Source organism: Pseudomonas sp. UBA5568 (genome assembly GCF_002425525.1).
Taxonomy (GTDB): domain Bacteria; phylum Pseudomonadota; class Gammaproteobacteria; order Pseudomonadales; family Pseudomonadaceae; genus Aquipseudomonas; species Aquipseudomonas fulva.
The window spans coordinates 1-57,671 of record NZ_DIMK01000026.1; the positions used below are offsets into that span (position 1 = coordinate 1).

At 64.2% G+C, this 57,671-nt stretch carries 34 protein-coding genes (1 of these 34 running past the window's edge); 11 read left to right on the forward strand and 23 right to left on the reverse strand.

Annotated features, from left to right (window positions below):
- Both B2S33_RS08355 and B2S33_RS08360 read right to left on the reverse strand, forming a co-directional pair.
- Window positions 1-11,715, reverse strand: an 11,715-nt coding sequence (locus B2S33_RS08355) for a non-ribosomal peptide synthetase (RefSeq protein WP_288650146.1), incomplete at its 3' end; no start/stop codon positions are given.
- Between the two features lie 132 nt (window positions 11,716-11,847).
- Complete coding sequence (locus B2S33_RS08360) at window positions 11,848-18,189, reverse strand: non-ribosomal peptide synthetase (protein WP_288650147.1); 6,342 nt, start codon at window positions 18,187-18,189, stop codon at window positions 11,848-11,850.
- Between the two features lie 412 nt (window positions 18,190-18,601).
- Here B2S33_RS08360 and B2S33_RS08365 point away from each other — a divergent pair, with 412 nt between their 5' ends.
- Together B2S33_RS08365 and B2S33_RS08370 are read left to right on the forward strand one after the other, a co-directional pair.
- Window positions 18,602-19,384 (forward strand): helix-turn-helix transcriptional regulator, encoded by a 783-nt coding sequence (locus tag B2S33_RS08365; protein ID WP_288650148.1) that lies wholly within the window; start codon window positions 18,602-18,604, stop codon window positions 19,382-19,384.
- 135 nt (window positions 19,385-19,519) lie between these two features.
- Window positions 19,520-21,655, forward strand: a complete 2,136-nt coding sequence (locus B2S33_RS08370) for a TonB-dependent siderophore receptor (RefSeq protein ID WP_288650149.1) — start codon at window positions 19,520-19,522, stop codon at window positions 21,653-21,655.
- A gap of 51 nt (window positions 21,656-21,706) precedes the next feature.
- Here the strand turns inward: B2S33_RS08370 and B2S33_RS08375 are convergent, their stop codons facing one another.
- Window positions 21,707-22,228: an acyloxyacyl hydrolase gene (locus B2S33_RS08375; RefSeq protein ID WP_027916324.1), complete on the reverse strand. Its 522-nt coding sequence runs from the start codon at window positions 22,226-22,228 to the stop codon at window positions 21,707-21,709.
- A 366-nt stretch (window positions 22,229-22,594) separates the two neighbouring features.
- Window positions 22,595-23,464, reverse strand: a complete 870-nt coding sequence (gene ptrR, locus B2S33_RS08380; protein WP_023535440.1) for a putrescine utilization regulator PtrR — start codon at window positions 23,462-23,464, stop codon at window positions 22,595-22,597.
- 106 nt (window positions 23,465-23,570) lie between these two features.
- Here ptrR and B2S33_RS08385 point away from each other — a divergent pair, with 106 nt between their 5' ends.
- Entirely contained in the window at window positions 23,571-24,956 is a 1,386-nt protein-coding gene (locus tag B2S33_RS08385; protein ID WP_110606534.1) for an aldehyde dehydrogenase family protein, read from the forward strand.
- A gap of 219 nt (window positions 24,957-25,175) precedes the next feature.
- Here the strand turns inward: B2S33_RS08385 and B2S33_RS08390 are convergent, their stop codons facing one another.
- On the reverse strand, window positions 25,176-27,086 hold the full coding sequence (locus B2S33_RS08390) for an AAA family ATPase (RefSeq protein WP_288650150.1): 1,911 nt from the start codon (window positions 27,084-27,086) through the stop codon (window positions 25,176-25,178).
- Window positions 27,087-27,187: 101 nt separating this feature from the next.
- A complete protein-coding gene (locus B2S33_RS08395) occupies window positions 27,188-28,087 on the reverse strand; it encodes a helix-turn-helix domain-containing protein (RefSeq protein WP_059184030.1) in 900 nt (299 codons plus the stop codon).
- 161 nt (window positions 28,088-28,248) lie between these two features.
- Here B2S33_RS08395 and B2S33_RS08400 point away from each other — a divergent pair, with 161 nt between their 5' ends.
- The 4 genes from B2S33_RS08400 to B2S33_RS08415 all read left to right on the forward strand — a co-directional run bounded on the left by B2S33_RS08400 (window position 28,249) and on the right by B2S33_RS08415 (window position 34,112).
- Entirely contained in the window at window positions 28,249-29,607 is a 1,359-nt protein-coding gene (locus B2S33_RS08400) for a glutamine synthetase family protein (RefSeq protein ID WP_288650151.1), read from the forward strand.
- Window positions 29,608-29,674: 67 nt separating this feature from the next.
- A complete protein-coding gene (locus tag B2S33_RS08405) occupies window positions 29,675-30,763 on the forward strand; it encodes a polyamine ABC transporter substrate-binding protein (RefSeq protein ID WP_027916329.1) in 1,089 nt (362 codons plus the stop codon).
- Between the two features lie 13 nt (window positions 30,764-30,776).
- On the forward strand, window positions 30,777-32,072 hold the full coding sequence (locus tag B2S33_RS08410) for an NAD(P)/FAD-dependent oxidoreductase (protein WP_028687794.1): 1,296 nt from the start codon (window positions 30,777-30,779) through the stop codon (window positions 32,070-32,072).
- 120 nt (window positions 32,073-32,192) lie between these two features.
- Window positions 32,193-34,112: an acyltransferase family protein gene (locus B2S33_RS08415; RefSeq protein ID WP_288650152.1), complete on the forward strand. Its 1,920-nt coding sequence runs from the start codon at window positions 32,193-32,195 to the stop codon at window positions 34,110-34,112.
- A gap of 12 nt (window positions 34,113-34,124) precedes the next feature.
- On the opposite strand, the gene B2S33_RS08420 is transcribed toward B2S33_RS08415, so the two are convergent.
- Window positions 34,125-35,501, reverse strand: a complete 1,377-nt coding sequence (locus B2S33_RS08420) for an L-serine ammonia-lyase (RefSeq protein WP_128610505.1) — start codon at window positions 35,499-35,501, stop codon at window positions 34,125-34,127.
- A 146-nt stretch (window positions 35,502-35,647) separates the two neighbouring features.
- Here B2S33_RS08420 and B2S33_RS08425 point away from each other — a divergent pair, with 146 nt between their 5' ends.
- On the forward strand, window positions 35,648-36,601 hold the full coding sequence (locus B2S33_RS08425) for a LysR substrate-binding domain-containing protein (protein WP_027916333.1): 954 nt from the start codon (window positions 35,648-35,650) through the stop codon (window positions 36,599-36,601).
- Between the two features lie 38 nt (window positions 36,602-36,639).
- On the opposite strand, the gene B2S33_RS08430 is transcribed toward B2S33_RS08425, so the two are convergent.
- From B2S33_RS08430 to B2S33_RS08485, 12 genes are all read right to left on the reverse strand, one after another.
- Entirely contained in the window at window positions 36,640-38,061 is a 1,422-nt protein-coding gene (locus B2S33_RS08430) for an undecaprenyl-phosphate glucose phosphotransferase (RefSeq protein WP_027916334.1), read from the reverse strand.
- Window positions 38,062-38,235: 174 nt separating this feature from the next.
- The gene (locus B2S33_RS08435; protein WP_236165817.1) at window positions 38,236-38,994 is read right to left on the reverse strand and encodes a WecB/TagA/CpsF family glycosyltransferase; all 759 of its coding nucleotides are present in this window, start codon (window positions 38,992-38,994) and stop codon (window positions 38,236-38,238) included.
- Window positions 38,994-40,154, reverse strand: coding sequence for a glycosyltransferase family 2 protein (locus B2S33_RS08440; RefSeq protein ID WP_288650153.1), 1,161 nt, complete (start codon window positions 40,152-40,154; stop codon window positions 38,994-38,996). The genes B2S33_RS08435 and B2S33_RS08440 overlap by 1 nt, the downstream gene beginning before the upstream one ends.
- On the reverse strand, window positions 40,151-41,353 hold the full coding sequence (locus B2S33_RS08445; RefSeq protein ID WP_288650154.1) for a glycosyltransferase: 1,203 nt from the start codon (window positions 41,351-41,353) through the stop codon (window positions 40,151-40,153). The genes B2S33_RS08440 and B2S33_RS08445 overlap by 4 nt, the downstream gene beginning before the upstream one ends.
- Before the next feature lie 49 nt (window positions 41,354-41,402).
- Window positions 41,403-42,407: a DUF535 family protein gene (locus B2S33_RS08450; protein ID WP_027916338.1), complete on the reverse strand. Its 1,005-nt coding sequence runs from the start codon at window positions 42,405-42,407 to the stop codon at window positions 41,403-41,405.
- A gap of 9 nt (window positions 42,408-42,416) precedes the next feature.
- A complete protein-coding gene (locus B2S33_RS08455; RefSeq protein WP_288650155.1) occupies window positions 42,417-43,403 on the reverse strand; it encodes a glycosyltransferase family 2 protein in 987 nt (328 codons plus the stop codon).
- Window positions 43,400-43,924: a serine O-acetyltransferase gene (locus tag B2S33_RS08460; protein WP_027916340.1), complete on the reverse strand. Its 525-nt coding sequence runs from the start codon at window positions 43,922-43,924 to the stop codon at window positions 43,400-43,402. The genes B2S33_RS08455 and B2S33_RS08460 overlap by 4 nt, the downstream gene beginning before the upstream one ends.
- Before the next feature lie 8 nt (window positions 43,925-43,932).
- The gene (locus tag B2S33_RS08465) at window positions 43,933-44,886 is read right to left on the reverse strand and encodes a glycosyltransferase family 2 protein (RefSeq protein WP_033695182.1); all 954 of its coding nucleotides are present in this window, start codon (window positions 44,884-44,886) and stop codon (window positions 43,933-43,935) included.
- Window positions 44,879-45,496: an acyltransferase gene (locus tag B2S33_RS08470; RefSeq protein ID WP_027916342.1), complete on the reverse strand. Its 618-nt coding sequence runs from the start codon at window positions 45,494-45,496 to the stop codon at window positions 44,879-44,881. Before B2S33_RS08470 ends, B2S33_RS08465 begins: the two co-directional genes overlap by 8 nt.
- Window positions 45,497-45,600: 104 nt before the next feature.
- Complete coding sequence (locus B2S33_RS08475) at window positions 45,601-47,067, reverse strand: FAD-dependent oxidoreductase (protein WP_110606541.1); 1,467 nt, start codon at window positions 47,065-47,067, stop codon at window positions 45,601-45,603.
- The gene (locus B2S33_RS08480; RefSeq protein ID WP_128610508.1) at window positions 47,064-47,276 is read right to left on the reverse strand and encodes a twin-arginine translocation signal domain-containing protein; all 213 of its coding nucleotides are present in this window, start codon (window positions 47,274-47,276) and stop codon (window positions 47,064-47,066) included. The genes B2S33_RS08475 and B2S33_RS08480 overlap by 4 nt, the downstream gene beginning before the upstream one ends.
- Window positions 47,277-47,316: 40 nt before the next feature.
- Window positions 47,317-48,693 (reverse strand): oligosaccharide flippase family protein, encoded by a 1,377-nt coding sequence (locus B2S33_RS08485; RefSeq protein ID WP_145279003.1) that lies wholly within the window; start codon window positions 48,691-48,693, stop codon window positions 47,317-47,319.
- Between the two features lie 95 nt (window positions 48,694-48,788).
- Here B2S33_RS08485 and B2S33_RS08490 point away from each other — a divergent pair, with 95 nt between their 5' ends.
- The 3 genes from B2S33_RS08490 (at window position 48,789) to galE (ending at window position 54,002) form a co-directional block, all read left to right on the forward strand.
- The gene (locus B2S33_RS08490; protein ID WP_145279004.1) at window positions 48,789-50,324 is read left to right on the forward strand and encodes an O-antigen ligase family protein; all 1,536 of its coding nucleotides are present in this window, start codon (window positions 48,789-48,791) and stop codon (window positions 50,322-50,324) included.
- The gene (locus B2S33_RS08495) at window positions 50,321-52,918 is read left to right on the forward strand and encodes a cellulase family glycosylhydrolase (protein ID WP_288650156.1); all 2,598 of its coding nucleotides are present in this window, start codon (window positions 50,321-50,323) and stop codon (window positions 52,916-52,918) included. Before B2S33_RS08490 ends, B2S33_RS08495 begins: the two co-directional genes overlap by 4 nt.
- A gap of 106 nt (window positions 52,919-53,024) precedes the next feature.
- Complete coding sequence (gene galE / locus B2S33_RS08500; protein WP_288650165.1) at window positions 53,025-54,002, forward strand: UDP-glucose 4-epimerase GalE; 978 nt, start codon at window positions 53,025-53,027, stop codon at window positions 54,000-54,002.
- A 40-nt stretch (window positions 54,003-54,042) separates the two neighbouring features.
- On the opposite strand, the gene B2S33_RS08505 is transcribed toward galE, so the two are convergent.
- The 4 genes in view from B2S33_RS08505 to B2S33_RS08520 are tightly spaced (at most 25 nt apart) and all read right to left on the reverse strand, a layout consistent with a single transcriptional unit that may run on beyond the window.
- Window positions 54,043-54,849 (reverse strand): CpsD/CapB family tyrosine-protein kinase, encoded by an 807-nt coding sequence (locus B2S33_RS08505; protein ID WP_288650157.1) that lies wholly within the window; start codon window positions 54,847-54,849, stop codon window positions 54,043-54,045.
- Between the two features lie 10 nt (window positions 54,850-54,859).
- The gene (locus B2S33_RS08510) at window positions 54,860-56,422 is read right to left on the reverse strand and encodes a GumC family protein (RefSeq protein WP_028687782.1); all 1,563 of its coding nucleotides are present in this window, start codon (window positions 56,420-56,422) and stop codon (window positions 54,860-54,862) included.
- A 19-nt stretch (window positions 56,423-56,441) separates the two neighbouring features.
- Window positions 56,442-57,557 (reverse strand): hypothetical protein, encoded by a 1,116-nt coding sequence (locus B2S33_RS08515; RefSeq protein ID WP_280078284.1) that lies wholly within the window; start codon window positions 57,555-57,557, stop codon window positions 56,442-56,444.
- A gap of 25 nt (window positions 57,558-57,582) precedes the next feature.
- Window positions 57,583-57,671, reverse strand: partial view of a polysaccharide biosynthesis/export family protein gene (locus B2S33_RS08520; protein WP_027916351.1) — the final stretch only. 469 nt of this gene lie beyond the right edge of the window; 89 of the gene's 558 nt are visible here — the last part of the coding sequence; its start codon lies off the right edge, out of view; the stop codon is at window positions 57,583-57,585.

Sequence of the window (57,671 nt, forward strand, 5' to 3'; positions counted from 1 at the left end):
CCACAGCAGCTCCCAGACCGAGACGTCGAAGCTGAACGGGGTCTTCTGCAGCACAACGTCGTCGGCACCGAGCGCGTAGGCGTCCTGCATCCACAGCAGGCGGTTGATCACCCCAGCGTGCTCGTTCATCACGCCCTTGGGCAAGCCGGTCGAGCCTGAGGTATAGATGACGTACGCCAGGTGCTGCGGGGTGAGCCCCGGCACCTCCGGGTTGGTGGCAGGCAGTTCCAGGCTCAACGGCGCGTCCAGATCGATCACGACGCCATGCTCGGGCACATGCCGGGTCGCCGCGTGCACCAGCACCGCCACCGGGTCGCTGTCGGTGAGCATGTGGCGAATACGCTCTGCCGGGTAATCCGGATCGACCGGCACATACGCGCCGCCCGCCTTCAGAATTCCGAGCAGCCCCACCATCATCGACAAACTGCGTTCAACGCAGATCGCCACGCGATCATCGGGCGTCACGCCCAGCGCGATGAGGTGATGAGCCAGGCGGTTGGCCTGGGCGTTGAGCTGCTCGAAGGTCAGTTCGCCCTCCTCGTCGCTGACGGCGACGGCCTGCGGGGTGCGCTGCACCTGATCTTCGATCAGTCGATGCAGCGTGTGATCGAGCCCGTACGCCTTTTCGGTAGCGTTGAAACCTGCCACCACGCGTTCACGCTCATGGCTTTCGAGCACGGGCAATTGCTGCACGGGCAACGTGGGGGTGCGTTCAAGCCCGCTCAGCAGCGCTTGCAGCACCTGTTGCACCTGCCCGCAGATGCGCTGCGCGCCGATCTGCGCAGGTACGGTGGCCACCAGTCGGAAAGCCTCGCCCAGATCATCCACGTTCAGGCTCAGCGGGTAGTTGGTGCGCTCCTGCCCGTCCACCACCTCGATACCCGCCCAGCCTTCGCCGCGATCGGCACCCGGCTGGGTGCCATGGCGATAGTTGAGCATTGCGCTGAAGAGCGGCTGCGGCGCCGCGACGCCACTGCAACGCTGTGCCAGCGCCAGCGAGGCATGCTCATGGGCCAGCAGGTCGCTGAGCCCCTGATGCACGGCCCTGGCCGCATCGACCATGCCGATGGCCTCCAGGTCCACACGCAGTGGCAAGGTGTTGATGAACATCCCCAGTGCCCGCTCGGACCCTTCTCCGCCCTGCAGGCGCCCCAGCAGCACGGTGCCGAACACCACGCGCGTTCTGCCACTGGCAGCCCCGAGCAGGCGGGCCCAGGCCAGGTGGAACAACGAAGCAACACTGATGCCCAGGCGCCGAGCTTGTTGGCGCAAGCCGGTGGACAGCGCCTCGGGCAAGACCTGCCTGGCCTCGTCCAGGTCGCGGCCGTCGCCTTGTACGTCATCCAGGCCATAAGGCAAGGTCGGCTCGTCGATGTCACCCAGTTGCGCGGTGAAGAACGCTTCATGGGCGCGCTGATCGACCCCCAGCCTGGCCTGGGCGACGTAATTGCGGTAAGGCACCGCAGCATGAGCCGGTGCGGGGGCACCACTGAGCAAGGCTGTCAGTTCTTCGCCCACCACCTCCAGCGCCGTGTGGTCCAACACGATGTGGTGGAACTGCAAGCTGGCGTCGATGCCGTTCTGTCCCTGGCTGTACACCAGTCGCAGCAGCGGTGCCCGCGCCAGGTCGAGGGTGGCAGTGGCCGACATGTCAGCCACGGCGTCCACGCTCAGGCGCGCCTGGCGCACCACCACCTGCACCGCTTGCGGCAGCCCTTCCCAGAAGATCGCCGTGCGCAATACATCGTGGCGGGCGATGACCTGGTCCAGTGCAGCGGCAAAGGCCTGCAGCCGTTGCTTGTCGCTAAAACGCAGGCGCGTGTGCAGCACGTAGGGATCATGCTCGGCCGACAGGTGATGGTAGAGGATGCCCTCCTGCAACGGCGCCAGGGGGTAGATGTCCTGCACGTTGGCTGCACCGCCCGGGACCTGCAAGACGATCCGCGCAATGCAAGCCTGATCCAGCTCGATCAGGCTGAGCATGTCGGGGGTGATGTGCGAGCAGCCGGCCGGGATGCGGTTCTCGGGCACCTGGACCTGACGGCTGGCAGTGAGCGTGGCAGCCAGGGCAGCCACGGTGGGCTGGCCGAACAAGGTGCGCACATCGACCTGCAAGCCTTCAAGGCGCAGCCGAGCAGTCAGGGTGACGGCCAGCAGCGAGTGGCCACCCAATTCGAAGAAATTATCGTGTCGGCCTACCTGCGCCACCGTCAGCAATTCGCCCCACAGGCGGGCCAGCAGCACTTCGGTATCACCCACCGGCGCCTCGAAGGCCCGTCCCTGCACCACGCTGTCCGGGGTGGGCAGGGCCTTGCGGTCGAGCTTGCCGTTCGGCGTCAGCGGCCAGCGATCCACGTGAATGAACACCGCAGGCACCATGTGCTCGGGCAAGTGCTCGAGCACGCCCTGGCGCAGTGCCTCTGGTGCCTGCGGGTCACCGGTGTACCAGGCAGCCAGGCGCGTACCGTCCACCGCCAGCACTACGGCGGCGTGCACGCCAGGCAGGCGCTGCAGGCAGGTTTCGATTTCGCCTGGTTCGATTCGCAGGCCACGCAGCTTGATCTGCTGGTCGAGTCGACCAAGGAAGACCAGCTCGCCCTGAGCATTCAGGCGCACCAGGTCGCCACTGCGGTAAAGCCGCTCGCCCTCGACGAAGGGATTGTCGAGGAAACGCTCCGCCTGCTGCTCGGGCAAGCCCAGGTACCCGCGCGCCACGCCAGCACCGCCTATGTGCAGGTGCCCGGCAACGCCTGGCGGCACCGGTTGGTCGTGTGCATCGAGTACATACAGGCGGGTATTGTCCACCGGGCTTCCGATCGGCAGGCCAGCGACGGGGATGGCGGCAGTGGGCTGCAGCGTCCAGGCGCTGCAATCGACCGTGGTCTCGGTGGGGCCGTAGACGTTGTGCAGACGCACCTGGGGCAACTGCTCGCGCACTTGCGTGGCCAGCGCATGGGTCAGCTCACCGCCGCCGCACACGATGTCTGTCAAGCCTGAACACAGGCGGCTGCCTGGGTGATCGAGGAACTGTTGCAGCAGCGCAGGCACGAACTGCACCACGGCCACGCTCTGCGCCTGGATCAGCCGAGCCAGGTAGTCCGGGTCGCGCTCGCCCAACGGGCGGGCCAGCACCAGGCGCAAGCCGCTGCACAGTGGCCAGAACAGCTCCCACACCGAGGCGTCGAAGCTGATCGGCGTCTTGTGCAGTACAGCCTGGATCCCCGCGAGCGGCCACTGCCCTTGGCTCCAGTGCACCAAGTTCACCACGTTGCGGTGCTCGACCATGACGCCCTTGGGCAGCCCGGTAGAGCCGGAGGTGTAGATCACGTAGGCCAGGTTGCGTGCTGTGAGCCCAGGCACCTGGGGAGCCAAATGCGCTTGCTGCGCCCACCGGGCGGTGTCCATGTCCACCTTGGGCGCCTGGGTAGGCAGCGCCAGGTCGCCAGTGGCGCGATGCACCAGCACCGCGCGTGGGTCGCTGTCGCGCAGCATGTGGCCAATCCGCTCGGCGGGGTAGCCAGGGTCGATCGGCACATAGGCCGCGCCGGCCTTGAGGATGCCCAGCAGGCCAACCACCAGCGCGACACCGCGCTCAAGGCAGAGCGCAACGCGGTCGTCGGGCTGTACGCCCAGCGACAGCAAATGGTGAGCCAGACCATTGGCCTGTTGATCGAGCTCGGCGTAGCTCAGCTCGCCGTCCTCAGCGACCAGCGCGATGGCCTGCGGGCTGCGCAGGGCCTGCGCTTCGAAAAGACCGTGCAGGGTCTGGGTCAGGTCATGTGGACAGGCGCGATGGTTACCCAGTACCGCTGCGCGCGCCGCAGGGTCAAGCAGTGACAGGCTGTGCACCGGTAGCGCCGGGCGCCGTTCAAGCGCATCCAGCAGCTCGACCAGTACATGCGCCAATTGCTCGCACAGTGGGCGGGCGCCGATGGGCCTGCACACCTGGGCGGTGATGCGCAGCCCTGTGCCCAGGTCATCGACGTTGACGCTGATCGGGTAATTGCCATGCCCGCCCGCCGGCAGCACCTCGATACCCTCAAGGGCCTGGTCGCGCGCCTGCTGCTCTTGCTCGGTCGCGCCGTGGCGGTAGTTGAGCATCGCGCTGAACAGCGGCGTGGGTGCGGCCACGCCGCTGCAGCGCTGGGCCAGCGCCAGCGAGGCGTGCTCGTGGACCAGCAGCGCAGCCAAGCGCTGGTGGGTCAGCTGCACCGCTGCCCGTACGTCGAGCCCTGCCAGGTTCAGGCGCAGCGGCAGGGTGTTGATGAACATACCCAAGGCCCTGTCGGCGCCCTCGCCGCCTTGCAGGCGCCCGAGCAGCACGGTGCCGAAGACCACGTCGTCCTTGCCACTGGTGGCCGCGACCAAACGCGCCCAGGCCAGGTGCACCAGGCTTGCGGCGCTCACCCCGCACTGGCGGGCCAGCGCCCGCAGCCGTTGATACTGCTCAGTGGCCAAATCGGTACTGGCCAGCTCGAAATCACCGCCTTCATGCTGCAGATCGGCAAGCCCATAGGGCAGCGTCGGCTCTTCGACATCGCCCAGTTCGGTCCTGAAGAACGCTTCGTGCTCGGCCTCGCTGATACCCAGCCGGGCCCGGGCCACGTAGTTGCGGTAAGGCACCGGCGCCCCTGCCGGCGTCTGGCCGTGCAAGTGATCGCGAATCTCTGCCAACACCACCTTCAGGGCGGTGTGGTCGAGCACGATGTGGTGGAACTGCAGCACGGCCTGCACGCCTGCCGCGTCATGGATATGCAACAGCCGAATCAGCGGCGCCGAGGCAAGCTCGATACGTTGACCGGCAAGCATCGCGTCGTTCGAGGTCACCTCGATCAACGCCAGGCTCGCCGAACGCTGCACCACCTGCACCGGCTGGGGCAGGCCATCCCAGAGCACCGCCGTGCGCAGCACGTCGTGGCGAGCCACCACCTGGTCGAGGGCCTGGGCAAAGGCATGCAGCCTTTGCCGCGAATCGAAGGCGACCCGCCATTGCAGCAGGTACGGGTCGGCATCGTCTGCACTGAGGTGGTGATAGAGAATGCCCTCCTGCAGCGGCGCCAGTGGGTAGATGTCCTGGACGTTGGCCGCACCGCCGGGGATCGCAGCAACGATGCGGTCCAGCGCAGTCTGCTCCAGCATCAGCAAGGGCAGCATGGTCGGGATGATGCGGGTGCAGTGGGCCGGGATGCCGTTGGCAGGGATTTGGACCTCGCGGGCTGAGCCCAGCGCCCCGGCCAATGCCGCCACCGTCGGTTGCCCGAACAACACGCGCACATCCAGGGCCAAGCCTTGTTCGCGCAGCCGCTCGATCAGGCTCACGGCCAACAGCGAATGCCCGCCCAGTTCGAAGAAGTTGTCGTGCCGGCCGACCTGCTCCAGGCCCAGCACGTCGGCCCACACCTGAGCGATGATCGCCTCGGTTTCACCCAGCGGCGCCTCATACCCCTGCTGGACCAGGTCCTGGGGCTGTGGCTCGGGCAGCGCGCGACGGTCGAGCTTGCCATGGCTGGTCAGGGGCAGCGCCTGGATGCGGATGAAGGCCTGGGGCAACAGCTGACCAGGCAGGCTTGCCTGCAAGCCCTGGCGCACGTCACTCACCTCGACAGCAGAGGTCTCGGTGAACCAGGCCAGCAAGCGTTCGCCGCGCACCAGCACCACGGCATCGCCGACGCCGGGCTGCGCCCGGAGCGCGGCCTCGATTTCACCCAGCTCCACCCTGACGCCACGCACCTTGACCTGGTCGTCGTTGCGGCCCAGGTAATCAAGCGTGCCATCGCTGTTCCAGCGCACCAGGTCGCCGCTGCGGTACAGGCGGGCGTTGGGCAGGCGGCTGAACGGGTCACGCAGGAAGCGCTCTGCGGTCAGGTCCGGCCGGTTGAAATAGCCTCGCGCCACTTGCGCGCCACCAATGTAGAGCTCGCCGGTGACCCCGACCGGCACAGGCTGGCCCAGGTCATCGAGCACGTAGACACGGGTATTGGCGATGGGTGTGCCAATGTGCAGGGCTGCGCCGGGTGCCAACGCACCCGAGGTGGCAACCACGGTGCACTCGGTGGGGCCGTAGTTGTTGACCACGGTGAACCCTGGGTCCTGCTCGAACTGACGCAGGCGATCGCCGCCCACCAGCAGGGTGCGCAACGTGGCGTGCTGGTGTGGGCGGCGCAGCGCCTGTTCAGCCACAGGGGTCGGCAGGAAACTGACCGTCAGGGGTTGTTCGAGCCACCAGTCCAGCAACGCCTCGACCTGCTCGTTGCCCAGGTAGGCCGGCGGCAGGTGCAGCGTGGCCCCCGCGCACAGGGCGGGCCAGACTTCCCAAGCCATGGCGTCGAAACCGAAACCGGCAACGCTGGAGGTGCGTGTGCCCGCTTGCACGGCGAACGCCTGGCAGTGCCAGTGGACGAGGTTGGTCACGGTGTGGTGCTCGACCATGACGCCCTTGGGCTGGCCGGTGGACCCTGAGGTGTACACCAGGTACGCCAGGTCATTGGCAGTCAGCCCCTCCACGTGCGGGTTGTCGGTAAGGCTCAGGTAAGCATCCGGCTGGTCGAGGTCGATGCGGCGCACGTGCGGCGGCAGGCCGCCAATGTCGGCCTGGGCCAGCAACAGGGCCGGCGCGCTGTCTTCGAGCAGGTAGGCGATACGGCTGGCCGGATAGGCCGGGTCCACGGGCACGTAGGAGGCCCCGGCCTTGAGCACGGCCAGCAAGGCGACGATACGGTCCAGTGTGCGATCAAGGCACAAGGCAACGCGGTCAGCCCTGCCTACACCCTCTGCGATCAGCCGATGGGCCAACTGATTGGCGCGTCGGTTGAGCTGTGCGTAGGTCAGGGTCAGGGAGCCCTGGCACACCGCTGTGGCATCGGGCACCGCGGCAGCCTGGGCCTCGATCAGCCCATGTACGGTCTGGCCCTGTGGGTACGCTTGCGCGGTCAAGTTGAAGCCGCCCAGCACCTGCTCGCGCGCCGCATCGTCCAGTATGGACAGGCGCTGAACGCTGGTTTGCGGGTTGTGCTCCAACGCCCGAACCATCTGCGCCACGGCCATTGCCATCCACTCGGCGACCCGCGCCGCGCCGATGTCGATCAACGCCAGCACGTTGAAGGTAAAACCATCACCCAGGTCGTTGACGCTGAGGGTGAGCGGGTAGTTGCTGCGCTCCTCTGCGCCCAGCAGCTGTACGCCCTCCCAGAGGCCGTCACCTGCCTGGGCGGCCGGGTCGGCGCTGTGGCGGTAGTTGAGCAGCGCGCTGAACAACGGCGTCCCGGCGGCCACGCCGCTGCAACGCTGGGCCAGTGCCAACGACGCATGCTCGTGGGCCAGCAGGGCCGACAAGTGGCGGTGCGTGGCCAACACGCCTTGTTCTACCCCGGCGGCGGTATCGACACGCAGAGGCAGGGTGTTGATGAACATGCCCAGTGCGCGGTCAGCGCCCTCGCCGGCTTGCGAGCGCCCCATCAGCACTGTGCCGAACACCACATCGCTGCGGTTGGCCAACACCCCAAGTACACGGGCCCAGGCCACGTGCATCAGGCTCGCAGCGCTGACACCTAGGCGCCTGGCCTGGGCACGTAGGCCCTGGGCCAGGCCGTGGTCGAGCGCCAGCAAAGCGTGCTCGATGCCAGCACCGTCGCCTTGCACGTCGGCATGACCGAGCGGCAGGGTGGGCTCATCGACATCGGCCAGCAGGGTCTTGAAGAAGGCCTCGTGGGCGGCTTCGTTGCCCAGGCAAGCCTGGGCAACGTAATTACGGTATGGCACGGCCGGCGGCAGGGTATGCCCTTGCCCGAACAGCAAGGCGCGCATCTCGTACAGCACTACGTCCAGGGCCGTGTGGTCCAGTGCCAGGTGATGGAACAGCAACACGGCCACCACCCGGTGATTGTCAGGGTCCAGGCTATAGTGCAACTGCGCCAGGGGTGCCTGGCTCAGGTCCATGCGGTGATGGCGGGCATCGAAGCGCGCCTGCAACTGGTCGATGCGCGAGGTGCCCGAATCCTCGTGCAGGTCGGTCACCTCGAAGACGCCCAGCTCGGCCTTGCGCCACACCACCTGCAGCGGCTGCGCCAAGCCGTGACTCAGGACAGCGGTGCGCAGAATGTCATGTCGGTCGATGACCTGTTGCAGGGCGCCGGCCCAGGCCAACAGACGCTCGATGCTGTCGAATGCCAGGCGTGTCTGCAAGAGGTAGGGGTCGCCCTGCTCTGCGCTCAGGTGATGGTAGAGCACGCCCTGCTGCAGGGGTGCCAGCGGATAGATTTCCTGCACGTTGGCAGCGCCGCCTGGTACCTGAGCAGTGATGCGGTCGATCAGGTGCTGCTCCAGCGTGATCAGGCTGAGCATGTCGGGCGTAATGCGCTGCGCGCCCGTCGGCACGCCATTGGCCGGCACCTGCAAGGCCGGGCTATCGCCAACCACAGCGGCCAGGGCGGCGACGGTGGGCTGGGCGAACAGCATGCGCACGTCCACCACCAGCGACGCCCGGCGCAGACGCTCGACCAGCGTGACCGCCAACAACGAGTGCCCACCCAGCTCGAAGAAGTTGTCGTGGCGCCCTACCCGGTCGACCTGCAGCACGTCGGCCCAGATCGCGGCCATGGCTGTTTCAGTCGGGGTGTGTGGGGCTTCGAAGGCGCTGGCAGCAAGGCTTGAGGTGTCCGGGGTTGGCAACGCCCGGCGGTCAAGCTTGCCATGGCGGGTCAGCGGCAATGCATCGAGGCAGGTCAGTGCCGCGGGCACCAGTTGCGCAGGCAGACAGGCCTGCAACGCCTCGCGCAGCGCCAGCGCTTCAAGAGGCCGAGTTTGGGTATACCAGCCCAGCAGTCGGCCGTCGCGCACCAGCACCACGGCGTCTTCGACACCAGGCTGGCACTTGAGCGCCGCCTCGATTTCACCCAGCTCAACGCGCACGCCGCGAATCTTCACCTGGTCGTCGTTGCGCCCGAGGTAATCCAGCGTGCCGTCGGTGTTCCAGCGTACGAGGTCACCGCTGCGGTACAGGCGTGCCCGAGGGTCATCGCTGAACGGATCATTGATGAAATGCGAGTGCGTCAGTTCGGGGCGGTTGAAGTAGCCCCGCGCCACCTGAGCGCCCCCGATGTACAGCTCGCCTACGACGCCCACGGGCACCGGTTGCAGGCCTGCGTCCAGCACGTAGACCTGGGTATTGGCGATCGGCGTACCGATATGGAGGGCACCGCCTGGGCGCAGTTGTCCAGAAGTGGCGACCACGGTGGTTTCGGTCGGGCCGTAGTTGTTGACCAACGCAAAGCCTGGGTCGCGCTCGAAGTGGCGCAGGCGATCGCCGCCTACCAGCAGGGTGCGCAAGGTCGGGTGCTGGCGCTCGCGGCGCAGCGCGTGCTCGGCCACGGGCGTTGGCAGGAAACTCACCGTCAGCGGCTGCTCCAGCCACCAGTCGAGCAGCGCCTCGACATGCTCATTGCCAACATCCGCCGGCGGCAGGTGCAGCGTAGCCCCGGCGCACAGGCAGGGCCATACCTCCCAGGCCAGGGCATCGAAACCGAACCCGGCCACGCTCGAGGCGTGGCCGTGCTCGTCCAGCTCGAAGGCCTGGCAGTGCCAGTCCACCAGGTTGACCAGGGCACGGTGTTCGACCATTACGCCCTTGGGCTGGCCGGTCGAGCCTGAGGTGTAGACGAGGTAGGCCAGTTGCCGATCATCCAGCCCCGTGACCACAGGGTCGTGTGTCGGGGCGTCGGCAGGGGGATGGTCCAGATCCAGACGCGGCACGCCAGTGGGCAGGCCTTCGATGCCGGACTCGGCCAGCACCCAGGCGGGTGCGCTGTCGGTCAGCAAGTAGGCGATGCGGTCTGCGGGGTAAGCGGGATCGACGGGCACGTAGGCCGCACCGGCCTTGAGCACCGCGAGCATGCCGACCAGCCTGTTGGCATTTCGCGGCAGGCACAGGGCGATGCGTTGGCCTGGCTTCACACCTTCTCCCAGCAGCCGGTGGGCCAGTTGATTGGCCTGCTGGTTGAGCGCCGCGTAGCTCAGCACCTGGCCGTCCTGACGCAGTGCGATGGCCTCTGGCGCCACGCGCGCACGGGCTTGGATCCGTGCGTGCACAGTGTCGCCCTGCCGATAGGTGCAGGCGGTGTCGTTGAAGCGACGCACCACCTGATCGAATTCCTGCGGCGGCAGTACGGCCACGTGCTGCAAAGGCGTGTCGGGCTCGTGTTCCAGGGCGTGCACGAGATTGGCGAGCACCTGCTCGAACTGCTGGCTCAGGCGTGCGGCATCCCATTCAGGCAGGCTTTGCACGGTCAGGCGCAGGTCGTCGCCCAAATCGTCCACGCTCACCGTCAATGGGTAATCGGTACGCTCCTCGGCGCCGACAATGTCGATACCCGGCGCGACAGGAATGATCTCGGCGGCGTCGCCGGCGTCGCTGTGACGGTAATTGAGCATGCTGTTGAACAAGGCCGTGGGCGCAGCCACCCCGCTGCAGCGCTGAGCCAGGGCCAGGGACGCTTGTTCGTGGGCCAGCAAGCCGGTCAGACGACGGTGGGTGTGCAACAGGCCGTCCTTGACTCCCACCTCTGTCACGTCGATACGCAGCGGCAGCGTGTTGATGAACATGCCCAATGCCTGCTCGCCACCCTCCCCGGCGGTCATGCGGCCCAGCAATACGCTGCCGAACACCACCGTCTGACGCCCGGCCAGCTGCCCTACCCACCGGGCGAAGCCCAGGTGCAGGATACTGGCTGGGCTGACCCCGAGCTGCCGGGCCTGTTGACGCAGGCGACGGGCCAGAGGGGTCGGCAAGGTCAGCCGGGCTTGCTGCAGAAGCTGCTCGGGCTTTGCCTGGGCACCGAAGGCCAGGGTCGGCTCGTCGATATCGGCCAGCATGTGCTCGAAGAACTGGGTGTGGGCTTGTTCGTCCAGGGCCTGGCGGGCCGCCGCCAGGAAGTTGCGAAACGGCGTCGGCGCGGGCAACTGCGCGGCCGTACCGGCCAAGTGCGCCTGGATTTCCCGGCGCACGATATCGAGCGCCGTGTGATCCATGATCATGTGATGGAAGGTCAGCACTGCCACCCACGCCTGCCCCTCACCCTGGGCTTGGGCCAGTTGCATCAGGGGTGCCTGGCGCAGGTCCAGTCGATAATGGCGTGGGGCCAGGTGGTCGCACAGCTCGGTCAGTGTACCGTGGCCTTTGAACGGCAACGCTTCACGCACCAGGGCCGCTTCGCGCCATACCACCTGCACGGGCTCGTCCAGGCATTCCCAATGTACGGCAGTGCGCAGGATGTCGTGGCGCTGTATGACCGCTTGCAGGGCGTCGGCGAAGGCATCGAGGTGCGCCTTGCTGGCGAAACGCAGTTGCACCTGCGACAGGTAGGGGTCGCCGTCCTGGGCCGACAGGTGGTGGTACAGCATGCCCCGCTGCAGGGGTGCCAGCGGGTAGATGTCCTGTACGTTGGCCGCCCCGCCCGGCACGCTGTCGACGATACGGTCAATGGCCGCCTGGTCGAGGCTGACCAACGGCAGCATGTCGGGGGTGACGCGAAATGCCGGGCTGAGCCAATCGTCATCCTGACTTGCAAGCATCTCCAGCAAGGCCGGCTTGTGCCGGGACAACGCCTCCCACAGGGGGTCGTCCAGCGTCTGGTCATCACCCAGGACGATCAGGTCCTGGTCTTCACGCTGCAGACGGATGGGACGGGTGGAAAGTGCGTTGATCAGTTCGCTGAAGTGCATCGGTAAGCATCCTGCTTTGCCTGGAAGGGTTGATGGCCGACACGCTAAAGCAACGCGACCGGCCGGTCTGACATGGGAAGTGGGGACAACCGCGCAAACGATTGCAGGGGCCGACGGGCCCCGGACCTGGCATCAAAGCCGCCTGCGTTTGCCCAGGCTTGGGATGGTGGTAGGCGGGATGACGGCCTGTTCAGGCTGGGCCTGGGTGCTGGCGGCAAGCCCCGAGAGGGTGGGCTGGGTGAACAGCGCCCTGGCGTCGACGTGCAGCCCGGCCTGGCGCAGGCGCGCCACCAGGCTCACGGCCAGCAATGAATGCCCGCCCAGCTCGAAGAAGTTGTCGTCACGGCCCACCTGCTCGATCTTGAGCAACTCGGCCCAGATGGCCGCCATGGCCGCTTCCAGCTCGCCTTCGGGTGCACGGTAGGCGCGGCTGATGACCGCATCGGCGCCGGGCGCGGGCAAGGCACGCCGATCCAGCTTGCCGTTGGCGCTCAAGGGCAACTGCGCCAGGCGCACGAAGGCCTGGGGCACCATGTACTCCGGCATGCAGGCCAGCAGGTGACCGCGCAGGGCTTCGAGGGCCGGCGCAGGCTGGCCGTCGCACAGGGTGAAGTAGGCCACAAGGCGCTCTTCGCGCATCAGCACCACCGCCTGCGCAACGGCCGGGTGGGCGGTGAGCGAGGCCTCGATCTCTCCAAGTTCCACGCGCAGGCCGCGCAGCTTGACCTGGAAGTCGTTGCGGCCCATGAATTCGAGGTTGCCGTCTTCTCGATAGCGCACCAGATCGCCTGTGCGGTAGAGCCGGTCGCCGTCGACGAAGGGGCTGGCGATGAAGCGTTCGGCCTGAAGCTCAGGCAAGCCCAGATAGCCGCGCGCCACGCCTACTCCACCGATGTGCAACTGGCCTACGCCGCCCAGCGGTACCGGGCGGTCGTGCTCATCGAGCACATACACGCGGGTGTTGGGGATCGGACGGCCGATCGGCGGTGTCTGCACCGGCAGTGGCGTATGGGCCGGCAACGACCAGGCGGTACTGTCGACAGTGGCCTCGGTGGGGCCATACACGTTATGCACGCACACCCAGGGCAAGCGCTCGCGAAGGCTTTGCAGCAACGCGGGGGTAAGATCGCCGCCTCCGCAGAAAATGTCGGTGAGGCGGGTGCACCCCTGCACCCCTGGCTGATCGAGGAACTGCTGCAACAGCGCCGGGACGAACTTGACGATGCTGACCTGCTGCGCCTTGATCAGCTCCACCAGGTAGCCAGGGTCGCGGTGCCCACCGGGGCGAGCCAGGACCAGGCGCACCCCCGCCGTCAACGGCCAGAACAACTCCCAGACCGAACCGTCGAAGGTGCACGGGGCGCGTTGCAGCAAGGCGTCACCGGCACGTGGTGCCCGGATCAGCGAGCCCCAGTGCATCAGGTTGCACAGGCCGCGATGCTCGATCATCACGCCCTTGGGCGTGCCGGTCGAACCTGAGGTGTACATCACGTAAGCCAAGTGCTGCGGGCCAAGGCCAGGCACCTGAGGGTCGGTGCAAGGACGCTCGGTCAGATCACAGCGGTCCAGGTTCAGGGTGGGCTGTTGCAACGGCGCGAAGAGCCCTGCCGTGGCCCCGTGCACCAGCACCGTGACCGGGTTGCAGTCCTGCAACATGAAGCGCAGCCGCTCTTGCGGGTATTCAGGGTCCAGCGGCACGTAGGCACCACCTGCCTTGAGCACCCCGAGCAAGGCGATCATCAGGCTGACACCTCGCTCGATGCACACCGCCACTCGGCTGTCAGGTGTCACGCCCAGGCCGATCAGGTAGTGCGCCAGGCGGTTGGCCTGTTCGTTGAGCGTCTGGTAGTCCAGGCTCTGGCCGTCGGCCTGCAGGGCGATGGCGCAGGGGGTACGTTGCACCTGGGCCTCGAACAGCGTCGGCAGTGTCTGGTGAACAGGGCTGGTGGGGTCTTCGGTGGCGTTGAAGCCTTCGAGCATCAACGCAAGCTCCCGTGCAGGCACCGGGCATAGCTGCTGGAGCATGCCGGATGTCGGGTCCGATAGTGCCTGGCCGATGTGTTCGAGCGCCGTGCCCAGGTAGTCCAGCATGCGCTGCGCCCCCAGCGCACGCGGGGCACGCACAGACAGTTGCAGGCGATCTCCCGGGTCATCCACCGTCAATACCAGGCCATGGCTCGTCACTTCACTGGCTTCGACCAGCGCGACACCCGGCATGACCTCGCCCAACGGCAGCGCACCCTGACGGTAGTTCACCAGGCTGTCGAACAGTGCGCTGCCGGCCGGCAGACCGCTGCATTGCTGGGCCAGGATCAGCGGCGCATCTTCATGGGCCAGTAGCGCCGCCAGGCGAGCATGGGTATCCACCAACGCCTGCGCTGGGGTGCAGTCATTGAGGTTGATGCGCAGCGGCAAGCTGTTGATGAACATCCCCAGCGCCCGGTCGGCGCCAGGGCCGGCCATGCTGCGCCCCAGCAATACCGTGCCCACCACGACTTGGTCGCGCCCACTCAGGCTAGCCAGTGCATGGGCCCATGCCAGGTGCAGCAGACTCGCAAGGCTGGCGCCATGCGCCCTTGCCAGGGCGCGCAGGCTGGCGACCGTGGCGGCGGGCAGGTCACGGCTGGCGTTCTCGAGGTCGGCCGGATCGAGCGCCACTGCGCCCCAGCCCGACAGCGGCTGCTGCGGCGCCAACCCCGCCAATTGCTCGGTGAAAAATGCCCGGTGGGCGGCCTGGCGCTCGGCGCGGTTAGTGAGCGCCACGTAATCCCGATACGGCACTGGCGCTGGCAATTGCGCGCCCCGCCCCGCCATACAGGCCTCCAGCTCGCCCAGTAGCACCTGCAAGGACACCGCGTCGTTGACCAGATGGTGAAAACGCAGCAAGGCCAGCCAACGGCCCTGTTCAGGTGCATCCATGCACACCAGTGCCAGCATCGGCGCCTTGTCCAGGCTGAGCGGGCGCCGGCCGGGATGGTAGTGGTCGCGCCATTGACCTTCAGGCCCCTGCCAGCGTTCGACTGGCAGGCGGGCATGGCGCCAGACCACCTGGTGCGGCGTCTCCAGCCCTTCCCAGGCCAGGCTGGTGCGCAGGATGTCGTGGCGCTGCATCACATGCTGCAACGCTACGGCGAAGTCGCGCACCTGTTGCTCGGTGGCGAACGAGAACAAGGCCTGTTGCTGGTACGGGTCGACCGTGTCCGTCAGGTGGTGGTACAGCAGCCCCTGCTGCAAGGGCGCCAAGGGGTAGATTTCCTGCACGTTGGCCGCGCCACCCGGCACCCTCGCTACGATGCGGTCGAGCGCTGCCTGACTGAGCGTGGCCAGGGGCAGCATGCCCGGCTCGATGCGCTGGCACTGCAACGGGATGCACGGCGGTGGGGTGTGCACGCACTCGGTGGCCCTGGCGCTGGCGGCGACCGCTGCCAGGGTCGATTGCCCGAACAGCACCTGCACATCGACCTGCAGGCCTTGTTGGCGCATGGCCTCGATCAGTTGGACAGCCAGCAGCGAATGCCCGCCCAGCTCGAAGAAATGGTCGTGCCGGCCGATGCGCTCGATGTGCAGCAACTGGGCCCAGAGCGCGGCCAGGCGTTGCTCCATCTCCCCTTCTGGCGGCTCATGCTCGTGCCGCACCATGGCCGTGTCATCCGCTGGGGGCAGCGCGCGTCGGTCGAGCTTGCCATTGGCGGTCAAGGGCCAGTGGGCGACCTGCATGTAGGCGACCGGCAACAGGGCGACTGGCAGGCTATCGCGCAGGTGATCGTGCAGGGCCCGGGGCGTGACCGGATCGGTCGCCGTGAACCAGGCATGCAACTGACCCTTGCGGAGCATGACCACGCCTTCGTTCACCGCCGGGTGACGGCTCAAGGCGGCTTCGATCTCCGCAAGCTCGACCCGCATACCGCGGATCTTCACTTGGTCGTCGTTGCGGCCCAGGTACTCAAGCGTGCCGTCGGACAGCCAGCGCACCCAGTCACCGGTCCGGTAAAGCCGGGCGCCAGGCGCGCTACTGAACGGGTCTTGAACGAAGCGCTCGGCGCTCAGTTGCGGCTGGTTGAAGTAGCCCCTGGCCACCCCTTGGCCACCGATATACAGCTCACCGGCCGCGCCGGGCGGCAGCAACTGGCCCTGCCCGTCCAGCACATACACCTGGGTGTTGGCGACCGGAACGCCGATGTGCAATGGCCCACCCGGCTGCACCTGCCCCGACGTGGCCACTACCGTGGCCTCGGTCGGGCCATAGTTGTTGATCACCTTGCACGTCAGCTCCCGGCCCAGTCGTCGCAGGCGGTCACCGCCCACCAGCAGGGTTTCCAACGTTGGATGGGGCATCCCCTGGGCGAAGGCGAGTTCCGCAATCGGCGTGGGCAAGAAGCTGACGTGAAGCGTTTGGGCCCGCCACCAGGCGAGCAAGGCGTGTACATCCTCGGCCCCTTCGCGTACCGGTGCCAGGTGCAAGGTGGCGCCACTGCACAGCGCCGGCCAGATCTCCCAGGCCATGGCATCGAAGCCAAAGCCCGCCACGCTGGACTGATGGCGGCCTGGGCCAAGCGCGAATTGGGTGCAGTGCCAGTCCACCAGGTTGGCCAGCATGCGTTGCTCGACCATCACTCCCTTGGGTTGGCCGGTGGAGCCAGAGGTATAGATGATGTAGACCAAATCCATACGCGTTTGCGGTGCGAACGAGAAGGTGGCTGCGGGCTCGGTCGGCCACGACGGGTCGTCCAGTTCGATCTGTGGCCTGCCATGCTTGGGCAGGCGCGGTGCGAAGCGCGAAAGGGTCAGGACCACGTGCGGAGCGCTGTCCTGCAGCAGGTAGGCGATGCGCTCTGCCGGATGGGCGGGATCGACCGGCACGTAAGCACCGCCTGCCTTGAGTACCGCCAGCAGGCCAACCAGGGTGTCCAGCCCTCGCTGGGCGACCACTGCCACGCGCCGTTCAGGGCCTACCCCGAGACTTGCGAGGTGCTGGGCCAAGGCGCTTGCGCGGTGATCGAGCTCGCCGTAACTCAAGGTTTGGTCGCCGAAACAGGCTGCCAGGGCTCCCGGCTGCGTGCGGGCTTGCAGCTCGATGCGTTGCTGAATCAGGCAGGGCGCCGTGTGCGCCGCTGACATGGCCGTCATGTTCCATGCCCTAAGGCGTTGGTGCTCGGGTGCGGTCAGCATGTCGAAGGCCGATACCAGGGCCTGGGGTTGGGCCAGGCCCTGCTCCAGCACATGCAGCAGTCGTGCGCCGAGGGCTTTGGCCTGTTCGTCGCTGAACCAGGCGCGGCTGTGCACCAAGTGCAGGCGCGCGGTGCCTGCGTGGGTGTTGCAGCGCAAATGGATGCTCAAGGGTGAGGGTTCATGGCCATTGCAGATCATGACCGTCGCACCGGCCACGTCGCCGATTTGCAGCGCGTTGCTGTCTTCTTCGAAGGACACCAGCAGCTCGAACAACTGCGTGCGCCCCTCCTGCTGCGCGGCGACGTCGCGTTTGAGCGCGCTCAACGGGTAGCGCTGATGACGAAAATCCTGCTTGAGCGTAGCGACGATGGCTTGAATCAGGTCCGCGAAGGACAGGTTCCTGCCAAAGTCCATGCGCAGTGGGCTGACCTGGGTGAACAATCCCAGGGTTGCCTTGAACTGTGCGTTGGAGCGGTTGCGTACCGGCAAGCCGACCATCCATTGATCGCGCTGCCAAGTGCGGCAGACACAGACGTGCAGTGCCCCCAGCAACACCGGCAACGGCGACACGCCCAGGGTGTCGGCCAGCGCCCGCAGCTTGCGCATCAGGCCAGGCGTAACCGCCAGATCGAGCGCATGGCTCGGTGAATCCTCCGGCGACAAGGCCGGTTGGGTAGGCCGCAGCAGGGGGTCGGGCAGTTGGGCAAGCCTGGTCAGCCAGTACTCACGGTCACGCTGATAACGCGCCGAGGCCCGGTAGCGCGCATCCTCTTCGATAAAGGCGCAGTACGAGGGCGCGTTGCCGGGCAGCGCCTGTTGGTGTTCGAGCGTGAGGTAGAGGTCGGCCAGTTGCTTGAACCACTGGTCAACGCCCCACCCATCGAGCACCAGATGGTGGGCGCGCAAGGCCAGCAAGTGCTCGCGGGGGCCCATCCTGATCAGCCTGGCCTCCCAGAGCGGCCCTTGCTCCAGTGCAATGGGCATGCGCATCCAGGCATCGAGAAGGTTCAGGGCTGCATCGGTCGGGTGGGCGTCAGCTTGAAGGTCGTCCCACATCAAGGTCACGGGCAGCTGGGGGGCGAAACGCTGCCGCGCCGAGCCACCCTCCTGTACCCACACGGTACGCAAGGCATCGTGGAGGCTGGCCAGGTGATGCAGTGCCAGCGTCAGCCTGGTCCTGTCCACCTGCCCCTCCAGCGCGACATAGGCGCCAATGTTGTACAGCGGGGATGTGCCTTGGCTGAGTTGCTCCAGCCAGATATCCCGCTGGGCAACGGTGAGGTCGAAAAGGTCGGCGGCAGGCATGATCGGTCAGGTCCTTCTGAGGGGTCAGCGTGCGATTCAAACACCGGGCGCCTGCCCTGTATGGCCCATTAAACCCGGACACCCCCGCAAGCAACGTGGGCTGCTGAAATCCTTGTAGGAGATTACCTACACGGGGCTGGCGACGATGGCTCACGGCATACTGTATTGGCGTCGCTTATCCCTGCGGAGCCACCCTTCTGGCGCCAATTTGCTGGCATTTGGCCCTTTTTCCAGCGTTCCCCACGCATCCGATGATCTGCGCCTACCACCTTTTGCTGGCATGTTCTGTCCCTGAATCCCGCTACAGACGTCTTCCAGTCAGCGGGCTTGAATACGCCCATACACCCTGCCCGATTGCAATGGGATTGCGCGGGCAGACGCAGTTACAGCAGGCCCTCAGGAACCCATCGACATGATGTTGAACGCTCGCTCCGACTACCGACCGGACCCTCATCTCTATCTGCAACTGGGTGAATTGATCGCGCAGACCGGCGGCGCCTGTTTCGCCGAGCAGATGCTTCGCCTGGTACAGGATCAAGTCAGCATCGACGGGTTGGAAATCAGTGAATGGACCCTCGATGCACCGCAGCTGACGGACAGCCGGGTCGAAGTGCTCGGCCGCGCCGGTGTGCATGCAAGGCAGGTGGGTTCACGCTTGCCTCATCCCCTGCTGCAATCGATCGAGCAGATGCACGACCCATTGCTCATCGAGTTCAAGGCGCCCGCAGGCAGCAATCCGCGTAATCTGCGCCCGGCCCATCAATGCCACCTGGTGTCCTGCAGCGGTACCAAACGGTGGGTGATCAGTGCCTACCGCTTGCCCTGCGAGCGACGCTTTTCGCTGGCAGAGCTGTCGCAGCTCAAGAGCCTCTCGAGTACGCTGCTGCCGCTCGTCGAACATCACGGTCAATTGCTCGATCATGACGGCGCCGAAGTGATCGGCCAGGCGCTGGATGACGCAGAGGTCGGCAGACTGCAACAGACGTTCGGCAGACGTCTGATGCAGGCTTCAGTCAAGCTCTCGGTGCGCGAACAAGAGGTGTGCGTGGGCCTGCTGAGCGGCTGCACGGTCCCTGAGCTCGCCCGGCGGTTGAATGTGAAGAACAGCTCGGTGGAAACCTATCTCAAACGCGCTGCTGCCAAGTTAGGCGTAAGCGGCCGTAATGGCCTGACCAAATGGATGACAGGCGGGTAGCGACCTGCGTCTACCCCTCTGCGCAAACAGAGCACAGGTGTAAACCGAAATAGATGCATTTGATAATGATTCGTAGTATTTTCCCGGCGCGGTTACACCTCCAACTCCAGCGCCCTACTCAGGATCGTACTGTCGATGCGTCGCACGTTCGTCTCGCTTTGTGTACTTCATGCCGTTTCCCCCCTGGCGTTTGCCGATCCGGCCTCCCCGCCCGACGCCGCGCAAATCGAACTTCAAGCCTTGAGCATCACCGGCAGTGCCGATGCCGAACGGGCCGACGGCCCGGTCCAGGGGTACAAGGCCAGCCGCTCGGCCAGTGCCACGCGCACTGACACGGCACTCCACGAGACGCCTCAGTCCGTCAGCGTGGTACCCAAGGATGTCCTCCAGGATACCGGCGCCACCCGTCTGCAGGACGGGCTCGATTATGCCGGCGGCGTCGGCCGCGCCAACAACTTCGGCGGCCAAGGCCTTACCACTTTCACGGTGCGCGGCTTCACCACCGGCGAGTTCTACCGCAACGGGTTCCCGATCAACCGGGGGTACCCCAATGCGCCAGACGCCAATACGGTCGAGCGCCTGGAAGTCATCCGTGGCCCGGCCAGCAGCCTGTATGGCCGTGGCGATCCGGGTGGCACCTTCAACGTGGTCAGCAAGCAACCCCTGTCGGACCCGAGCGTGACACTGGGCAGTCAGTTCGACGACCAAGGCATGCACCGCGCCACCCTCGATGCCACCGGGCCGCTAAACGAGGACGGCTCTGTGGCCTACCGGCTCAATGTGCTGGGCGAAGGCGGCGACAGTTTCCGTGACGATGTGCAGGGCGAGCGCTACGACGTGGCCCCAGTACTGAGCTGGCAGGTCAACGACAGCACCAAGGTGGTGTTCGAAGGCGACTTCATGCGCAACAACCACCCCCTTGATCGCGGCCTGACCCGCTACCCTACCCAACCGCGCAGCGCCTCGTGGGACACATACATCTGGGAAAAGGGCAGTGACAACTTGCTGCACAACGACAACAACATGGCCCAGATACGCTTCGAGCACCTGCTCAACGAAGACTGGACGCTGGCCGGCGGGTTCCAGTTCCTCGATGGCAGCCTGCAGGGCAATGCCGTGGAAGCCAACAAGGCCCCGGTGGATGGTCGCACCCTGGAGCGCAACTTCAACTGGCGCAAGCTGCAGTGGACCGACCGGGACTGGCAGCTGAACCTGACGGGACACTTCGACACAGGCGCGTTCAGCCACACTTTGCTGACCGGCGTCGAATACGAGAACTACGATTACAACTCCATCATCCAGCGCTCCTCGGCGCGCGATGGCACCTACCCCATCGATATCTATCACCCGGTACTGGGCCAGCCTCGCCCTGCCCTGACCCGCACGACCACCTGGGACAAGGAAAACCTGCAAACCTGGGCGTTCTTCATTCAGGACCAAGTGGCCCTGACCGAGCGCCTCAAGGCGCTGGCCGGGGTACGCCTGGAGCGCTTCGAGCATGACTACGACGACAAGATGCCGACCAACCGCGACTTCAGCAAAGGCGAAAATGGCGTGACGCCGCGCTTTGGCCTGATCTACGACCTGACCGATACCCTGGCGGTGTACGCCAACACCGCGCGCTCGTTCAAGCCCAACACCGGCACGCCCGCCAGCGGTGGCGGCTTCGATCCGGAAAAGGGCAAGTCTTATGAGCTGGGGTTGAAGTGGGCGTCGCTCGATGGCCAGCTGAGCGCGGATGCTGCGGTCTATCACATCGTCAAGGAAAACGTCCTGGCCAACGACCCCAGCGACCCTACGAACACCTTCAAGGTGGCCGCAGGTGAGGTGCGCAGCCGCGGGCTGGATATCAACGTGGCAGGCAACCTGACCCCCGAATGGCGCGTCATCGGTGGCTATTCCTATGTCGATGCCCAAGTCACCAAGGACACCAGCCTGCCCAGCGGTACGCGCCTTGCCAACATCCCACGCAATACCTTCAGCCTGCTGAACACCTACGAGTTCCAGGACGGTTTGGCCAAGGGGCTCGGGTTGGGCGTTGGGGTGAAGTACGTGGATGACCGTGCCGGCCAGACCGCAACCAGCACCTACACCATGGAGCGCTACAGCGTGGTGGACCTGCTGAGCTTCTACAAGGTCAACGAGCACGTACGCCTGAACCTGGACGTGAAGAACCTGTTCAATAAGGGCTATGACGAAGGCTCGTTCAACACCTACGCCTATCCGGGCGCGCCTCGTACGGTGCAGGCCGGCGTGGCCTACACCTTCTGACAGGCACTCGACCGGCTCGGCGGCCAGGCAGCCGCCGAGCCGGGCTGGTCATCAGAAGCCTTTGCTGTAGAACAGCGAGTACGACTCGATGCCATCGTTAGGCTGGCGGATGCCCGCGTTGGAGTAATGGATGGCGCGGATGCCGACCTTCTGCTCCGACGGCAACTTCAGGCCCAGGCCGATGCGGTCTTCGAAGTTGAAGGACGAGCCCATGCGCTGGTCGCCGACCCGGGTCTTGGAAAATGCCGCGATACCGATGCCTGCTTCGATGTAGGGGGTGTAGGTGAAGCCGCTGAATTCATAGGTGAACACCGGGCTGAAGGACAGCGAGTGGGCACCGCTGGCGTCACCGCCCTCCCAATAGGTGTAGCCCGCGTCCCAGTAGCCGGTCAGGTGGCCGACACTGGTCTCGAACCACTGCTTGTCCCAGTCGAAGGACAAGCCTGCACGGTAGGTCATGTCGCCTTGGCTGGTGACACCGACGGCGCCGGTAACCTGGGCAGCCTGGGCCAGGTTCGCCCCGGCGAAGGCCAGCACGGCGGCAGCCAACGAAGCAGCGATACGGGATTTCATCTATGACATCTCCTGATGGTAAGTGCGACAACTGGAGGCATGGACCCTGGGTCAGTTGGTTGCGTCAGCTTGCTGAACGCTGACCGAACGGCGCAGGGTTTAACCTCTCGAAATTTTTGGTAACCGAATCTCGCGTTTCGGTCACACGATGTAATAATTGCCGGATTATGGTCAGTTGTATAGGAACTTGGAAGTAGATTGCTATCACTTCCCGTGATCCTTTTAGCCGTTTACTGCTTGGGTTAGGCAGATAAGCGTGCTAGACCGCTTGATATATCCAATGCCCTAGCGTGACAGTCTGATGCATCGAGCCCGGCGACCGATGCCTAGACCGAACGCCTTCAGCATCGTTCAAATCTTTTCAAATCAGGATGATGAGATGCTTTCTTCAAGTAGATTCACGAACGTCGAAAGGCTGCGCGAGACCGTCCCACGGCGCCAGACCAGCCAGGTCTTCAGGTAACGGAAGTCTTCAGACATCGGCCAGGCACTGACCGTGCTGCACCCTGGCATGTTCTCCAGCATGGTGCGCGGCATCATGGCCAAGCCCGCACCGGCACTGACGCACGCCAGCATGCCGTGGTAGGACTCCATTTCGTGAATCTTGCGTGGGACGGCCTGATCGTTGACGAACCAGTTTTCAAAATGGTGCCGGTAGGAACAGTTGGCGCGAAACGCGTAGATATTCTCGCCGTTGACGTCTTGCGCCCGGTTCACAGGCGCATGGTTGAGGGGCGCGATGATGACCATCTCTTCTTCGAAAACCGGCATGCCCTCCAAGGTAGGGTGCAAGACCGGCCCGTCGATGAACGCGGCCACCAGCCGACCCGACAGAACGCCCTCGAGCATGGTCCCGGAGGGGCCCGTGGACAGGTCCAGGTCCACTTTGGGATAGCGCTGGTTGTAGGCTGCCAGTACGGCCGGGATGCGCACCGCCGCAGTGCTCTCCAGGGAGCCCAGGGCGAACGTGCCCTGTGGGTCCTCCCCTGCTACGGTGCTACGCGCTTCCTGAACCAGGTCGAGGATGCGCCGGGTGTACTCCAGGAAGTTCCAGCCGGCCGGGGACAAGCGCAGGCGGCTTTTCTCACGTATGAACAGGTCCACGCCCAGGTCCTCTTCCAGTTGCTTGATGCGCGTGGTCAGGTTGGAGGGCACCCGGTGGATATGCTGCGCGGCTGCACTGATGCTGCCTTGCTCGGCGACTGCCTTGAACATCTCAAGTTGTATCAGGTCCACGGCTTTCTCCAAACGTGAATGAGTGACTCATTATTATTCAGTTTTCATTAAAGCCCTAGCCCACTAGTCTGAGCCCACTGCATAACTACAGCGAGAGTGCTCCGCCATGAATGCGATCAGCAGCCAGACCCACGCCATCTCACTCGACCCGTTCACCGGCGAACAGATCGGCGCTTACCCGTTCGACACCGATGCCGCGCTCGAGGCGGCGCTAACGCGGGCCAAGTGCGGCTATGGCCAGTGGAGCCGGCTGTCGGCCGATCAGCGCAGCGAGCACCTCCTGGCCCTGGCCACTGTCCTGGAGGCGCAGGCAGAGACCTTTGCTCAGATGATCAGCCGCGAAATCGGCAAGCCGATTACGCAGGCACGGGGTGAAGTCAGCAAGTGCGTAGGCCTATGCCGCTGGTACGCCGAGCACGGCCCCGCGATGCTCGCGCCTGAAGCGACCCAGGTTGAAAAAGCCCGTATCGAGTACCGCCCGTTGGGCCCGATCCTGGCTGTGATGCCCTGGAACTTCCCCATCTGGCAGGTGCTGCGCGGCGCGGTACCTGCGATTCTGGCGGGCAATACGTACGTGCTCAAGCATGCCCCCAACGTGATGGGCAGCGCCTACCTGCTGGATAAGCTGTTCAAGGATGCGGGCGTACCAGAGGGTGTGTTTGAGGTGCTCAACGTAACACCGGAGGGTGTGACACGCGCCATCAACGACCCGCGCATTGCGGCGGTGACCTTGACCGGCAGCGTGCGCGCCGGCATGGCGATCGGTGCCCAGGCCGGTGCTGCGCTGAAGAAGTGCGTCCTGGAGCTGGGCGGTTCGGACCCTTTCATTGTGCTGGCCGATGCCGATCTGGATGCGGCGGTGCAGGCGGCAGTGATCGGGCGTTATCAGAATACCGGGCAGGTGTGCGCGGCCGCCAAGCGCTTTATCGTCGAACAGAGTATCGCCGAAGCCTTCACACGCAAATTCGTGGAAGCCACGCAGGCCTTGAAAGTGGGCAACCCGCTTGAAGATGCGACCTATATTGGCCCCATGGCCCGCTACGATTTGCGTGACGAGCTCGATGGCCAGGTGCAGGCCAGCCTTGCCGAAGGGGCTACCTTGTTGCTCGGTGGCCACAAAGTCGAAGGTGTGGCCAATGTCTATGCACCCACCGTGCTGGGTGATGTGACGCCTCAGATGACAGCCTTCAGGCAGGAATTGTTCGGCCCGGTTGCGGCGATCACGACCGCGCGGGATGCCGACCATGCCGTGGCGTTGGCCAACGACAGCGAGTTTGGCCTGGCTTCGACCATCTACACGGCCGACTATGCCTTGGCCGAACGGATGACGTCGGCGCTGGAGACCGGTGCGGTGTTCATCAATGGCTACTGCGCCTCCGACCCCCGTGTCGCCTTCGGCGGGGTGAAGAAAAGCGGGTTCGGGCGTGAACTGTCGCACTTTGGCGTGCGGGAGTTCACCAATGTGCAGACCGTGTGGTTGGATCGCAACTAAGGCGCTGTCTGGCATGAGAGCCGGGTTGTGGTCATGGCATTTTAGCTTCGCGTGTTACATCGCGCGAAGCCGCTGCGCGGCCCCCCGATCTAGAGTCAAAGCTGAATGCGGGGGCCTGGCGCTGCAGCACCTTTCAGGCAGGGGGGCCCCTGCCTGAAAGAACGAGCAGCGTTCAGCCGAGGTGCAATTGTTACCCACCCGGCTGACCCTCACTCTCCATCACCCCCGCCCCTGATCTTTCACCCAATCGAGCATCCCACCCGGCACGATCAGCTCATGTCGAGCCCTGGAACACGCCGTGTACAACCCCGCCAGCAACCGAGCGCGCTCGTTGCGATTGCCTGACACCTGTTGCGGCACCATCAGCTCTGGCGACACCATCACCCGCGCGAACTCCATGTTTCTCACATCCCGAACCCGCCCCAGGAACAGCTTGGGCGCCTTGTCCCAGCGATAGCGGCTCTTGGCCTTGGCAAAGTGCTGCGCGGTATACCCCTTGCCCAGCATCGAAGCCACCGCGATGAACGCCTTGTCGTCCCCCTTGTGCTCGGCCAGCGCCTGCCAGCTGGCGTACCGGAACAGCATCGGGTGCCGGGGCCGGGTGCCGTGGCGGTACAGCTCGATGCAGTCTTCGACGAACAGCTCGAAGTCCTTGCGTGCCCCGTGCAGCATCACGAACGCAACCCCAAGGTGCGTCAGGCGCTGGAACCAACCGAACAGGCCCCACTCGTCCTCGACGATCAAGGCCGTTGGCTGCTCGGGCACGGTCACGCCGTCGAAGAAACTGACGCGCGTGTAATGCTCGGCACTGCCGCTGAACGCGGCCTGGATGGCCGCCGGGTGCGCCTGAATCAACGGGTTGAGCACATTGTCCATGGCCGGCCCGACCCGCAACGAATGGTCGATGTAGCGTTGACGAATGAACCCGCCGTGGTGGGCGCTCAGGCCATTGAGGTTCTGCAACTCGTCACCCAGCGCAATCACCGACTGCGGGCTGCGGTCGAGCACCTCGAGCATGGGCGCTGACAATTCGTGGGCTTCGTCCACGATGACGTGGGTATAACGCGCATCGATCAGATAGCCGGTCAGGGCGAGCAATTTCACCCGGTGGTAATCACGCAGCGGCAACTGAATTTCCCTGGCCGGGGGGCGGATCAGCGCCTGCCAGTAAAGGCGCGCCGTTTCGAGCAGCACTTGCTGGTCCAGCGGCGTGCTACCGGGCACGGACGGCGGCAAGTGGTGCAAGCCAATCTGGGCGTCACCAGTGTGGCAAAAGGCGCGCACCGCGCGTACGCACACACCCACCACGTCGACTGCCGACAGCGGTCCGACGTCGGGCAAGCCGAGCCAGCGCACGATCTGCGACTCCTGCGGGCGCCAGGACTGCCGGGTGCGATACGGGTCACGCAGTCGCCAGCCGGTACGGGTCAGGTCGCGGTTCAAGAGCACATCGGCCAGTTGCCCGAACGTCATGGCCGTGTAGGCCGCGGCATCCTTTACCCGCGCCTGCAGCGCGCGCAGTTGCCCTTCGGTCAAGGCCAGCAGCAAGGTGCGCTGCGGATCGAGCAACCTGGCGAACTGATGGATCAGAAAGGTCTTGCCGGTGCCCGCAAAGCCCTGCACCGCCACTGACTCGTCCACCCCGCTGAGAAACTCACGCAACAGGCGGTTCTGCTGGTCACTGAGCTTGAGGTCACTGGCAAGGGACGGCAGGTGCACGGCATGCAGGGGCGTGACGCGCTGGCGATACAGGTCGGCGAACTGGTAGTTCCACTGCCCCTGATCGTCCAGCAATTCATCCGGCGAATGGGCGACCTCAGGCGATAGCAACGCGACGCCATTCTCGCCCAGCATGCCCAGGCCCATGGCGAACGCTTCGCGGTCGAACTGCTGCTGTACCTGCGCCTGAAAGCGCCCGGGCGCTGCCTGCTCGACCTGCTGGGCAATGCGCAGCACCTCGGCGAAGCGCCGCTCCTGGGCGTCGGCTGTGAGCGGCCTGGGTTGACGGGCCAGGTGCTGGACGAACAGCACGGCAGCCGCTTGCAGCACATCGGCAGCGGCCAGTGGATCGGCGCACGTGCCGCCGGCGAGGCTGTCGGCCTGGTCACTGGGCAAAGGCAGGTAGAACATCGGCACCTCAGGCGTTTATCAGGGCGGCACGATAGCAACTTTATCGCCCTGATGCAGGCACCAAACACCTGGGGGTTGTCATGCCGCAACTTGAGGGCTGCTCAACCCTTGGCACGCCGTAACGTGTCACTGGGAAGTTCCTTGAACAAATGCCTGTAACTGTTTGAAAACCTTCCTAAATGCCAGAACGACCATTGCATCGCCACCTCGGCCACCGTGCCGCCGGCCCCATTCAACAAATCGCGCCGGGCGCCGTTCAGGCGTCTTAACCGCAACCACTGCGCAGGGGGCATCCCTGTGAAGGCCTTGAACGCCTGCTGCAACTGGCGTAGCGAAACGCCCGCAACGCTCGCCAGTTCGACCAGGTTAAGCGTCTGTTCGGGACAATCGGCGGCCCATTCACTGACACGGCGCATGATGGCCCGCGCCTCAACCTGTTGCCCCAGTGCCACGCCTTGCAAGCGCTGGCAGGCAGTGTCCAGAATGAACAGGCAATCGTGCAGCAGCTGCTCGGCCAGGGCTTGCCCCTGCACACGGCCCTGGGATTGTCCCAAGTGGGTCAGGGTGGCGCTCAGCCAACTGCCGAACAACGCCGTTTGCCCGCTGCCCAGCGGCACCATGAACAAGCCCTGAAGGCGTTCCAGGTCCAGCCCATGGCTGAGCAGGAAGGCCTGCTCGAACACCACGGCCACTTCCTGATAGTGCTCGGGGGTGATCCAGATGTTGCGGGTATGCTCATTGAGCAGGTACAGGTTGTTCTCGCTTCGGTCGAAGCAGAAGGTCAACGAGCCCTGCGGAGGCCGAAAGAATTGTTCCACGCGCGTGTTGAGACGTTCTTCGTACACCTGCAGCCCGTCCAGGCCCAGGCAGCGGAGCTCGCCGCTGAAATGACCCGGCGACATCTGCCGATAGTGCTGCTGCCACCCAGGTGTGACGCGGACCTGCTCGGTCACATCGTGAGTGTGGTAAGCCTGGACTTGCAAGGCATCTGCGGTATTCACGCGACATCCTTTGTGCACTCTAATGGTGCATTCGACAGCGTAGAAAGTGGATAGATCGTAGCCGGGACTGCGACCAAGATAGTCGCCAGCGCGTCGACTGGGAAGCCAATGGCTGTTCACCTGTAATGCCGCGCACTCACCGATAACCTCAAGAGGTCCGTATGAACGCCCCCTTCGATCAGTTGTCCGCCTGGCTGAAAGAGCACCGCATCACCGAGGTCGAATGCGTCATCAGCGACTTGACCGGCATCGCCCGCGGCAAGATCGCCCCTACTGCCAAGTTCCTGCACGAACGCGGCATGCGCCTGCCCGAGAGCGTGCTGTTACAGACCGTCACCGGCGACTACGTCGACGACGATATCTACTACAGCCTGCTCGATGCGGCCGACACCGACATGATCTGCCGGCCTGACCCCAGCGCGGTGTATCAAATCCCCTGGGCTATCGAGCCGACCGCCATCGTGATCCATGACACCTTCGACAAACAGGGCAACCCGATCGAGCTGTCACCTAGAAACGTTCTCAAGAAAGTGCTGCAACTGTATGCCGATAAAGGCTGGCAACCCATCGTGGCCCCGGAGATGGAGTTCTACTTGACCCAGCGCTGCGAAGACCCCGATCTGCCATTGCAGGTGCCGCTGGGACGCTCCGGGCGTGCCGAGAGTGGGCGCCAATCGTTCTCCATCGACGCTGCCAACGAGTTCGACCCGTTGTTCGAGGATGTCTATGACTGGTGCGAGCTGCAGGGGCTGGACCTGGACACCCTGATCCACGAAGACGGCCCGGCGCAGATGGAAATCAATTTCCGTCACGGTGACGCGCTTGACCTGGCCGACCAGATCACCGTATTCAAGCGCACCATGCGCGAAGCGGCCCTCAAGCACAACGTGGCGGCCACGTTCATGGCCAAGCCCATCACCGATGAACCGGGTAGCGCCATGCACCTGCACCAAAGCGTGCTCGACGTGGCCACGGGCAAGCCGGTGTTCGCCAACGATGACGGGAGCATGAGCCAGTTGTTCCTGCACCACATCGGCGGCCTGCAACGGTACATACCCAAGTTGCTGCCGATGTTCGCCCCCAACGTCAACTCGTTCCGCCGGTTCCTGCCGGACACCTCCGCCCCGGTCAACGTCGAGTGGGGCGAGGAAAACCGCACCGCAGGCCTGCGCGTACCCACCTCCACACCCGAGTCGATGCGCGTGGAAAACCGCTTGCCGGGCGCAGACGCCAACCCTTACCTGGCCATCGCCGCCAGCCTGCTGTGCGGCTACCTGGGCATGGTCGAGCAGATCGACCCCAGCGCCCCGGTCCAGGGCCGGGCCTACGAACGGCGCAACCTGCGCCTGCCGATCACCATCGAGGATGCGCTGCAACACATGGAAGATTGCCAGACCGTGCAACGGTACCTGGGCAAGTCCTTCGTGCAAGGCTACGTGGCGGTCAAGCGCGCCGAGCATGAGAACTACAAGCGCGTCATCAGCTCATGGGAGCGTGAGTTCCTGATGCTGAGCGTCTGACCCTGCAGGGGCCGCAGCGCGGCCCTTCCATACCGCACACCCACAACAATGCCAACGAGGTGTCGTCATGCATTACCTGAAAGCCCTGATCCCTTCTGCATTCACCCTGTTGTTCGCGGCCACCAGCCAGGCGGCGCCGACGGTGAGCGTGTACAACTGGACCGACTATATCGGTGACACGACGCTGGCGGACTTCCAGGCCAGCACCGGTATCAAGGTGGTGTACGACGTGTTCGACTCCAACGAGACCCTCGAAGGCAAGCTGCTGGCCGGTCGCACCGGCTATGACGTGGTGGTCCCGTCCAACCACTTCCTGGCCCGTCAGGCCCAGGCGGGCGCTTTCCTGCCGCTTGATCGCAGCAAGCTGACCAACTGGCAGCACCTGGACCCCAAATTGCTCAAATTGCTGGAGCAGAACGATCCCGGTAACCGCTATGCAGTGCCCTACCTGTGGGGGACCAACGGCATCGGCTACAACGTGGACAAGGTCAAGGCAGCATTGGGTATCGATCGAGTGGACTCCTGGGCGGTGCTGTTCGAGCCCGAAAACCTCAAGAAACTCAAGCAGTGCGGCGTGGCCTTCATGGATTCTCCCGACGAATTGTTCCCAGCCATGCTCAACTACCTGGGCATGGACCCGCGCAGCGAAAACGCAGCGGACTATCCCAAAGCCGAGGCGCGCCTGCTGGCCCTGCGGCCCTATATCACGTACTTCCACTCCTCCAAATACGTATCGGACCTGGCCAACGGCAACATCTGCATCGCGTTTGGCTATTCGGGCGATGTGTTCCAGGCGGCCAACCGCGCGGCGGACGCCAAAAATGGCGTGAAGATCGCCTACAGCATCCCCAAGGAGGGCAGCAACCTGTGGTTCGACCTGCTGGCCATCCCCAAGGATGCCAACAACCCCGAGCAGGCCCTGGCCTTCATCAACTACCTGCTCGACCCACAGGTCATCGCCAAGGTCAGCGCAACGGTCGGTTATGCCAATGCCAACCCCGACGCCAAGGCATTCATGGACCCGGCGCTGGTGAACAACCCCGAGGTCTACCCACCTCAGGAGGTGCTGGACAAGCTGTACATTTCCACGACACAGAGTCCGAAGATCATGCGCCTGATGACGCGCTCCTGGACCAAGATCAAGTCCAATCGCTGAGTGAGCACGCCCCATGACTTTACCTGCCGAACATGCCGCGTCCTACTATGCGGCCACTGCCCGTGATACCAACCGCTACCCGCACCTGGAGGGCGACATCGATGCCGATGTGTGCGTCGTCGGCGGTGGCCTGACAGGGGTCAACACTGCGCTGGAACTCGCCGAGCGCGGCCTGTCGGTGGTGCTGCTCGAAGGCCGGCGCGTGGGCTGGGGCGCCAGCGGGCGCAACGGCGGCCAGCTGATCCGTGGTATCGGCCACGACGTCAACGGCTTCGCCCGGTACGTGGGCGAGGACGGCGTGCGGTATCTGAAGCAGGCAGGCATCGACTCGGTCACCCTGGTGGCTGAGCGGATCGCCCGCCATGGCATAGAATGCGACCTGCGCTGGGGCTTCTGCGAGCTGGCCAATACCCCCGCCCAGTTCGCTGCCTTTGGCGCCGAACAGCAGGAGCTGGCGGCGCTGGGATACCAGCCGCACACCTACCGGGTGCCGGCAGAGCGGCTGCGCGAGGTGGTCGGCAGCGACCGCTACGCAGGCGGCATGGTGGACATGGGCTCAGGGCACCTACATCCCCTGGATCTGGTGCAGGGCGAAGCTCGAGCGGCGCAGTCCCTGGGGGTGCAGATCTTTGAACAGAGCCCCGTGCTTCGCATCGACCACGGCTCCACGGTAACGGTGCACACCGCACACGGCAAAGTGCGCGCTGCCAGCCTGGTACTCGGTTGCAATGCCCACCTTGAGGGCCTGGAACCCAGACTCAGCGGCAAGGTGCTGCCGGCGGGCAGCTACGTAGTCGCAACCGAACCACTGGAGGAAGCGGTCGCGAAGTCGCTCATCCCCCAGAACATGGCCTTGTGTGATCAAAAAGTGGGCCTGGACTACTATCGGCTGACCGCCGACAGGCGCTTGCTGTTCGGCGGTGCCTGCCACTACTCCGGGCGCGATCCTCGCGACATCGCCGCGTACATGCGGCCCAAGGTACAGCGGGTGTTCCCGCAGTTGGGCGAAGTGCGCATCGACTACCAATGGGGCGGCATGATCGGCATCACTGCCAACCGCTTCCCGCAGGTCGGACGCCTACGTGATCACCCCAACGTCTACTATGCCCAAGGTTATTCGGGCCATGGGCTGAACGTCACACACTGGACGGCCAGGCTGCTCGCCCAAAGCATCGCGCTGGGGCAAAGCAAGGGGCTGGATGTGTTCAGCGCCGTGCCGCACCTCACGTTCCCCGGCGGCAGAGCGTTGCGCTCACCTCTGCTGGCCCTTGGCATGTTGTGGTACCGGCTGCGCGAGGCCTTGGGGTGAAGACGTTCAGGTATAGGCCAAGGGCCATGTGGTAGTCTGCGCCCCTTGAAATGCACGGTCACGCCGACCCTGCCAAAAGGAAGCGGGCCACCAGGCCCAGGCCAGATCAGGACCCCTCCCATGCTGTTCCACAAGAACATCAACGCCTTGCGTGCGTTGGCTGTCGTATCGGTCGTGCTGTACCACTTCAAGATCCCGGGGTTCTCGGCCGGGTTTCTCGGCGTGGATGTGTTCTTCGTGATTTCGGGCTACCTGATGACGCGGATCATCGTGAGCGGCCTGCACAAACAGCAGTTCTCGCTGATCGGCTTCTACGCGGCCAGGGCCAGACGAATCATTCCGGCCCTGCTGGGGTTGTGCATCGCCCTGACAGTGTTCGGGTATTTTTTCCTGGCAACGGACGACTACCGGGAATTGCTGCGCACCAGCAAGCAAAGCCTGCTGTTCACGTCCAACCATTATTTCGCCCGTGACGGCAGTTATTTCGACGCACCGCTTCAGGAAAACTGGCTGCTGCACACCTGGTCGCTATCGGTGGAGTGGCAGTTCTACCTGATTTACCCAGTGATCATGATGGGCCTGCACAAGGTGTTTGCACTGCCAACCTTCAAGCGCCTTGTGTTGGCGCTTGGTGTTGGTTCCCTGATGTTCTCGGCGCTCTACACCCCAGGCCATCCGGTCGCATCGTTCTTCCTGCTGCCCACCCGGGCCTGGGAAATGCTCGCTGGGGGGCTGGTGTTTTTGTATCCGCTCGCGCTTTCGCCCAGGGCTGCGGCACTGTGCGAAGGCCTGGGCCTTGCGCTGATTGCAGGCGCCCTGGCACTGCTGCCCCACGATGCTACTTGGCCGGGTTACCTGGCGCTGGTGCCGGTGATCGGCACCGTGCTGGTGATCCACGCCAATGCCAACAGCCTGTTCGCACGCAACCGGGCGCTGGCATTTCTGGGCAAGACGTCGTATTCGATCTACCTGTGGCACTGGCCTTTGGTGGTGTTGCTCTATACCTGCGGGCTACTACACGACTGGCGCGCGGTGACCTGTGCGGTGCTGTTGTCGGTTGCGCTGGGCGCGGCATCCTATGGGTTGATCGAAAGCAGGACACGCGCCCTGAAGCGCCCGGTACTGGGCCTTGTCCGCTACGCGGGCATGGGCCTGGTGTGGGTGGCAACGGCCGGGGCCGTGGCCTCGGCGATCAAGCACAACCCGCAACTGCGCTGGACCCAGGATGACGGCAAGCCAGAATACGAAAGCAAGCTGTACGCACAGCACTGCGACACCAACGCGTACGGGGCCTCGCAGTGCGTGTTGGGCACCGGCGACATCTCGGCCCTTTTGCTGGGCGACAGTCATGCCCAGTCAACCGCTGCGGCCTTGATGCTGGAAAACCCCGGCGCGGCCATGGGCTGGGCCCGGGCCGGCTGCCCTACCCTGATCGACTTCGAAATGGGCGACAAGGACGTCGAGCAGCACTGCAAAGCTTTCAACGCCGACAAGTTCGCCAAACTGGCTACGGACTACCCCGGCGTCCCCCTGTTCCTGTTCAGCCGCGCAGCGCTGTATACCGACCAACGTCGGCACAGTGGCTACAGCGTCTACTTCAACGGCGACAAGCAACAAAGCGGCCCGGCATTCGAACGGCAGTTCATCCAGACCTACACCCAAACGGTCTGCATGCTGGCACGCAATCGCCCGGTGTATATCGTCAAGCCAGTGCCGGAAATGCCGTTCAGTGTGTACAAGGGCCTGACCCTGCAGCATCGGCTACTGGGCATGAACAGCGACATCGTTACGCCTGTCAGCGAGTACCAGGCCCGCAACCGCCTGGCCCTGGAAGCCATCGAGACGGCGGCCGAACGCTGCCACGCAGGTATCGTCGACCCGGTGCCCTACCTGTGTCCGGACGGCAGGTGCATGGGTTCCAAGGACGGGAGGCCGCTGTATTTCGATGACAACCACTTGATCGACGCGGGCAACGAACAACTCAAGGGCCTATTCAAGCAGGCCCTGCACAGCAACACGGGTTCGACTGCCGTGCGCTGAAGCGCAGGGTGCTCAACACTCGACGAACGCAACGGCCAAGCCGCCGCGAGAGGTTTCCTTGTAGTTGGCGTGCATGTCCGCCCCGGTGTCGCGCATGGTGCGGATGACGCGGTCCAGGGAAATGAAGTGCTCTCCATCACCGCGCAGCGCCATCTGCACGGCATTGATCGCCTTGACCGCGGCGATGGCATTGCGCTCGATGCAAGGTACCTGTACCAGGCCGCCGACCGGGTCACAGGTCAGGCCCAGGTTGTGCTCCAGGGCGATTTCAGCGGCGTTTTCCAGTTGCGCCGGTGTCGCGCCCAGCAGCTGCGCCAGGCCTGCGGCTGCCATCGAGCACGCCGAGCCCACCTCGCCCTGGCAGCCCACCTCGGCGCCGGAAATCGACGCGTTCTTCTTGCACAGGATGCCCACCGCCGCAGCCGCCAGGAGGAAATCCACCACGTCATCATCGCAGGCGCCGGGGTTGAATTTCATGAAGTAGTGCAACACGGCCGGGATGATGCCGGCTGCGCCATTGGTGGGTGCGGTGACCATGCGACCACCGGCGGCATTCTCTTCATTGACAGCCAGGGCGAACAGGTTGACCCACTCCATGGCGCTCAAGGTAGAACCGATGACATTGGGCTTGCCCAGCTCTTGCAAGCTGCGGTGCAACTTGGCCGCCCGGCGCTTGACCTGCAAGCCGCCTGGCAATACGCCCTCGTTGCGCAGCCCATTGTCGACGCACTCGCGCATGGCAGCCCAGATGCGCAGCAGCCCGTCCCGCACCTGCGCTTCGGGTCGCCAGGCGCATTCGTTGGCCATCATCAACTGGGCCACGCTCAGGCCATGCTGGCCGCACAGCGCCAGCAGCTCGGCTGCGCTGTCGAACTCGTAGGGCAGCGTGACGGTTGGCGCCAGCCCTACGGGCGCGGTCAGCTCGGCCTCCTCGACAATGAAGCCGCCGCCCACCGAATAGTAGGTCTGGTGCAGCAGGCTGGTCTGCGCGTCGAACGCCTCCAGGCGCATGGCGTTGGGGTGATAAGGCAGGTTTTCATCGAGCAACAGCAGGTCGCGGGCGTAGTCGAACGCCACGGGATGGCTGCCGTCGACCATCAGGCAGTGCTCCTGCAGTACCTGGCCGATGCGCGAGTCGATGCTGGCAGGATCGATGCGGTCCGGCCACTGTCCCATCAGGCCCAGAAGGCAGGCCCGGTCGGTCGCATGGCCCACGCCAGTGGCCGAGAGCGAGCCGTACAGGCGTACTTCGACACGCTGGGTGCTTCGGAGCAGGCCCTGCGCGCGCAGCGCTTGGGCAAATGTGGCGGCGGCGCGCATCGGTCCAACCGTGTGCGAACTGGATGGGCCGATACCTATCTTGAAAAGGTCGAAAACACTGATAGCCATGCTAATACCTGACGGGCGGTTGCTGCTGCCAAAACACCCAACGCTTGGAAACCTAGGGCGCACAGGCCTGTTTCGCGAGATACTGCGCGCCTGTGCTACAAATGACCAACGAAACTTCCTAAGCCAGCCTTTAGCAGGACTAAACCATGAGACGTCAACTGACAGGGCAATCCTTCGTCTGGCTGCACGTGTTCGCCTGTGCTGCCCGCCACCTGTCGTTCACCCGCTGCGCCGAAGAGCTGCATATCACCCCGGGGGCCGTGAGCCAGCAGATGCGCCAGCTGGAGGAACGGCTGGGTTATCGGCTGTTCCTGCGCCGCGCCCGTGGCGTGGAACTGAGTGCCGAAGGCCAGCGCCTGGCACAGACGGTGGCCGATGCCTATGGCAGCATCGAGGCCGAACTGCTGCGCCTGGATGCAGGTGAAATTCGCGGCACCGTACGGGTGCGCTCGATCCCATCGTTTCTGGCCAAATGGCTGACGCCGCGGCTGTCACGTTTCCAGCAGCGCTATCCCGACATCGAGCTGCGGCTGGTGGCCGAGGACAGCGCACAGGCACTGACGCCTGGGGATTTCGACCTTGCGATCGACCTGAATGACGGCAGCTACCCGGGCATGCTGTCGACGCCGCTGCTGGCCGAGCAGATCTTCCCGGTCTGCTCCCCGGCCCTGCTGCGTGGGCGCCCCCCGCTGCACGGGCCAGCGGACCTGGTGCATTACCCGTTGCTGCACGACATCACGGCGTGGCGAGGCAGCTCGGAATATGCCGAATGGGAGTTCTACCTGGAGGGCATCGGCGCGTCGGCGCAACCCGTTCGGCGTGGCCACACCTTCAACCGCAACCACTTGACCATCGAGGCGGCCATTGCGGGCCTTGGCGTGGCCATTGCCCGGCGTACTCTGCTCAACGACGAACTGGAGCGCGGCGCGCTGATCGTGCCATTCGGGGTCGCCATCCCCAACCACAAGCGCTACGTGGTGCACTACCCACCCGGCGGGTTGAACCAGCCCGGCGCGCGTGCGGTACACGACTGGCTGGTGGCAGAAGCGCAAGCATTTCGTGAATTGCATCCTCTGTCTGGCGCACCGCAAGACCTCTAGCGCAGAGCACCGGGGATGCTTGGAAGCGGTTAGGGTCGCTAATACGCCTGCTTGCCGGTAAAAGCGTTGAGGGTGCGCACCAGGATCACGAAATCCAGCCACAGGGACCAGTTGTTGATGTACTCGATGTCCGAATCGACGCGCTGGATCATCTGCTCGATGTCCTTGGTTTCACCCCTGAAGCCTCGCACCTGGGCAAGGCCGGTCATGCCCGGCTTGATGTTGTGGCGCGCAAAATAGTCGACGATGTCCTGGGAGTACAACGTGTCATGCTGCAACGCATGGGGCCTGGGGCCAACCAGTGACATCTCGCCCGTCAGCACGTTGAACAACTGTGGCAGCTCATCGAGGCTGGTGCGCCTGATGAACGCGCCGACCCGGGTCAAGCGCGGGTCGTTCTTCTGCGCCTGCTTGATCTGCCCGGCTTCGGGCTGGTGAACATGCATGCTGCGAAACTTCCAGATCCGAAACGACTCCCCGGTCCAGCCCGTGCGTTCCTGCCGGAAGAACACCGGGCCTGGGCTGTCGAGCTTGATTGCCAGGGCCACGGCCAGTAACACGGGCGATGCACACAGCAGAATCAGTGCCGCCAGGATGCGATCCTCGAGGTTCTTCAGGAACAGGCTCATGCCAGTCAAAGGGGTTTCGGACAAGGTCAGAACGGGAATGCCGGCGATTTCGCGCACGCTGTGGTTGATCAGGCGCAGGGAGAAAATGTCGGGCACCCAGTTGACCGCGATGCACTTGTCGAGCAATTTGAAATAGACGTCGCTGATGACTTGCGAGCCTCCAAGGGGCGTTACCAGGTAGACCGTGCGAATGCCATGCTGGGCGACGATGCCGTCCAGATCACCGATATGCCCGAGCACCGGCAGGCGCTGCTTGCCTTGCTCAACGTCGTCGCCATGCGGCGCGGCCTCTGCGGTCAACACGCAGCCCACCACCCGTTCCCCGAACCAGGGGTTGCTGCTGATTTTCTGATAGAGAAAATTGGCCAGGTCCCCGTCGCCGATGATCAGGGCGTTCTCCAGGCGAGCGTGGGCGGTAAAGCGTTTTTGCAGTTCACGCACGGCAAAATGCAGGAACAGCTGGGCGATGTAGCCGATGACGAACAGTTCCACCACCAGCAACCGTGAGTAGGTTTCGCTCTGCTTGGTCAGAAAGGCCATGACCACCAGGAAGCAGAACGTCGCTGACCACGCCTTGAACAGCCGGAACGCCTTGATCGACAGCCCGACGTTGGTGCGATAGATGGCGTAGTGATCGTAAATGACCGCCAGCGCCCCGATCAGCAGCAACAGCATGATGACGTAGTCGGACGTGATGTAGCCGAACTGGTCGTAGATCAGGTACCAGGCGATGCCGGTCACCGCTACGCCATCCAGACCGGCTTGCACGGCGTTGCTGACACTGCTTCTGCGCTGAAGCAAAGACCGGCTGCTTCGGGGTTCGAACACCATTTCAGACCTCATCGATGGGTGCATGGCCAGGGCCTGTGATCGCCCCTTGATACTGAAGAACAGCGTTGGCGAAGCCGGTAAAGCAGCAGGCGCGCTCGGGTGTGTATAGCCGTGATATCACTGTAGCAGCCCGTCCTTGGGTGCGCGGTGCCTTTGGGCGACCGCGCCATGTCGTCAGCCGCCAGGGTGCGGCGCTCGCTCTGCCTGGGCGAACCGCCGCGCGCGTAACAGAAATAGCGGATTGCCAACCACGTAGCGCATGAACAGCCGCCGTGGCTCGCACAACAGGCGGTACAACCATTCCGCACCCAGGCGCCTGATCCAGGCCGGTGCGCGATGGACCTTGCCGCCCATGAAATCCAGCACGGCGCCGCCGCAAACGATCGTGCACGCCAGGCCGGTGCGTTTGAGCGCAGCCGCCACCGCCTCCTGCTTGGGCATGCCCATGCCCAGCACGATGAGATCCGGCCGGTGCTTGGTCGCCAGGCGCAGGTAGGTCGGCACGTCGGCGAAGCCGTCATGCACCGAAACCGGCGTGACGCCATAGGTGGCAACGCAGCACTGAACAGCCTGCTCCAGGAAGGGCTGGCGGGTGCCCCAGAAGGCCACGCGGCGCCCACCATAGGCGTGCACCAACCGAGGAATGAAATCGGTCCCATTCATGTTCAACCCTGGCGCCAACCCAAGCTGCCGGTACAGCATCGCCATGCCCGAGCCATCGCGCAGCAGCACATCGGCCCCCAGCAGCGCCTCACCATAGGCGTCATCGCTAACGATCAGGTTCATGGCATGGGCATTGACGAAGCCCAGCACGGTCGGGGCTACAGGGGCAGCCAAGCCTTGCAGCAGGCGCTCGGCAGCCTCGTCGTCCTGGATCACCTGCAACTGGTCGATGACCGCGTGCCATCGTGCTCGCCACTGCTCACCGGCCATCAATCCTCCTCCCGGCGGGAGCGCACCCACTCCACCTGGCGTTTGATCAGAAAACCCACGTACACCGGGACCTTGCGCAAGGCGTAGAACGGCGCGTAAAGCAGCACCGAGAACGGAATCACGTCGCGGCAGAACCGCGCCCAGGCCAGCAGCACCGCAAGCGCCAGTAACAGCAACGCACTTAGCGCCATCCAGGCAGGTATCGCAATGCCTGCCACGGCATAGGCCAACCAGGTAAGGGCGTTGAGCCCCAACAGCATCAGGACCAGCAAGGCCAGCGGAGGCANNGCCAGGTTGCGCTGGCGCACGGCAGCCCAGGCGCGACGGGGCGCATCGGCCAGCATCAGCCCCAGGTGCCCGTGCTCCCAACGCGTGCGTTGGCTGTTCAGGCCCTGCTCGCTGGTCGGGAACTGACTGGTGACCAGCGCCTGCGGGCAGAACACTGGCGGCGTGCCACGCTGGCAGAGGTCCAGGCCCAACTTCACATCTTCGACCAGATGCCCATTGGCCAAGTCCACGGCGGCCAAATCCTGCCAAGGGAACGCCATGCCTGAGCCCATCAACTGGCACGGCAGGCCCACCCGTGCCCAGCCCCGGGGCCGAACCAGGTTCTTGACCCGCCAGGCGAACTCGGCCACCTGCACCTTGAGACCGGCACCAGCCGGCGCCTTCATGAGGTACAGCGCCTGCACGGGTCGGCCGCTCTGTGCGCAGCGACGGGCCAACTGCTCGAGCGCACCTTTCTCTGCACGGCAATCGGCATCGACGATGATCACCACCTGGCGTGGGTCGGCGGCCAGGTGACGCATGCCGAAGTCCAGCGCATAGCCTTTGCCCCGGCGCAAGGCATCCTGACGCACGACCACCTCGGCGCCGCCCTCCTCGGCCCGCCGCGCCGTGTCGTCGCTGCAGTTGTCGGCCACAACCAGCAGGCGGTCACCGGCTTGCAGTTGCGGCACGAGGCTCGCGAGCGTTGCGCCGATGATGCTCGCCTCGTCATAGGCCGGCACCAGCACGGCCACCTGCGGGCGCGTCCAGGCAGCGGCAGGTTGTGCACGAGCGGGCAGGTACGCCAGCAACACCTGCCCCAGCAGTACCAGCACCGGAACCGATACCAGGAACGCCAGTGCCCCCAGCAAGAACGTCAATACAGTGATCATGCCGTTGCCTTGAAATACTCGGCCAACCGGGCCGCCTCAGTGTCGACATCATGCCGTTCCAATACCCGAGCATGGCCGGCTGCGCCCATGCGCTGCAGCGCCTCGACGGGCTGCTGGAGGCACTCGGCGATGGCTTCGGTCAATTGTTCGACGTCGCCCGCCGGCACCAGCCAGCCGTTCTCGCCGGGGCGCACCAGCTCGGGGATACCTGCCACGTAGGTGCTCAGCACTGGACGGCGCAGCGCCATGGCTTCCATCAAGACCACGGGTAGCCCTTCGGCGAAACTGGGCAGCACCAGGGCACGCGCCGCCAGTATGTGCTCGCGCACTTGCGCACTGCCAATCCAGCCAGTGATGCGCACCTGGTGCTGCAAGCCATGATGGGCGATCAACCGTTCTATCTCCCCACGCAGCTCGCCATCACCGGCCAGCACCAGTTCGAAGGCGATGGCACGCGCCGCCAACCGGGAGGCAGCTTCGAGCAACAGCAACTGGCCTTTCTGCTCGCACAGGCGACCCACGCAAACCAGTCTCGGCGCCTGGGGTATCGCCACGCTAGGCCCTTCATGAAACGCACGCTCCAGACCGCAATGCACCACCTTGACCTTTGGCCAGTGGGCATGCGCCACCCAGCGATACAGTTGACTGCGTCCGTAGGCACTGACCGTTGCCACGAAAGCGGCTCGGTCGACCTTTTCGCCCAGGTGCAGGAACTGCGGTTTGTCGAATTCCTCCGGTCCGTGAACAGTGAAGCTGAAAGGCGGCCCACCCAGTGCATGGACGAGCATGACGACCTCAGCGGAGTTGGTGCCAAAGTGGGCATGGACGTGGGAGGCCCCGCTTTGCGGCAGCCAGAGCAGTACCTGACAGGCTTCGGCCAGGTACACCAAATGATACGGCCAGGCGCGGTCCGCCCTGTATCCCATGCGCAAGGCCAGGTTCAGGGTGTGCAGGAACCGCCTTGGCTGTGCCCGCAGCACGTGCCAGAGGGGTTTGAGCAAACCCGACAGCCCTTGCTGCAGCACATAAACCGTTTTGGCTTTCTCGCAGGCGTCCTCGGGATCCTGCACCTCGGCGTCCCATCCGCGCAGGGCAATGCGCTGTACCGTAATGCCCAGGCGTTCAAGCGCCAGGATTTCGCGCCGTATGAAACTGTGACTCACTTTCGGGTACTGATTGACGAAGTAAGCAATACGCATACAAATCCAGATCCAAACCCGCTTGATGACCCCCCGCGCCCGACAAGCCTTATGAACGGCCTTCTGTCAGGGGCGGAGCGTCCACTGCCGATGCATGCCCAGCGCATGCATCCCCTTGTAGTTCTTGTAGTTCATGGTTCCCGGCAGCGCCTGCCAAAGCCTCGTGCATGCGCGTGAAAACATCGTCGAGCAACGCCTGCCGGCGGCGGTACATGGCCCGTTTCTTGGCGGGAATATCCGAATCGGCGCGCTGTGCAGCCACCAGGGGCAGCTCGAAGAAACCGTTGCAGGGCGTCGGTTGGCCGCCGTGCTCCTGCCAGATAGCATCGTAGTCGGCCGCCAGTTCCCGGGCGGTGTCGGCGCCAAAATAAGGATGACGGTGGTGCCTGCAACGGTCGCTGACGGCCAGTATGCGATCGACCGAAAGCGAGCGCGCCAGGCATTTGAGCGCTTCGAGCACCAGGCTGCGCGGGCGCAGGCCTTCGAAATGCTTGGTCAGGTCGCGATAGATGGACAGGGATGTTTCGCTGTCGATGCCTTTGTGGATGCCTTGCACCGCGCCAATGAACAGCGTCAACGTGTTTGCGTCCCTGCACAGGGTGAAGGCGAGTGACGCGACCCGCAGGTCGCCCTGAAACAGGTTCAGGACCAACTCGCCTTCGCGTTTGAACCAGATCGGCCGGTCCAGTACCAGGCTGCAAGCGGGTGAATGATCCCCCAGGTCGCACAACACACGGCGTTCATCGCGGCCTGTGACCAGAAGCCCCGGCGCTTGTGCAGTCACCACTTCGAAATGCGAGGCCACGGCATCTAACCGTTGGGCCACGCTCCAGGCACTACTGATGTAGGGCCATTGCACCATGCCCAGCGCGTCGTCGCCCATGCGCTGGCGCCATTGTGGGCCCAGTGCAGTCGTCATGCGTCCCATGAAGCGCACAAGCGCGTGGCGATGGCTCATCATCAGCAGGGCAAGCGCGCACTTGCTCTTCACGGCGCGCGGGGTGAAACCGGGTTGCAACGTCGATACGCGGGTCACGAGGCGGACAAGCATCATGGGGTCATCTCACTTGTACTCGATCAGCGCTGATTTGCCGGACAGCAGCCGCTGGCGCCAGAATTTGAGTTGGCCCACTGCCTCTGGGAACTTGCCCAGCACCAGAAACAAGGCCTGCAACCTGCGTTGCCGGGGCGCCAGCGCGCCACGCCTGGCCAGCCGCAGGATTTGCAGTGGGTACAGCAGCAAGAGCGCCAGCCCCCCTGCCCCGAACATCAGACAAGCCAACAGTGTCAGCAGCGGAATCCCCAGCCCCCAGACCCAGGCACGGCGGGACTCACGCACCCAGTGCCGCTCGGGTGCAGCACCGTGCAACCAAGCGCCTTCGGCATAGGCGTAGCCGGCGCGCATGCTGCGTCGCCACCATTGGCTGAAGCGCGTCATGGCCGCATCGTGCAGGGTCATTTCGGCGTCCAGGCGCCAGACTTTCCAGCCCGCGGCTCGCAAACGCACGCACAGTTCCGGCTCTTCGCCGGCAATCAGCCCCGTCCGGAAGCCCCCTACGCTGGCGAACGCCTGGGCGCGCATCAACGCGTCGCCGCCACAGGCCTTGGCTTGTCCAACCGGGGTGTCCCACTCCAGGTCGCACAACTGGTTGTACACGCTTTGCTGGGCAAACCGCTCGCGCCGCCGCCCACAGACCACCGCCACCTGCGCGTGTCGTTGCAGGAAGGCGTGGGCAGTGGGCAACCACTGGGGGTCGATCTCGCAGTCGCCATCAACGAACTGCACCATGTTCAGGCCAGGCTGCAGCTGGTGCAGCCGGGCGAAACCTTCGTTGCGCGCGCGGGCGGCGGTGAATGGAATGCTCAAGTCCAAGGCCAGGACGTGCACACCCAACTGATGCGCGAGCTGAACCGAGCCATCGGTCGAACCGGAATCCACGTACACCACCGTATCGACACCGGCCACCAGCGCACGCAGGCAGCGCTCCAGGCGCTGGCCCTCGTTGCGACCGATCACCACGACGCCGACCGCCTCCAGTTGTGTGCTCACGGCATCACCTGCGTCGCGGGGCTGTGCCTGGGCTTGATCACGGCCGGCACGCCGACCGCAATGCAGTTGTCCGGCACATCCACCAGCACGACCGCATTGGCGCCGATCACCACATTGTTACCAATGCGTATATCGCCCAGGATCTTGGCGCCGGTGCCAATGTCGACATTGTTGCCGAACACGGGCGCCACAGGCCGATCGACCTGCTTGAGCCCCACCACCACACCGTTGCGAATGCGGCAGTCGTCACCGAACCGGGCATAGCCGCTGACGATGATGCCGCCGAAATGATCGATGACGAAATGCCGGCCCACTACCGCCTCGCAGGGCAGTTCGACCCCGGTCAGGATCTGTACCAGCTTGAACAACACCTTGTAGACCAGCGAACAGAGCTTGCGCAGCGGCGCGGGCCTCACGCCATAGCGCCAGCGGCCAAATCGGTAGACCAGCATCACCCAGAACCCCTGGGCTCCCCAGTCGCCCCCATGGGCCCGCAAATCGGCACGAATATTCTCGAACATGGTGCGCACTACCTTGTCGGCTGGGTGGCATAGCGGGTTTTGAACAGCAATGCCCACGTGGTGCGGCTGTGCAGCCAGCAGGCCCGCAAGGCCGCCCGCCCGCGCCGCTTGATCAAGGCCTTGAGCGCCAGTATCAGGTCACCCAGGCTCACCAGCAGCATATGCAGGGCAAGGCCGGCCCGACCGTGGTGCTTGCGAAAGTACAGCAGCTCGCTTTCTATCTGGTAAGCGGATATCTGCCGGCTCGCGGCTTCGAGCTGGGCCACCGACTTGGAGCTCTCGCCGCCGATGTGCACCACCGTGGTGTGCGGGTAGAACACCACCTTCCAGCCCGCTGCCTTGACGCGCTTGCAGTGGTCGACTTCTTCGTAATACAGAAAGAAACGGGGGTCGAACAGCCCGACCTGGTCGAGGACCTCACGGCGCACCAGGTAGAAACACCCAGGCAGCCAATCGCATTCGCGCACCGACCCATGGTCCCAGCTCATGTCATCGACGCGCTGTACGCCGGGGACGAAGCGTTCCAGGCCGGTGCGGGCAAGAAACACGTTGAGCGGTGTCGGAAAATACCGGCAGCTCGGTTGCAGGCTGCCATCGCGACCTTCGAGCCGAACACCCAGCACGCCACACTCCGGGTGCGCCTGCATGTAGTCCAGGGTCTTGTGCAACGCGTCCTGGGCCACGAAAGCGTCGGTGTTGAGCAGCAGGGCGTATTGACCTTGCAGGTGGGTCAGCAACTGATTGTTGGCACGGCCAAACCCTACGTTCTGCCGATTGCTCAGCACCAGCGCCTGAGGGCAGACCTGGGTCAAGCGGGCAAGTGAGTCGTCGGCCGAAGCGTTGTCCACCACCAGGTAGCGCGCCAGGTGCTCGCTGTCGGCGCTGCGCAAGGCATCGAACATGGGCTGCAGCAAACCGGCCGTATTGAAATTGACCACCATCACGTCCACAGGCTTAGCCATTGTCGCTGTCCCCGAAGAAGTACTGGCGCCGCTGGGCCATCAGCATGGGCTCCACCTGGGGGTCAAAAGCGCCCTTGCGCTGCTTGACGATGTCGATCCAGGGATAGGCTTCGCAGCGGGCTTCCACCCGTTTGATCAGCGCATCGGTGGTGCAGATGAAGGCCGCCGGGTTACCCCCATAGACGGTGCCGGGCGGCACGTCCTTGGTCACCACGGCCCCGGCGGCCACGACGGAGTCCGGCCCGATGGTCACGCGCGGCATGACGATTGCGCCGTGACCGATGAAGCAGTTGTCCTTGATGTCGATGAAGCCGACCGAGTCCAGGTGCTTGCCGAAGCGGTGCTCGATCAGCAGCACGACGCCGTCATGGCCGATGAGGGTGCAATCGGACAGGCCCACGCTGTTGCCAATGCGCACCAGCGATGGGTCGGTCACGTTGCAACCCTGGTTGATGTAGACGTTGGTGCCCACCGAGTGAAAACCGCCCCAACGGGCCAGGTAGGTGCCCCATTCCAGCCCCGCTGGGTTGCACATTTTCTTGTACAAACCGCGTGCCCGTCCCGTGCGGTGGGCATACTGCATTACGGCTCTGCGTATCCATCCCATCATGCTGCCTGGCCTCGCAATCGATGCAACCTGAGTTATCCCTGGGCGGCGCCGGTCTCGTTCTTGTGTGTGCTGACCGCCGCACCCCTTGTCCTAAAGCCGGTGAATCACGCCGCGGCGCTCCTCTGGGCGCTCATGCGGGCATCGAGGTGTTCAGCCAGGCGCACGGCGAATTGCAACAGTGGCATGGTCGGGTTGGAGGCACCGCCGGTGGCGAAGATGCTGCTGCCGGCTGCATACAGGTTGTCGGTGCCGAACACTTTGCAGTCGCGGTCCACCACCCCATGACGGGCGTCGGCGGCCATGCGCGTGGTGCCCATGTGGTGGGCGTGCGGCGACAGCCTGAGCGGTATCGAGGTGTCGTAGACGAAGTCGTTGAGTTTGACGAACCCAAGGTTCTCCTTGGCCCACTGGGTCGCAAGTTCGGTGCCGATGCACTTGATCGTATGCCGGTCCTGCTCGTCGAGTACCCAGTTGACGTTGACCTTGGCCACGCCCAGCGCATCCTTCTCGTCGAGCAACGAGATCCGGCTGTGCAGGCTTGGGAATTGTTCGATCATGGTGCTGATGATGCCATCGCCCGGGCAACTGAAGCTGGCGACGAAGGCCACCTTGCTGGCCACGCCCATGTCACAGGCCAGGGTTTCCAGGAAGTACTTGACCTCGGCGGTACGGCCGTAGGTTTGCACGTCGGCCAGCAGGGCCGCGCGCACATTGCCCTTGCCGATCTTGAAATGCTCGATGAAGGCATCGGTGGTGTAGTACTCGCGCGGGTCGGGATCCAGCCCTGACTTGAGGATGAACGTGCCCATGTCGATGTTCAGGTGCTCCATGAAACAACGGCCCACCAAGCCGTCCTGGCTGATCACACCGGCCGCTGCCAGGGAGCTGCTGTTGAGCAGTTGCCGGGCGTTCTCGATGGCGCCTGCGGCGAGGATGAAATGCCGTGCGACCTGACGCTGGCGGTTGCCAGCGTAGTCCGACAACAGCACTGCTGCCAGCCGGCCAGAGGCAGGGTCGAATTCGAGGTCCACGCAGTTGCAGTTGATGAATACGTCCAGCCCTGGGGTTTGTTCCAAGGCGGTGGCGTACTTCTGGGCAAATCGGGTTGGGGTGCTGAGCAGGAAGCGGTCTGGTTCGAACTCGTCGCCGTCCAGCCCCGTGTTGATGGCATGAAAGTCGGCACCGGCGGGCAAGTCGACGATGTCCATGGCGGCGGGCAGGTAGCGCGCGATTTCGGCGTACTCAATGGGCCAGCCCGGCAGTTCACCTGGCGGTGCGATGGAAAAGTCGGACGGGCTGAAGGGTCGGCACCGACCTGCCCAATGGTTTGAAGTGCCGCCCAAATAACGCAGCCGAGTCTGCTCGGCATACAGCTGCAGCCCGCTGGAAGTGCAGGCATACAGCTCCTGAGAGCGAGGTGCGTAGTCATGGCCGCCCCCCTCGGCCAGCAGCACGCTCCAGCCTGCGGCCGCCAGGCGCAGCCCCAGCGTGATGCCGGCGGGGCCGGCGCCGATGATGCACACGTCGTAACTGTCGCGCAGCGTCTTGTGTTCCTGAAAATCGGTGATCATGCCGACGGGCTCTTGAAATACTGGGACGGCAATACCCAGCCATTGATGACCACGAACGCCTCATTGGCCTCGGCGGTGTGCCGGCGCAGCGTTTGCCCGGCGACCGCTGTCACCGGGCCCAGCACAGCGCCTGCCGCCCCCACCACCGCGCAACCCTTCAGAAAGCCCCTACGCCCTACCCGTGACGCACACACGCTCTGCTTGCCCATGATTACCTGGCCATCCTCACGAAATTCCTACAGGTCGCGCTCAGATCCACTCGAACAAAGCGGTCAATCCAGCCCCGCACAGCGCCCCGGCCAACAGGGCCGGCAGCACTACAAGCTCGCGCTTGAGGCTGAACATTCCCAATTTGCTGTTCACGTAAACGATCAACACCAGTGTGGGCAGCGTGTGCAGGGCAACGCCCCAGATCGCCCAGTCCACCCCACCGAAATACAGCAGTACCGGCAGTAACCCCCACAACGAGACCAGGCGAATGATGTTGTCCATGGCCTGGTACTTGGTCAGCCCCAAGGCGATCCAGACCTGATGGGCCAATGTATAGCGCAATGTAAGGAATGACAGCGAGAGAATTGCGAGCATCGGCCCTGCTTCACGGTACCGCTCGTCGTACATCCAGCCAATGAGCAGCGGGCTGGCGGTCAGAAACCCTCCGCAGATGAACAGCACCAGCAGGTCCACCAATAGCCGAAAACGGTAATACAGGGCTACCAGACGCTCGCGATCATCAGCACGAGCCGCTTCGCTGAACGCCGGCAGCGCAACGGCGCCGACCACCTTCATGATGGCCATCTGCACTGCCCCCAGAATCAGCACGGCGATGGAGTACACGCCCAGCTGCGCCGCCGTCATGCTGGCACCGAACCAGATGCGGTCGCCATACATGGCCAGGACCCCGACCATCGAAGACAGCAGGATCCAGCGCCCGAACACGATCAGCTCGTTCAGGGCAGCGCGGTCCCAGTGCAGACGATTGCCAGGGCCCTCCAGCGCAGTGTGGCCCAGTACCGTCCAGGCCAGGGCAGACACCAGGCCAGCGCTGACCAGCGCCCAGATGGAATGGGTCAGGTAGCCCACCACGAGCATCACCAGCAGGCCCGCGACTTGCGACGCCAGGTCGACCAGCACCACGCGCTTTTGTTGGAAGGTTCGCACTGCCACGTCTATCTTGGTGGACTGAAAACCCCAGATCACGGCAGATAGGCCGGTGATGGCCAGTACCGCCGGCAAAACCGGGGCCGCGTAGGTCGCGTCCGCAGGCCACAGCTCAGCCACCTGCGCCAGCCACGCGCCCAGGGCCAGCAGCAAGGTCAAGGCGAACAGGATGAAGCCGCGAATGATCTGGACAGTCCAGGCCGTGTTGAGGAAAACGGGGTCGTCACCTCGATGGCTCTGGATGATGTTCTGGCGCAAGCCAACATCGGAGAGCAAGTGAAGCAGTACCGAAACCGTGGTGGCGATGACCATGACCCCGAACATCTCGGGGACCAGGATACGCGCCATGATCAGGTTGCCGCCCAGGCGCATCAGTTGGGAAGCCACTTGCGAGACCAGGTTCCATGACCCCGCCCGCAAGGCCCGCGAGCGTAAGCTTGCGGTGGCTGACACCTCAATCGACGGCATGGGTTCTATCTCTGACTAGATGGCTAAAAGTCACTATAGTTTCAATCAGCCATGATGCTAGCCGTGGCCCACCGAAAGGAAGGTGTAAATAGCTGATGCCTGAACATTTTCGCGCGTTGATCGTCATCCTGTTCCTGGCCAGCGTGGTATTCGTGCTGGCTCGGCGTCCTGCCACCGACCTGATCCCGCTGCGCGATTTCAAGCGCCGGCGCAACCTCTGGTTCCTGCTGACGGTGCTGGCATTCGTCTCCCACAGTTTCTGGCTGTACCTGGCGGCAGGCGGGCTCATCCTGTACCTGGCCGGGCGTCGTGAACACAACCCCATGGCGCTGTTCTACCTGCTGTTGTTTCTGATCCCACCGGCGGCGGCGCAGGTGCCGGGGTTCGGTGTGGTCAACTACCTGGTCGACCTCAACCACATCCGCCTGTTGACACTGTGCGTGCTGCTACCAGCCGCCCTGGCCTTGCGTCGGCAGCCGGACACGCTGCGCTTTGGCCGCACCTGGCCAGATCGCCTGCTGGCGGCAAGCCTGGTGCTGATGAGTGTGCTCTATCTGCGCGAAACCACGCCCACCGATACCCTGCGCCAGGCCCTGTACCTGTATGTCGATGTATTTCTGCCCTACTACGTGGCCAGCCGTGGGTTGCGCCAGGTCAGCGACTTCAAGGACGCCATGCTGGCCTTCGTACTGGTCGGCTTCCTGCTGGCGTTGATCGGGGTCGCCGAGTATGTACGCCACTGGTTGCTGTACAGCGCCCTGATCGACGCCATGGGTGTGCCGTGGAGCTTGTCGGGCTACCTGAGCCGGGGCGGCGCCCTGCGGGCCAGCGTCACCACGGGCCAGGCCATCGTGCTGGGTTATGTCATGAGTGTCGCCATCGGCCTGTTCCTGTTCGTGCAAGGCTATCTGCGCCGGCCGTTGCATCGCTGGATGGGCGCGCTTTTGCTGGCTGCCGGTCTGTTCGCGCCGCTCTCACGCGGGCCCTGGATTGGCGCTGCGGTGATCGTGGTGGTGTTCGTGGCGCTGGGCAGGGGGGCCGTGCGGCGCCTGGCCCTGCTGGCAACGGCGGGGGTGCTCACCCTGCCGCTGCTCGGTGTGATACCGGGTGGCGATAAGGTGCTGGACCTGCTGCCGTTCATTGGCAACCTTGAAAAAGAGAACATCACTTACCGGGAGCGGCTCATGGACAATGCGTGGATCGTCATCCAGCGCAATCCGCTGTTCGGCTCGTTCGATTTTCGCAACACGCCCGAAATGCAGTCGATGATCCAGGGCGAAGGCATCATCGATATCGTCAACTCCTACATCAACCTGGCCCTGCACGTCGGCTTGGTCGGGCTCGGGCTGTTCGTGGCCTTCTTCGCCATGGTACTGCGCGGCATCTACAAGGCCATGCGCAGCTTCGACGACAAGGACGACGAACGTCGTCAGCTTGGCCGGGTGCTGCTGGCGACATTGATCGGCATCCTGGTGATCATCTTCACCGTCAGCAGCATCACGTTCATCCCGGTGGTGTACTGGTCCATCGCAGGGTTAGGCGTGGCCTATACCCACATGGTCCGCCGGCAGCACTCGCTCGCTACGCCCTCTTACGACATCCCCTCTGCGCAACCCAGGAGCCTTTCATGACCCTGTCTGCCTTGCGTGCCGTGCTGTGCCTGACCGCCCTTTGCTCCCTGGGCTTGCCCACGAGCGTTCGGTCCGAGGCGTGGCAGGTCAGCATCGATGAGCAAAACGGCCTGCCGGTGGTGACGCAGGGCGGCGGGCCAGTGATGAGCGCCAAGTTCGACTTCTGGGCGCAGGACTGGAGCTGGACGGGTTTCCAGACCGCCCTGAGCGTCGATGGCCCCGGGCGCTACACCTTGCAGGGGCTGAACAAGGCCCTGGATTTCGAGCTCAAGGCGGCGATCACCCAGGTGCAACCGCAAACCCTGGCGTGGGACTTCGACCTTGACGCCCATAGCCGCCAGCGCGATGTGATTGGCGGCGGCATGGTGTTCCAGTTCGATCCTGCGCAGATCGCGGGGGCCATGGGTGCCCCGCAACTGTTGGCCGACAACCGCGGGTGGTCCTGGGGCGGTACCGAGCAGGGCAGGCGTGTAGAAATGCGTTTCGACCCACCCTTGGCCAAGGTCTACTTCGAGCGCGGCAATCCTTCGGAGCTGCGCGCCTTCTTCTACAAGGACGCCATCGCTGCCGGCAAGCAACAGGTCAAGGCGGTGCTGAACGTAACCGGGGACATCGCCCTCGCGCCCACCCCTACCGAGCGCTTCGGTCTGGTGGACACTACTGCCTGGCCAGAGGACCAGTTGGACTGGCGCACATCCCCCGTTGACCTTTCGTTTCTCAATGCGCGGCAAAAGCCCGCCGGCAAGCACGGCTTTGTGCAGGCGCGCGGGGAACAACTGGTGTTCGAGGACAATACCCCCGTGCGTTTCTGGGGCACCAACCTGTCGGCTTACGCCCTGTTCAAGAGCCCTGACGAGGAGATTGCCCAGCAGGCAAAACGCCTGTCGGCGCTGGGCTTCAACCTTGTACGGCTGCACCATCACGACTCCCCCTGGGTGAGCCCCAATGTGTTTGGTGACGGCACGCAGGTTCGCGACACCCAGCAGTTGGACGCCGAGTCCATGCGCAAGCTTGACCTCTGGATCAAGGCGCTCAAGGACGAGGGCATCTACATCTGGCTGGACTTGCATGTGCAGCGCGCTCTAACCGCCCAGGACGGTATCGATGACTTTGGCGAACTGGCCAAGGGCCAAGCGCGGGTCGACCTCAAGGGCTACGCCTACGTCAACGCCAGCATCCAGCAGGCGATGAAAAACTTCGCCGCTCAGTACCTGGGCCATGTAAACCCTCTGACAGGCCTGGCCTACAAAGATGACCCCGCCATCGCGGCCATCCTGCTCACCAACGAGAACGACATCACCCAGCACTACGGCAACGCCCTGCTGCCGGACAAGGACGTCCCCCGTCACAGTCAGCGTTACATGGCCGCTGCCAAGGCGTTCGCCAGCCAGCACGACCTGCCAGCGGACCTGAGCTGGCGGGCCTGGCAACCTGGGCCCTCCAAGCTGTTTCTCAACGACCTGGAGCAGCGCTTCAATGCCGACATGATCGCGCACCTGCGCGCCCTGGGGGTACGGGTGCCGATCGCCACCACCAGCACCTGGGGCGGCAACGGCCTGAGTGCCCTGCCCGCCCTCACGGTGGGTGATGTCATCGATGCCCACAGCTACGGCGCCAGTGGCCAGCTGGAGAAGAACCCGTTGACCAGCGACGGCTTGATCGACTGGCTGGCCGCCGCTCAGGTCGTGGGCAAACCGTTGACGGTCAGCGAATGGAACGCCGAGCCTTTCCCGTTGCCTGACCGGCATTCCCTGCCGTTGTACATCGCCGGAACCGCCAGCCACCAAGGTTGGGACGCCATGCTGCAGTACGCCTACAGTCAACAGGCGTTCAACCCCGGCTGGCGCACGGCAGACAACTGGCATGCCTACAATGATCCGGCATTGCTTGCCACGATGCCGGCTGCCGCACTGATGTACAGGCGTGGGGACGTTCAACCCGCCAGTACCCGCTACGTGTTCGCGCCGAGCCCCGAAACCCTGTACAACCAGGACATCACCCCACGTACCTCGGCGCTGCTGCGCACGGCCGTAGGCCTGGGCCAACTGCAGATCGCCTTGCCTGTCACGCCCCAGCTGCCATGGCTCAAACCTGCTGCCACCGCTGACGGAGCTACCGTGCTGCACGACCCTGCCCAGGCGTTGCTGCCGGCAGACGCGACCGAGTCGGTGAGCGATACCGGCGAGCTCAAGCGCAACTGGCAGTCAGGCCTCTACACCATCGACACGCCCCTCACCCAAGCGGCAACGGGCTGGCTGGGCGGGCGTACGATTACCCTGGGTGATGTCCAGGTTCAGGCGAGCACGCCCTACGCCAGTATCGCCGTGCAGAGTCTCGACGGTGTGGTGCTGGGCCAATCGCGCAGCCTGCTGGTCTCCCTGGGCACGCGAGCGGTGCCCCAGCCTGAGGAAAACACGCGCTTTCATGTCGAACCGCTCAAGGCCCAGCTGAGCATCAAGGCGCCTGCCGGGTTGAAGCTGTTCGCCCGCGATGCCCAGGCGCAGCTCAAGCCCCTGCCCGCCAGCTACCGTGATGGGCGTTATCACATCACCCTGGATGGCACCTACATGTCCAATTGGCTGTTCTTGAAATAGGGCAGATGGCCATCTACGCTCATGGCACCTGTTAGCCGAGCATCCCGCCTGCATGTCCCAGGGACGGTTCACGGTGTCTGTCGACAGCGGCTTCGTGGAGGTGTGGATGAGGTACCTGGTGGTGGGGGGCTCGGGCTATATTGGCTCGCACATGGTCGGCTATCTGTTGGCTGGCGGGCATGAAGTGGTGGTAGCGGACCTGGTATCTCCAGGGCCGGGCATTCAGTGGGCCAGGTTGGACATCGCCGATGAAGCCGCGCTCAACGTGCTGTTCGGCATGTGCACGTTCGACGCGGTCTTTCATTTTGCCTCGTTCATCCAGGTGAGCGAATCGGTCAGCGCTCCGGGCAAGTATTACCAGAACAACGTCGCCGCTACCCTGTCGCTGCTCCAGGCGATGGTCAGCGCAGGAATCAAGTGCCTGATTTTCTCCTCCACGGCGGCTGTGTATGGGGATCCGCAGTACGTGCCTATCGACGAGGCCCATCCCAAGGCGCCGATCAACCCGTATGGGTTGAGCAAGTGGATGGTGGAACAGATCCTTGAGGATTTCGATCGGGCTTACGGGCTCAAGTCGGTATGCCTGCGCTATTTCAATGCCGCAGGCGCCGACCCGGCGGGGTTGCTCGGCGAGCGTCATGAGCCGGAGACACATCTGATTCCCCTTATTCTCCAGGCCGCCTCTGGCCGGCGCGAGGCAGTGACGGTATTCGGCCGGGACTACCCCACCCCCGACGGCACGTGCATCCGCGATTACGTACATGTGACCGATCTGGCCTGCGCCCATGCGCTGGCCGTGGACTACCTGCTCGACGGCGGCGAGCGTGCAGTGTTCAACCTGGGCAATGGCCTGGGCTTCTCGGTGCAGGAGGTCATCGATGCGGCCAGGTCCGTGACGGGCCAACCCATCACCGTGCTGGACGCACCGCGCCGCGCAGGCGACCCGCCCCGATTGGTGGCCGATGCCAGCAAGGCCATGCAGGTGCTGGGCTGGCGGCCTGTGCACGCAGACCTGGAAGTGATCGTGGCGCACGCCTGGCAATGGGAGCGGCAGTACCCATGGCCGGCAATGACATGGCGTTGAGCGTCCATCGGGGCTGCCCGACGGCGCCCCTTGAAAACGCTCAATAATAGGGCTGCGGTTTTTCGTCGGCCTTATTCAGGACGGTGCCAATCAGGTTCGCCGTGCCCAGGTGGTGCAGGCAGTCCTCGATCTCTTTCTTGGTGTTCATGCCGTTGGCCACCACCAACAGCACGCAGTCGAACGTGGGTAGTACGGTGATCGCATCGTCGGAGCTGAGCAGCGGTGGGAGGTCGAAGATGCAGATGCGCGAGGCATAGCGATTACGCAGGTCGCTGACCAGGTGAGTGACCTTGGGTGAGCACAACACTTCGGTCGACATGGGTACCGGCACCCGCGTCGGCAGTACGACGAAACGAGGCAATGTGGGGTTCACCAGGCATTCCTGCAGCGGCGCCTGATCATCGAGAAACTCGTTCAGCGAGCAGTCCATGGGCAGCCCCAGGCTCCTGCCGACGCGAGGACGGCGCAGGTCGAAATCCACCAGCAAGGCGGTGCGGGTGGTGTAGTGGGCAATGCTCATGGCCAGGTTGATGGCCAGTACCGTCTTGCCCGCTTCGGGCGTGGGGGAGGTAATGGCCAGGGTACGCCAGCCGTTTTCCTCCATGGTCCTGAGCACCTGGGTGCGCAACAGGTCAATGGGCCCGTTCATGCTGGAGTTCTTGTTGTAGGCGACAATGCGGTGACGTTCCAGGTGATCGGCCTTGAGCGCCACCACCTTGGTATTGACGTAGTCGAACTGCCCCGGGACCTCCGCAAGCGCGGTACCCGGTGCCGGGTCCACGGCCTGGGGCGTACCTGGAGTGACCGGGTGAAGGGTATTGCCATGAGCCGGTGTATTCCTGTCCATCACTGCTTTCCTATGCAAACCTGGAGGTGAGCTTGAGCAACAGCACATCCAGCGGCATGTAGAAGAGGTGTACCAGCCCTACCAGGATAGCCACCAGGCACAACGCTGCCAGGATCAGCCCGTTGCGCCAGCGCTTGCGCCTGGCCACGTCGGCGCGGGTGTCGATATAAGGCAGCGCCACCAGCACGCGCCTGCCAAGCAGGTTCTCCAGGGCGCCAACGCCACGCACGCGCTGGTTGAGCATCTCCAGCAACATGACCAGTGCCCCGCCACCTGCCGGCGCCAGCACCAGGCCCAGTGCCGCGATTTTCTTGCGGTTGGGCTTGATCGGCTTCTCAGGCATCAAGGGCGGTTCGAGCAGCACGAAACGCTCGGCCTTGTTTTCCTGCTCAAGGCTCTCGGTAATCTTGGCGCCCATTTCCTTGGCCCGGATTTCCTCGTACTTCTTGCGCGCGTTGTCATGGTCGCGCATCAGCGTAACCAGGCCGCGCTCGACCTGCGGCGCTTCGAGAATCTCGGCTTCGTAACCTTCCATCTTGCGGGTCAGCTCGCGCTTCTGCTCGGCCAGCGAGGCAATGCGTACCTGTGCCGCGCTCATCTTGGCCCGTACGCGTGCCGCATCCAGGCTCACCGTCGAGGCCACGCTACCGGTCTGGCCACTGGCCTCCAGCGCTTGAATCTTGCGTTTGACCGCCGCCACGTCGGGGTGCGCTTCTTTGTAGCGGGTCAGCAAGCGGGCATATTCGGCCTTCAGGCTCGCCAGGTCCTGGGGCTGGTCGGCGCCCGCTGGGCGCGCGCCCTCGCCGGTTTTGGTACCTAGGCCGGCATTGGCGGCGGACAGTTCAAGCTCCAGGTAGCGCAGTTCCTCCTGGGCCGCCTTGTAATCGCGGTCGACCTCCCGAAACTCGAGCTCAGCCCGCGAAAGCATGTTCATGCGCAGCGTCTGATGCTCAGGCAACGCATTGGCGTGGGCCTGCTTGAAGTCGGCCAACTGGTTCTCCAGGCTGGCCAGTTCTGCCCCCAGCTTGTTCGCCTCCTGGGTCAGAAACTCGGTGGTCTCGTTGGCCCGTTCGGTGCGCTGCTTGAGGTTTTCGTTGAGAAACAGCGTGACCAGTTCATCGGCGACTTCTTTGGCCACCTCTGCCTGACGATGCTCGAAAGACACGTTGAAGGCGACCGTCGCCTCGCCGCGCCCACGCACGAAGGTGGTCAGCGTCTGGACCGCGATGGCGTTGCGCATTTGGTCGATCTTGTCGCTTTCGCTCAAGCGCTTGTCGGCAAACAGTCCGTACTTGTCGATGATGCGCAGCAGGTTCTCGCGCGTCATCACCCGCTGGCGAATGACCTCGATGCGCTCGTCGGCAAAGCTGGTGGTGTTGGTCGACACCAGCTCGGGAGATATCTGCTGCGACTCCACCAGGATCGTGCCGGTGGACTGATAGATCGGTGGCACCGTCAGCGCCACGGCGACGGTGGCAGCCAGGATAACGGCTGCGCTGACCCCCAACACCACGGCCCGGTCCTTGATAATGGCGATGTAATCTCTGAGAGAGAGCTCGTAATCGGACTTCATGGGGCCACCTGCAAGCGGTTCAGATGTCGGGATAGCGGTATGTCAGGGTCAAGCCAACGATCGTGGCGGTCGCATCGCCGTCGAGGTCCTGCTTGCGCTCCTTGTACGTCAGCGCCAGGCGCAGGTCCCAGTAGGGGGACAATTGGCGGCTGGCCCAGAGGCTGTAGATCTGCAAGGTATTGGGTATCTGGCCCTTGCTGTCCTGCCAGGCGGCGTCGGCGCCGACCCGGGTCAAGGGGTCGAGCGCATAACTCCAGACCCCACGCACCTGATCGAGCTGGGCGAACCCGCCTTGGGCACTGGCTACCGTACTGCGCTCGACCGTCAGGCTGGCATCGCTGCGTGCGCCGGTGTACAGCAGCGCCACGCCGCCCTCCCCGCGCCGCCCTCCCTGGCTGCCCGATACCTTGTTGACGCCCAGGTGCGCATCGGCGCTGAATGACTCTGAGAACTGGTACTTGATCCCCACCGCCGGGCTGTAGCTGTTGGAGGCCGTGGCGGTCAGGTCGTCCTCGGGTTCATAACGCCGGGCACCGAAGCGGGTATAGACATCGGCGCGCTCGCTCAAGGCGTAGGTCCAGGTCAGGGTATTGGCCAGCTCGTCGTAGCCAGTCAGGCTGTTGATATCGTAACGGGCGCGGTTGTAGGTGGTTTCGTTGCTCAGGGTGCTGCGTTCGGTGATCGCCTGGCGCCAGTTACCCGTCAAGGTGTACAGCTTCTGCGTCCCATCGGTAGTAACAACGCCGGTATCGAGCACGGTACCCGACAGCGTAGAGGTTTCGTTGTAGCGTGCCAGCAGCCCGAACTGCCCGCGTTCGGTGGTGCGTTGCCAGCCCAGGCTGATGTCTGGGTCTTCGCGGTCATCGACGACGTTGGTGTCGGAGGAGCGCAGAATATCCAGGCCCAGACCTAACCGCAGTTCATCTCGGCCGAAGCTGCCGATCAGGGTGTAGTCAGGTGCAATCAGGGTACGTGTCACGCCTTTTTCGCCCGACGATAGCAACAGCGGGTTGCTGTCGTGTTCGACCGACGTCGGTACCACCACCGTCGACTGCCAGGTAGCGGCCTGGGTTGAGTGCGCAAGCGGCAAGGCCACAATTGCCGCGGCAATGCGTGTTGTTCTTGGAAGAGGCATCAAGTCTACTTATTAAAAGGCATGATCAAGGAACGACCAGCGTGTCACCGGCCTGAAGTTGAATATTGGTCGACATGTCGCGGCCCGTCACCAAGTCCTTGTATCGCACGGGCA

Excerpts from the sequence above, each read along its gene's own strand:
- B2S33_RS08360 (WP_288650147.1), bottom strand. The coding sequence starts at position 18,189 with ATGCCTGCCGCCGACCTTTTCGACCTCACCGTTGCCCAGCGGGATATC.
- B2S33_RS08365 (WP_288650148.1), top strand. The coding sequence starts at position 18,602 with ATGATGTTGAACGCTCGCTCCGACTACCGACCGGACCCTCATCTCTAT.
- B2S33_RS08370 (WP_288650149.1), top strand. The coding sequence starts at position 19,520 with ATGCGTCGCACGTTCGTCTCGCTTTGTGTACTTCATGCCGTTTCCCCC.
- B2S33_RS08375 (WP_027916324.1), bottom strand. The coding sequence starts at position 22,228 with ATGAAATCCCGTATCGCTGCTTCGTTGGCTGCCGCCGTGCTGGCCTTC.
- B2S33_RS08385 (WP_110606534.1), top strand. The coding sequence starts at position 23,571 with ATGAATGCGATCAGCAGCCAGACCCACGCCATCTCACTCGACCCGTTC.
- B2S33_RS08390 (WP_288650150.1), bottom strand. The coding sequence starts at position 27,086 with ATGTTCTACCTGCCTTTGCCCAGTGACCAGGCCGACAGCCTCGCCGGC.
- B2S33_RS08400 (WP_288650151.1), top strand. The coding sequence starts at position 28,249 with ATGAACGCCCCCTTCGATCAGTTGTCCGCCTGGCTGAAAGAGCACCGC.
- B2S33_RS08405 (WP_027916329.1), top strand. The coding sequence starts at position 29,675 with ATGCATTACCTGAAAGCCCTGATCCCTTCTGCATTCACCCTGTTGTTC.
- B2S33_RS08410 (WP_028687794.1), top strand. The coding sequence starts at position 30,777 with ATGACTTTACCTGCCGAACATGCCGCGTCCTACTATGCGGCCACTGCC.
- B2S33_RS08415 (WP_288650152.1), top strand. The coding sequence starts at position 32,193 with ATGCTGTTCCACAAGAACATCAACGCCTTGCGTGCGTTGGCTGTCGTA.
- B2S33_RS08420 (WP_128610505.1), bottom strand. The coding sequence starts at position 35,501 with ATGGCTATCAGTGTTTTCGACCTTTTCAAGATAGGTATCGGCCCATCC.
- B2S33_RS08425 (WP_027916333.1), top strand. The coding sequence starts at position 35,648 with ATGAGACGTCAACTGACAGGGCAATCCTTCGTCTGGCTGCACGTGTTC.
- B2S33_RS08430 (WP_027916334.1), bottom strand. The coding sequence starts at position 38,061 with ATGGTGTTCGAACCCCGAAGCAGCCGGTCTTTGCTTCAGCGCAGAAGC.
- B2S33_RS08435 (WP_236165817.1), bottom strand. The coding sequence starts at position 38,994 with ATGGCCGGTGAGCAGTGGCGAGCACGATGGCACGCGGTCATCGACCAG.
- B2S33_RS08445 (WP_288650154.1), bottom strand. The coding sequence starts at position 41,353 with ATGCGTATTGCTTACTTCGTCAATCAGTACCCGAAAGTGAGTCACAGT.
- B2S33_RS08450 (WP_027916338.1), bottom strand. The coding sequence starts at position 42,407 with ATGATGCTTGTCCGCCTCGTGACCCGCGTATCGACGTTGCAACCCGGT.
- B2S33_RS08460 (WP_027916340.1), bottom strand. The coding sequence starts at position 43,924 with ATGTTCGAGAATATTCGTGCCGATTTGCGGGCCCATGGGGGCGACTGG.
- B2S33_RS08465 (WP_033695182.1), bottom strand. The coding sequence starts at position 44,886 with ATGGCTAAGCCTGTGGACGTGATGGTGGTCAATTTCAATACGGCCGGT.
- B2S33_RS08470 (WP_027916342.1), bottom strand. The coding sequence starts at position 45,496 with ATGATGGGATGGATACGCAGAGCCGTAATGCAGTATGCCCACCGCACG.
- B2S33_RS08475 (WP_110606541.1), bottom strand. The coding sequence starts at position 47,067 with ATGATCACCGATTTTCAGGAACACAAGACGCTGCGCGACAGTTACGAC.
- B2S33_RS08480 (WP_128610508.1), bottom strand. The coding sequence starts at position 47,276 with ATGGGCAAGCAGAGCGTGTGTGCGTCACGGGTAGGGCGTAGGGGCTTT.
- B2S33_RS08485 (WP_145279003.1), bottom strand. The coding sequence starts at position 48,693 with ATGCCGTCGATTGAGGTGTCAGCCACCGCAAGCTTACGCTCGCGGGCC.
- B2S33_RS08490 (WP_145279004.1), top strand. The coding sequence starts at position 48,789 with ATGCCTGAACATTTTCGCGCGTTGATCGTCATCCTGTTCCTGGCCAGC.
- B2S33_RS08495 (WP_288650156.1), top strand. The coding sequence starts at position 50,321 with ATGACCCTGTCTGCCTTGCGTGCCGTGCTGTGCCTGACCGCCCTTTGC.
- galE (WP_288650165.1), top strand. The coding sequence starts at position 53,025 with ATGAGGTACCTGGTGGTGGGGGGCTCGGGCTATATTGGCTCGCACATG.
- B2S33_RS08505 (WP_288650157.1), bottom strand. The coding sequence starts at position 54,849 with ATGGACAGGAATACACCGGCTCATGGCAATACCCTTCACCCGGTCACT.
- B2S33_RS08510 (WP_028687782.1), bottom strand. The coding sequence starts at position 56,422 with ATGAAGTCCGATTACGAGCTCTCTCTCAGAGATTACATCGCCATTATC.
- B2S33_RS08515 (WP_280078284.1), bottom strand. The coding sequence starts at position 57,557 with ATGCCTCTTCCAAGAACAACACGCATTGCCGCGGCAATTGTGGCCTTG.